The sequence below is a fragment of the Bacillus sp. JZ105 genome, assembly GCF_053903125.1.
Window position 1 is genome coordinate 1,153,428 of record NZ_CP096387.1, and the last position, 54,817, is coordinate 1,208,244.

The 54,817-nt window shown below is 41.3% G+C and carries 67 protein-coding genes, 1 tRNA gene, 1 pseudogene and 2 riboswitches (1 of these 71 running past the window's edge); of the genes and pseudogenes, 48 read left to right on the forward strand and 21 right to left on the reverse strand.

The window, feature by feature from the left end; translation table 11 throughout:
* The 4 genes from M1D81_RS05705 to spxA form a co-directional block, all read left to right on the forward strand.
* A protein-coding gene (locus M1D81_RS05705) for an ABC transporter ATP-binding protein (RefSeq protein ID WP_456265360.1) crosses the window boundary here: on the forward strand, positions 1-463 show its 3' portion. It extends 458 nt beyond the left edge of the window; 463 of the gene's 921 nt are visible here — the last part of the coding sequence; the start codon falls outside the window, past its left edge; it ends in the stop codon at positions 461-463.
* 104 nt (positions 464-567) lie between these two features.
* Positions 568-855, forward strand: a complete 288-nt coding sequence (locus M1D81_RS05710; RefSeq protein WP_044334753.1) for a hypothetical protein — start codon at positions 568-570, stop codon at positions 853-855.
* Positions 856-992: 137 nt separating this feature from the next.
* Entirely contained in the window at positions 993-1,571 is a 579-nt protein-coding gene (locus M1D81_RS05715) for a GNAT family N-acetyltransferase (RefSeq protein WP_024425040.1), read from the forward strand.
* A 193-nt stretch (positions 1,572-1,764) separates the two neighbouring features.
* Positions 1,765-2,160, forward strand: a complete 396-nt coding sequence (gene spxA / locus M1D81_RS05720; RefSeq protein ID WP_003211421.1) for a transcriptional regulator SpxA — start codon at positions 1,765-1,767, stop codon at positions 2,158-2,160.
* A 39-nt stretch (positions 2,161-2,199) separates the two neighbouring features.
* Here the strand turns inward: spxA and M1D81_RS05725 are convergent, their stop codons facing one another.
* Positions 2,200-2,865: a TerC family protein gene (locus tag M1D81_RS05725; RefSeq protein ID WP_456265359.1), complete on the reverse strand. Its 666-nt coding sequence runs from the start codon at positions 2,863-2,865 to the stop codon at positions 2,200-2,202.
* Positions 2,866-3,022: 157 nt separating this feature from the next.
* Between M1D81_RS05725 and M1D81_RS05730 the strand changes: the two are divergent.
* A pseudogene (locus M1D81_RS05730) lies at positions 3,023-3,346 on the forward strand (peptidoglycan-binding domain-containing protein); the annotation flags it as partial.
* A 50-nt stretch (positions 3,347-3,396) separates the two neighbouring features.
* On the opposite strand, the gene M1D81_RS05735 reads toward M1D81_RS05730, so the two are convergent.
* The gene (locus tag M1D81_RS05735; RefSeq protein ID WP_268416488.1) at positions 3,397-3,546 is read right to left on the reverse strand and encodes a hypothetical protein; all 150 of its coding nucleotides are present in this window, start codon (positions 3,544-3,546) and stop codon (positions 3,397-3,399) included.
* A 115-nt stretch (positions 3,547-3,661) separates the two neighbouring features.
* Between M1D81_RS05735 and M1D81_RS05740 the strand changes: the two genes are divergently transcribed.
* Complete coding sequence (locus M1D81_RS05740) at positions 3,662-4,246, forward strand: hypothetical protein (RefSeq protein ID WP_268416487.1); 585 nt, start codon at positions 3,662-3,664, stop codon at positions 4,244-4,246.
* Between the two features lie 29 nt (positions 4,247-4,275).
* On the opposite strand, the gene M1D81_RS05745 is transcribed toward M1D81_RS05740, so the two are convergent.
* On the reverse strand, positions 4,276-4,611 hold the full coding sequence (locus M1D81_RS05745; RefSeq protein WP_268416486.1) for a YolD-like family protein: 336 nt from the start codon (positions 4,609-4,611) through the stop codon (positions 4,276-4,278).
* A gap of 477 nt (positions 4,612-5,088) precedes the next feature.
* On the opposite strand from M1D81_RS05745, the gene mecA reads away from it, so the two are divergent.
* From mecA to pepF, 4 genes are all read left to right on the forward strand, one after another.
* Entirely contained in the window at positions 5,089-5,754 is a 666-nt protein-coding gene (gene mecA, locus M1D81_RS05750) for an adaptor protein MecA (protein WP_456265358.1), read from the forward strand.
* A gap of 87 nt (positions 5,755-5,841) precedes the next feature.
* Positions 5,842-7,362 (forward strand): cardiolipin synthase, encoded by a 1,521-nt coding sequence (gene cls / locus M1D81_RS05755; RefSeq protein ID WP_456265357.1) that lies wholly within the window; start codon positions 5,842-5,844, stop codon positions 7,360-7,362.
* A gap of 162 nt (positions 7,363-7,524) precedes the next feature.
* Positions 7,525-8,685, forward strand: a complete 1,161-nt coding sequence (locus M1D81_RS05760; RefSeq protein WP_456265356.1) for a competence protein CoiA — start codon at positions 7,525-7,527, stop codon at positions 8,683-8,685.
* A gap of 214 nt (positions 8,686-8,899) precedes the next feature.
* Complete coding sequence (gene pepF / locus M1D81_RS05765) at positions 8,900-10,726, forward strand: oligoendopeptidase F (RefSeq protein ID WP_456265355.1); 1,827 nt, start codon at positions 8,900-8,902, stop codon at positions 10,724-10,726.
* 105 nt (positions 10,727-10,831) lie between these two features.
* Here pepF and M1D81_RS05770 read toward each other — a convergent pair whose 3' ends face one another.
* From M1D81_RS05770 to M1D81_RS05790, 5 genes are all read right to left on the reverse strand, one after another.
* Positions 10,832-11,005 (reverse strand): hypothetical protein, encoded by a 174-nt coding sequence (locus M1D81_RS05770; RefSeq protein WP_024425034.1) that lies wholly within the window; start codon positions 11,003-11,005, stop codon positions 10,832-10,834.
* 295 nt (positions 11,006-11,300) lie between these two features.
* Positions 11,301-12,212, reverse strand: a complete 912-nt coding sequence (locus M1D81_RS05775; RefSeq protein ID WP_456265354.1) for a ClpXP adapter SpxH family protein — start codon at positions 12,210-12,212, stop codon at positions 11,301-11,303.
* Entirely contained in the window at positions 12,209-12,607 is a 399-nt protein-coding gene (locus M1D81_RS05780; protein ID WP_008355333.1) for a globin domain-containing protein, read from the reverse strand. Before M1D81_RS05780 ends, M1D81_RS05775 begins: the two co-directional genes overlap by 4 nt.
* A gap of 275 nt (positions 12,608-12,882) precedes the next feature.
* On the reverse strand, positions 12,883-13,650 hold the full coding sequence (locus M1D81_RS05785; RefSeq protein ID WP_456265353.1) for a lytic transglycosylase domain-containing protein: 768 nt from the start codon (positions 13,648-13,650) through the stop codon (positions 12,883-12,885).
* 21 nt (positions 13,651-13,671) lie between these two features.
* A complete protein-coding gene (locus M1D81_RS05790; RefSeq protein WP_456265352.1) occupies positions 13,672-14,250 on the reverse strand; it encodes a CYTH domain-containing protein in 579 nt (192 codons plus the stop codon).
* A 235-nt stretch (positions 14,251-14,485) separates the two neighbouring features.
* Between M1D81_RS05790 and M1D81_RS05795 the strand changes: the two genes are divergently transcribed.
* The 4 genes from M1D81_RS05795 to M1D81_RS05810 all read left to right on the forward strand — a co-directional run bounded on the left by M1D81_RS05795 (position 14,486) and on the right by M1D81_RS05810 (position 17,289).
* A complete protein-coding gene (locus tag M1D81_RS05795; RefSeq protein ID WP_456265351.1) occupies positions 14,486-14,851 on the forward strand; it encodes a UPF0738 family protein in 366 nt (121 codons plus the stop codon).
* 33 nt (positions 14,852-14,884) lie between these two features.
* Positions 14,885-15,514: a GTP pyrophosphokinase gene (locus M1D81_RS05800; protein WP_024425028.1), complete on the forward strand. Its 630-nt coding sequence runs from the start codon at positions 14,885-14,887 to the stop codon at positions 15,512-15,514.
* A 63-nt stretch (positions 15,515-15,577) separates the two neighbouring features.
* Positions 15,578-16,378, forward strand: a complete 801-nt coding sequence (locus tag M1D81_RS05805; protein ID WP_003211364.1) for an NAD kinase — start codon at positions 15,578-15,580, stop codon at positions 16,376-16,378.
* An 8-nt stretch (positions 16,379-16,386) separates the two neighbouring features.
* Positions 16,387-17,289: an RluA family pseudouridine synthase gene (locus tag M1D81_RS05810; protein WP_456265350.1), complete on the forward strand. Its 903-nt coding sequence runs from the start codon at positions 16,387-16,389 to the stop codon at positions 17,287-17,289.
* Positions 17,290-17,329: 40 nt separating this feature from the next.
* Here M1D81_RS05810 and prpE read toward each other — a convergent pair whose 3' ends face one another.
* A complete protein-coding gene (prpE, locus tag M1D81_RS05815) occupies positions 17,330-18,073 on the reverse strand; it encodes a bis(5'-nucleosyl)-tetraphosphatase PrpE (protein WP_456265349.1) in 744 nt (247 codons plus the stop codon).
* A gap of 162 nt (positions 18,074-18,235) precedes the next feature.
* Between prpE and M1D81_RS05820 the strand changes: the two genes are divergently transcribed.
* The 10 genes from M1D81_RS05820 to M1D81_RS05865 all read left to right on the forward strand — a co-directional run bounded on the left by M1D81_RS05820 (position 18,236) and on the right by M1D81_RS05865 (position 27,220).
* Positions 18,236-20,077 (forward strand): monovalent cation:proton antiporter family protein, encoded by a 1,842-nt coding sequence (locus M1D81_RS05820; RefSeq protein WP_456265348.1) that lies wholly within the window; start codon positions 18,236-18,238, stop codon positions 20,075-20,077.
* A gap of 59 nt (positions 20,078-20,136) precedes the next feature.
* Positions 20,137-20,246, forward strand: a riboswitch (TPP riboswitch).
* A gap of 78 nt (positions 20,247-20,324) precedes the next feature.
* On the forward strand, positions 20,325-21,035 hold the full coding sequence (tenA, locus tag M1D81_RS05825; protein ID WP_041110154.1) for a thiaminase II: 711 nt from the start codon (positions 20,325-20,327) through the stop codon (positions 21,033-21,035).
* Positions 21,010-21,627, forward strand: coding sequence for a thiazole tautomerase TenI (gene tenI / locus M1D81_RS05830; protein ID WP_456265347.1), 618 nt, complete (start codon positions 21,010-21,012; stop codon positions 21,625-21,627). Before tenA ends, tenI begins: the two co-directional genes overlap by 26 nt.
* On the forward strand, positions 21,611-22,723 hold the full coding sequence (gene thiO, locus M1D81_RS05835; RefSeq protein ID WP_456265346.1) for a glycine oxidase ThiO: 1,113 nt from the start codon (positions 21,611-21,613) through the stop codon (positions 22,721-22,723). The genes tenI and thiO overlap by 17 nt, the downstream gene beginning before the upstream one ends.
* Positions 22,720-22,923, forward strand: coding sequence for a sulfur carrier protein ThiS (gene thiS, locus M1D81_RS05840; protein WP_024426466.1), 204 nt, complete (start codon positions 22,720-22,722; stop codon positions 22,921-22,923). The genes thiO and thiS overlap by 4 nt, the downstream gene beginning before the upstream one ends.
* A 4-nt stretch (positions 22,924-22,927) precedes the next feature.
* Positions 22,928-23,695 carry a thiazole synthase gene (locus M1D81_RS05845; RefSeq protein WP_456265345.1) on the forward strand — a complete coding sequence of 256 codons (768 nt, stop codon included), beginning with the start codon at positions 22,928-22,930 and terminating at the stop codon, positions 23,693-23,695.
* Positions 23,692-24,705 carry a thiazole biosynthesis adenylyltransferase ThiF gene (locus tag M1D81_RS05850; RefSeq protein WP_456265344.1) on the forward strand — a complete coding sequence of 338 codons (1,014 nt, stop codon included), beginning with the start codon at positions 23,692-23,694 and terminating at the stop codon, positions 24,703-24,705. Before M1D81_RS05845 ends, M1D81_RS05850 begins: the two co-directional genes overlap by 4 nt.
* 16 nt (positions 24,706-24,721) lie before the next feature.
* The gene (thiD, locus tag M1D81_RS05855; RefSeq protein WP_456265343.1) at positions 24,722-25,528 is read left to right on the forward strand and encodes a bifunctional hydroxymethylpyrimidine kinase/phosphomethylpyrimidine kinase; all 807 of its coding nucleotides are present in this window, start codon (positions 24,722-24,724) and stop codon (positions 25,526-25,528) included.
* A gap of 150 nt (positions 25,529-25,678) precedes the next feature.
* Positions 25,679-26,455 (forward strand): enoyl-ACP reductase FabI, encoded by a 777-nt coding sequence (gene fabI, locus M1D81_RS05860; protein ID WP_456265342.1) that lies wholly within the window; start codon positions 25,679-25,681, stop codon positions 26,453-26,455.
* A gap of 114 nt (positions 26,456-26,569) precedes the next feature.
* Positions 26,570-27,220: a CotO family spore coat protein gene (locus tag M1D81_RS05865; RefSeq protein WP_456265341.1), complete on the forward strand. Its 651-nt coding sequence runs from the start codon at positions 26,570-26,572 to the stop codon at positions 27,218-27,220.
* A 36-nt stretch (positions 27,221-27,256) separates the two neighbouring features.
* Here the strand turns inward: M1D81_RS05865 and M1D81_RS05870 are convergent, their stop codons facing one another.
* The 5 genes from M1D81_RS05870 to M1D81_RS05890 form a co-directional block, all read right to left on the reverse strand.
* The gene (locus M1D81_RS05870; protein WP_411209533.1) at positions 27,257-27,700 is read right to left on the reverse strand and encodes a CotY/CotZ family spore coat protein; all 444 of its coding nucleotides are present in this window, start codon (positions 27,698-27,700) and stop codon (positions 27,257-27,259) included.
* Between the two features lie 210 nt (positions 27,701-27,910).
* On the reverse strand, positions 27,911-28,402 hold the full coding sequence (locus tag M1D81_RS05875; protein ID WP_003211658.1) for a CotY/CotZ family spore coat protein: 492 nt from the start codon (positions 28,400-28,402) through the stop codon (positions 27,911-27,913).
* Positions 28,403-28,548: 146 nt separating this feature from the next.
* Positions 28,549-29,043 carry a spore coat protein gene (locus M1D81_RS05880; protein WP_456265340.1) on the reverse strand — a complete coding sequence of 165 codons (495 nt, stop codon included), beginning with the start codon at positions 29,041-29,043 and terminating at the stop codon, positions 28,549-28,551.
* An 88-nt stretch (positions 29,044-29,131) separates the two neighbouring features.
* Positions 29,132-29,467, reverse strand: coding sequence for a spore coat protein (locus M1D81_RS05885; protein ID WP_456265339.1), 336 nt, complete (start codon positions 29,465-29,467; stop codon positions 29,132-29,134).
* 42 nt (positions 29,468-29,509) lie between these two features.
* Complete coding sequence (locus tag M1D81_RS05890; protein ID WP_225315488.1) at positions 29,510-29,905, reverse strand: spore coat protein; 396 nt, start codon at positions 29,903-29,905, stop codon at positions 29,510-29,512.
* A gap of 168 nt (positions 29,906-30,073) precedes the next feature.
* On the opposite strand from M1D81_RS05890, the gene M1D81_RS05895 reads away from it, so the two are divergent.
* From M1D81_RS05895 to M1D81_RS05915, 5 genes are all read left to right on the forward strand, one after another.
* Positions 30,074-30,424: a DUF1360 domain-containing protein gene (locus tag M1D81_RS05895; RefSeq protein WP_456267153.1), complete on the forward strand. Its 351-nt coding sequence runs from the start codon at positions 30,074-30,076 to the stop codon at positions 30,422-30,424.
* A gap of 71 nt (positions 30,425-30,495) precedes the next feature.
* On the forward strand, positions 30,496-30,624 hold the full coding sequence (locus tag M1D81_RS05900) for a hypothetical protein (RefSeq protein WP_254967544.1): 129 nt from the start codon (positions 30,496-30,498) through the stop codon (positions 30,622-30,624).
* Positions 30,625-30,712: 88 nt separating this feature from the next.
* Complete coding sequence (locus M1D81_RS05905; protein WP_456265338.1) at positions 30,713-30,934, forward strand: hypothetical protein; 222 nt, start codon at positions 30,713-30,715, stop codon at positions 30,932-30,934.
* 84 nt (positions 30,935-31,018) lie between these two features.
* Positions 31,019-31,153, forward strand: coding sequence for a YjcZ family sporulation protein (locus M1D81_RS05910; protein WP_034282023.1), 135 nt, complete (start codon positions 31,019-31,021; stop codon positions 31,151-31,153).
* A gap of 138 nt (positions 31,154-31,291) precedes the next feature.
* Positions 31,292-31,549, forward strand: coding sequence for a stage VI sporulation protein F (locus M1D81_RS05915; protein ID WP_008348417.1), 258 nt, complete (start codon positions 31,292-31,294; stop codon positions 31,547-31,549).
* Between the two features lie 16 nt (positions 31,550-31,565).
* Here M1D81_RS05915 and M1D81_RS05920 read toward each other — a convergent pair whose 3' ends face one another.
* A complete protein-coding gene (locus tag M1D81_RS05920; protein WP_456265337.1) occupies positions 31,566-33,878 on the reverse strand; it encodes a UvrD-helicase domain-containing protein in 2,313 nt (770 codons plus the stop codon).
* A gap of 126 nt (positions 33,879-34,004) precedes the next feature.
* On the opposite strand from M1D81_RS05920, the gene M1D81_RS05925 reads away from it, so the two are divergent.
* On the forward strand, positions 34,005-34,262 hold the full coding sequence (locus M1D81_RS05925) for a hypothetical protein (protein ID WP_400618511.1): 258 nt from the start codon (positions 34,005-34,007) through the stop codon (positions 34,260-34,262).
* An 82-nt stretch (positions 34,263-34,344) separates the two neighbouring features.
* On the opposite strand, the gene M1D81_RS05930 is transcribed toward M1D81_RS05925, so the two are convergent.
* From M1D81_RS05930 to M1D81_RS05940, 3 genes are read right to left on the reverse strand one after another with little or no spacing between them, the layout of a single operon-like run.
* On the reverse strand, positions 34,345-34,779 hold the full coding sequence (locus tag M1D81_RS05930; protein WP_024426455.1) for a GNAT family N-acetyltransferase: 435 nt from the start codon (positions 34,777-34,779) through the stop codon (positions 34,345-34,347).
* 6 nt (positions 34,780-34,785) lie between these two features.
* Positions 34,786-35,301 carry a YjcG family protein gene (locus M1D81_RS05935; RefSeq protein WP_024426454.1) on the reverse strand — a complete coding sequence of 172 codons (516 nt, stop codon included), beginning with the start codon at positions 35,299-35,301 and terminating at the stop codon, positions 34,786-34,788.
* Between the two features lie 52 nt (positions 35,302-35,353).
* Positions 35,354-36,094, reverse strand: coding sequence for an alpha/beta hydrolase (locus tag M1D81_RS05940; RefSeq protein ID WP_456265336.1), 741 nt, complete (start codon positions 36,092-36,094; stop codon positions 35,354-35,356).
* A 221-nt stretch (positions 36,095-36,315) separates the two neighbouring features.
* Positions 36,316-36,437, forward strand: a riboswitch (SAM riboswitch).
* Positions 36,438-36,515: 78 nt separating this feature from the next.
* Between M1D81_RS05940 and M1D81_RS05945 the strand changes: the two genes are divergently transcribed.
* The 7 genes from M1D81_RS05945 (at position 36,516) to M1D81_RS05975 (ending at position 42,732) form a co-directional block, all read left to right on the forward strand.
* The gene (locus M1D81_RS05945; protein ID WP_456265335.1) at positions 36,516-37,634 is read left to right on the forward strand and encodes a methionine biosynthesis PLP-dependent protein; all 1,119 of its coding nucleotides are present in this window, start codon (positions 36,516-36,518) and stop codon (positions 37,632-37,634) included.
* Entirely contained in the window at positions 37,631-38,809 is a 1,179-nt protein-coding gene (gene metC, locus M1D81_RS05950; RefSeq protein ID WP_456265334.1) for a cystathionine beta-lyase, read from the forward strand. Before M1D81_RS05945 ends, metC begins: the two co-directional genes overlap by 4 nt.
* 132 nt (positions 38,810-38,941) lie before the next feature.
* Positions 38,942-39,014: transfer RNA gene (locus M1D81_RS05955), tRNA-Val, on the forward strand.
* A 159-nt stretch (positions 39,015-39,173) separates the two neighbouring features.
* The gene (locus M1D81_RS05960; RefSeq protein ID WP_456265333.1) at positions 39,174-40,217 is read left to right on the forward strand and encodes a tyrosine-type recombinase/integrase; all 1,044 of its coding nucleotides are present in this window, start codon (positions 39,174-39,176) and stop codon (positions 40,215-40,217) included.
* Between the two features lie 164 nt (positions 40,218-40,381).
* On the forward strand, positions 40,382-41,110 hold the full coding sequence (locus tag M1D81_RS05965; protein ID WP_456265332.1) for a helix-turn-helix domain-containing protein: 729 nt from the start codon (positions 40,382-40,384) through the stop codon (positions 41,108-41,110).
* Between the two features lie 2 nt (positions 41,111-41,112).
* Positions 41,113-41,649, forward strand: a complete 537-nt coding sequence (locus M1D81_RS05970; RefSeq protein ID WP_456265331.1) for a site-specific integrase — start codon at positions 41,113-41,115, stop codon at positions 41,647-41,649.
* A gap of 798 nt (positions 41,650-42,447) precedes the next feature.
* Complete coding sequence (locus tag M1D81_RS05975) at positions 42,448-42,732, forward strand: hypothetical protein (RefSeq protein ID WP_456265330.1); 285 nt, start codon at positions 42,448-42,450, stop codon at positions 42,730-42,732.
* Positions 42,733-42,802: 70 nt separating this feature from the next.
* On the opposite strand, the gene M1D81_RS05980 is transcribed toward M1D81_RS05975, so the two are convergent.
* Entirely contained in the window at positions 42,803-43,561 is a 759-nt protein-coding gene (locus M1D81_RS05980) for a DUF4393 domain-containing protein (protein ID WP_456265329.1), read from the reverse strand.
* A 169-nt stretch (positions 43,562-43,730) separates the two neighbouring features.
* Between M1D81_RS05980 and M1D81_RS05985 the strand changes: the two genes are divergently transcribed.
* Positions 43,731-44,225 (forward strand): hypothetical protein, encoded by a 495-nt coding sequence (locus M1D81_RS05985; protein WP_456265328.1) that lies wholly within the window; start codon positions 43,731-43,733, stop codon positions 44,223-44,225.
* 73 nt (positions 44,226-44,298) lie between these two features.
* Entirely contained in the window at positions 44,299-44,523 is a 225-nt protein-coding gene (locus M1D81_RS05990) for a helix-turn-helix domain-containing protein (RefSeq protein WP_456265327.1), read from the forward strand.
* 484 nt (positions 44,524-45,007) lie between these two features.
* Here M1D81_RS05990 and M1D81_RS05995 read toward each other — a convergent pair whose 3' ends face one another.
* Positions 45,008-45,220, reverse strand: coding sequence for a helix-turn-helix domain-containing protein (locus M1D81_RS05995; RefSeq protein ID WP_180275517.1), 213 nt, complete (start codon positions 45,218-45,220; stop codon positions 45,008-45,010).
* 111 nt (positions 45,221-45,331) lie between these two features.
* On the opposite strand from M1D81_RS05995, the gene M1D81_RS06000 reads away from it, so the two are divergent.
* From M1D81_RS06000 to M1D81_RS06040, 9 genes are all read left to right on the forward strand, one after another.
* Complete coding sequence (locus M1D81_RS06000) at positions 45,332-45,679, forward strand: hypothetical protein (protein ID WP_456265326.1); 348 nt, start codon at positions 45,332-45,334, stop codon at positions 45,677-45,679.
* Positions 45,676-46,212, forward strand: coding sequence for a hypothetical protein (locus tag M1D81_RS06005; protein WP_456265325.1), 537 nt, complete (start codon positions 45,676-45,678; stop codon positions 46,210-46,212). Before M1D81_RS06000 ends, M1D81_RS06005 begins: the two co-directional genes overlap by 4 nt.
* A 1,192-nt stretch (positions 46,213-47,404) precedes the next feature.
* On the forward strand, positions 47,405-47,629 hold the full coding sequence (locus M1D81_RS06010; protein WP_456265324.1) for a helix-turn-helix transcriptional regulator: 225 nt from the start codon (positions 47,405-47,407) through the stop codon (positions 47,627-47,629).
* The gene (locus M1D81_RS06015; RefSeq protein ID WP_456265323.1) at positions 47,619-48,551 is read left to right on the forward strand and encodes a hypothetical protein; all 933 of its coding nucleotides are present in this window, start codon (positions 47,619-47,621) and stop codon (positions 48,549-48,551) included. Before M1D81_RS06010 ends, M1D81_RS06015 begins: the two co-directional genes overlap by 11 nt.
* Before the next feature lie 99 nt (positions 48,552-48,650).
* A complete protein-coding gene (locus M1D81_RS06020; RefSeq protein WP_456265322.1) occupies positions 48,651-48,929 on the forward strand; it encodes a helix-turn-helix domain-containing protein in 279 nt (92 codons plus the stop codon).
* A 253-nt stretch (positions 48,930-49,182) separates the two neighbouring features.
* Positions 49,183-49,512 carry a hypothetical protein gene (locus M1D81_RS06025; protein ID WP_456265321.1) on the forward strand — a complete coding sequence of 110 codons (330 nt, stop codon included), beginning with the start codon at positions 49,183-49,185 and terminating at the stop codon, positions 49,510-49,512.
* A 24-nt stretch (positions 49,513-49,536) separates the two neighbouring features.
* Complete coding sequence (locus tag M1D81_RS06030; protein WP_456265320.1) at positions 49,537-50,247, forward strand: hypothetical protein; 711 nt, start codon at positions 49,537-49,539, stop codon at positions 50,245-50,247.
* Between the two features lie 60 nt (positions 50,248-50,307).
* Positions 50,308-50,535 (forward strand): hypothetical protein, encoded by a 228-nt coding sequence (locus M1D81_RS06035; protein ID WP_456265319.1) that lies wholly within the window; start codon positions 50,308-50,310, stop codon positions 50,533-50,535.
* Positions 50,532-53,321 (forward strand): phage tail tape measure protein, encoded by a 2,790-nt coding sequence (locus M1D81_RS06040; protein WP_456265318.1) that lies wholly within the window; start codon positions 50,532-50,534, stop codon positions 53,319-53,321. Before M1D81_RS06035 ends, M1D81_RS06040 begins: the two co-directional genes overlap by 4 nt.
* Positions 53,322-54,031: 710 nt before the next feature.
* On the opposite strand, the gene M1D81_RS06045 is transcribed toward M1D81_RS06040, so the two are convergent.
* The gene (locus tag M1D81_RS06045) at positions 54,032-54,667 is read right to left on the reverse strand and encodes a tyrosine-type recombinase/integrase (RefSeq protein WP_456270893.1); all 636 of its coding nucleotides are present in this window, start codon (positions 54,665-54,667) and stop codon (positions 54,032-54,034) included.
* Between the last annotated feature and the right edge of the window lie 150 nt (positions 54,668-54,817).

The following is a 54,817-nucleotide window of genomic DNA, read 5'->3' on the forward strand; positions in this document are numbered from 1 at the left end:
CGGTCAAAGGCAGCGTATCGGAATTGCACGTGCATTAGCAGTAGAGCCGGATTTCATCATCGCCGATGAACCAATCTCTGCATTAGACGTGTCGATCCAAGCGCAGGTCGTCAATTTATTGAAAGAGCTTCAAGAGGAAAAAGGTTTAACGTACTTATTCATTGCCCATGACTTGTCCATGGTAAAATACATCAGCGATCGTATCGGCGTGATGTATTTCGGAAAATTGGTTGAGCTGGCACCAGCGAATGAATTATACGAAAACCCGCTTCATCCATATACAAAATCATTGCTGTCTGCGATTCCGCTTCCAGATCCTGATTATGAGCGTAACCGCAAACGAATCAAGTATGATCCATCTGTTCACAAAGGAACAAACACCGGGTTCCGTGAAGTGAAGCCAGGTCACTTTGTGAGCTGCACAGAGGAAGAATTCAAAGAGCTACAGGCGAAACAATCATAAGAAGGAGAAGCACTGCTAAGTCAGTGCTTTTTTTTTTTATTTTACAAAAAAACAACATGATGGTAATTTTTAGTTAAGTACAAGCAGATACCGGAGGAAATCAAATGTTAAATTGGAAAACCTTTCGTTATTCATTGCTTCATGTTCTCATTGTATTCATGCTTTTTTCAACGTCTTTTTTCAGGAAACCAAACGGAGGAAAGTGGATGCTCGCGTTTATGGTGCTCATTGGGATTGTGTCTTTTTCAGTGGAATATATGCTTAACCGAAAGACAAGCGGTCAGAAGCAAGAAGCACGGCGTGTAAAATATCTTTATTTCATCATGCTTCAAATTGCCATGACACTTATCCTGTTTGTCTGCATTCAACTCGTCATGAATCGTTCGTTATAAAACTTTTTTTGCGTTAATTGAAAAAAAGTGAAACTACTTTAGACTTTGCTGCGTCTTACTAGTACAGGCGTTTAAATAGCAGGAAATCGGGAATATCTAAGGAAGTGGTTCTTAACTATAGCATAAGGAGCAGATCCATGAATTGGTATGAAAAGCTCAGTGAATATTTCCCGATAGAAGAAATGAAGTCAAAAGAGCATATGGAAGCTTTATTAAAGGAAAGAAGTGATATTTATCATAAGGAGGAAGGACCTCATCATGTGATGATGTACGCCGAATTTGATTCTTTCATCTTTATTGATTATTTATTTGTTTCCAAAGATGCAAGAGGTGAAGGCCTCGGATCAAAGCTTATTCATAAGCTGAAGGAAAAAAAGAAACCGATCTTGCTTGAGGTCGAGCCTGTAGATGAAGATGATGCAGATACTGCAAAACGCCTAAAGTTTTATCAAAGAGAGCACTTCAAGCATGCAGAATCAATCGGTTATAAACGCAGGTCACTTGCAACAAATGAAGTGAACCGCATGGAAATTCTTTATTGGTCGCCTCTTACAAATCATGAGGAAGAGATCATGGAAGCCATGAGGAAAACCTATGAACGAATCCATACGTATAAAGATGAAGAATGGTATGGACAATCGTATGAGGACGTTGATGATGTATTGAAGATCATTGAAAATAGAAAGCAAAAAAATATTTTCGATCATCTCGACTAAATGAGAATGTTCAGACATCAAGCAGCACCACAAAATGAATGAAATTGTCTAGTTTTTGTCACAAAAATTGCAAGAAAATCTGTTCACACTTACTTTTTTATAGTATAATCACTATAAAGATTACTTATTTAGAACAATTTTAATTTAAGAATACAGAACAATATTCATTCTACAAATTGAGGAGTGAAGATTTATGGTAACATTATACACATCACCAAGCTGTACATCATGTAGAAAAGCAAGAGCGTGGTTAGAAGAGCACAATATCCCATATCAAGAGAGAAATATTTTTTCTGAGCCTCTTTCAATCGATGAAATCAAAGAAATTCTTCGAATGACAGAAGACGGTACAGACGAAATTATCTCAACACGTTCAAAAGTATTCCAAAAACTAAATGTCAATGTTGAGACAATGCCGCTTCAACAATTGTATAAACTAATCAATGAGCATCCAGGTCTTTTGCGTCGTCCAATTATCTTGGATGAAAAAAGATTACAAGTTGGGTACAATGAAGATGAAATTAGACGTTTCTTACCAAGAACGGTTCGTACATTCCAACTAAGAGAAGCTCAGCGACTTGCTAACTAATAAAAACACGAAAAGCTGCCGATCATTTGGCAGCTTTTTTTATTTGTTTTCAGCCGTTTGTTCGTAAAAGAGGCTGGCTAATATCACCGTAATGACGGTTAAAAATGGTAGCATCAATTCAAGCGTGGCATGCTGTGACATAAATTCAGTCAATTTCACATCACGTACAATCATTTCTCCGCCAGTAAAGGCCAAAAGTGCACTTCCTCCGTATAAAAGAAACGGAAATTTAGTTAAAGCTGCATGAATCAGCTTGCTTCCCCAAATAATAATCGGTACAGAAATCATGAGGCCAAAAGCGGTCAGAATCATGTTGCCTTTTGCCGCACCTGCAACTGCGATGACATTATCAAGTGACATAAAGAGGTCTGCAATCACAATGGTTTGAACCGCACGCCAAAGGGAGCCGCTGCTCTTTATCCGAATCGATTCCTTCTTTTGTTCAATTAACAGATTGTATCCTATATAAAGGAGAAAAAGACCGCCAATAAACTGCAAATAAGGGATAGTCAATAAATATACTGCGGCACCAGTCATTGTAATTCTCATCAGAACGGCCAAAAGAGTGCCGATCCAAATGGCTTTATTGCGTTTGTCATGTGATAAATTTCGACTGGCCATCGCAATGATGAGCGCATTATCTCCGCCTAAAATCAGGTCTATGCCAATAATCATCAGTAAGGATACGATCCACTCTGTTTCCATCCATTTCACCTCTTGTCCTAATAGAGCTCGTACAACCAATATATGAAGACAATTCAAATATATGTTTCTGCAAGTTTTCTCTGCAAAAAATGCGTTTTTATTTCTTTTATTCATGTTTTATCATAAGGCGGTTTTAGCTGGTACAGTAAAGCAAACAATTACAAAACCAACGAAGGCAACACCAGCACCATCCAAAAAAACAGCTTCCAAGCCTGCTAAAAAGACATACAACCTGCCTTCTGGCATTTTAAAGGTAACAAAGCCTCTTACAAAAGGGTCAGGCGTAAAAGCCGTTCAGGAAGCCCTAGCAGCTGCGTATTACTACCCGGATAAAGGGGCAAAAAACAATGGGGTTGACGGCTATTACGGACCGAAAACAGCGGATGCAGTCAAGCGGTTCCAGCTCATGCATGGACTTGCTGCTGACGGCATATATGGACCGAAGACGAAAACGGCATTAGAAAAGGCGCTGAAAAAGTGAATGAACAAAGTAAAGCCCCTGACTTTTATGATCAGGGGCTTTTTTGATGATTATTTTTCAGAAGACGTTTTTCTGAAAACCTTCTTCACTATGTTTGATCCTAAAAAAACAAAAGCTCCAAAAGTAAGAAGTGTGATTCCAAGAGATACCAAACCGATAAGTGGTGCAATAGTCCGCATTAAATCTGCCTCTATATTCATTACTAAAACCACCTTCCTTAATTTTTCCTTAAAACTCATTGTACACATTTACATATCTATTTATGTATGATTATACTTGCTATGTATTTAAATGTAAAACGGAAGGAGAAACAAAATGAAAACCAAAATCTTTATGTTATTGTCTGCCGTTGTTTTGATTTTAGGTTTAGCCACTCCATCGTCTAGTTTTGCAGCTCAGAAAGAAACACAAAAAGAAGAAGTACCTTTTTTAAGTAATCTGATTACTGAAGAGGTAATGACTACTGAGATTCCATCGACTGAATTTGAAGGTAAAACCGAAAAGACATACAGTAATGGTGTAAAAGTGGTTACAACTGTGGAAGACACCAGTCCTATTAGCACAAAAGCAGATAGTTTCTGTGGTACAAGTGGGAAAGCTGTTAGAGCTATTTTTTACTATGGTGGAACAACTGTTATGACATTAAAAACAAATATTATTTACGAAAAATGCAGAGACAAAAAAGTGAAATACAAATCAACTGAGTATTTCACTGCGGCTGTTACAGATGGAAGCAGTGATTACGGTTCAAAAACTTACAAAGCACAAAAAGGTTCAAGAAATGTTTTCACTTGGACTGGAGAAGTTAACAAGGTGTCAAGTAAGATTTATAAAGGTGACGTCATTTGGCGTATACAAATTGATGGCTATGGTGTACAAGATAGCACTGTAATCGGCTGATTAAAAGCCCTTCCGTTTGGAGGGGCTTTTTAATTTGTCTTTACATTTAGTATATCTGCAAATTTTATTAAGTTTGTATCCGAACGGTTATCTTTTACATGAAACAGTTTCTTTATGTGATCAACGTATACAACTCGTCCCGATACCTCTCGAACAAACCCATCATCAAATAGCTCGAAATTCAGAGCCGAGTCTTCGCTCATAGCAGTTGCTATTGTATACTCAAATTCTTCAATTTGTTCTGGGCTTAATGATGGCCGTTCAATCTTATGCTTTGCAAGATGCAACTGTCTTAAAGCCTCGTTATGTTCTGGTAAGATGAATTTCATCTTCCAGCGATTTTGATCTTTTTCCTCATTCCACATTTCATACACCTCATTAGAGATTATAACCGAATATTTGTTCGGCGTCTAAATGTGGTGTATAATAAGAGTATACGGTTTACCCGCGGAAACGGGATTATAAAAATTCGTATATTTCAATGATTCTTCTTCTTATATTACTCACAATTGCGACTGTCTTGTGAAAGGCAGTTCTTTTTTGTTATTTTGTTATCTTTTCTGAAAAAATAACACGAAAATAACAAAAGTTGCGTTCAAATGCGAAAATGTATGATCAATCATGATGTTGAAAGATAATTTAATTTGTTGCTTTCTTAAGGAAAAGAAAGGTCTTAAAATTGCACGAAAACAATATATATCATAAAATAGACAGTACGAAGCAATACCTCAATTCTTTAAACGGTTAACATGTAGACGGAACGGGTAAAGTGTAGTAAAGTACTATTAATTGGGAGCTTGTATGTCCCTTCAACATCTTATATAGAAGGGAAGGTTGGCAAAATGGAAATCGAAAGAATAAATGAACATACAGTAAAATTTTATATTTCCTACGGTGATATTGAAGATCGCGGATTTGACCGTGAAGAGATTTGGTATAATCGTGAGCGCAGTGAAGAGCTGTTTTGGGAAGTAATGGACGAAGTGCACGAAGAAGAAGAATTTGCAGTTGAGGGACCGCTTTGGATTCAAGTACAGGCACTTGATAAAGGTCTTGAAATTGTCGTGACAAAAGCCCAACTTTCTAAAGATGGACAAAAGCTCGAATTGCCGATTCCAGAAGATAAAAAAGATCATACAGATGAAGAAAGCTTAGACGCACTGCTTGATGATTTTCATAAAGAAGAGCAAGATCAAGAAGACCATAATGAGAAGGACAAAAAACTTCAACTTCAATTCGTGTTGAAAATGGATGACTTTGAAGATTTGATTGCACTTTCTCAATTAAATATGCAGGATTTTACCACAAGTTTATATTCGTTTGAAAACCGTTATTATCTATATGTTGACTTCCACGAGGATTTGTCAGATGAGCAAGTGGAGAATAAGCTCAGCATTTTGCTTGAATATGCTCATGAATCAGTGGTCAGCATCTACAGACTGAAAGAATACGGTCAGCTGATTATCGAAGGGAATGCCCTTGAAACGATTCAACAGCACTTCTCGTAACTCACAAAAAGTCGATTTCTATAGAGGAATCGACTTTTTTATCTGAATGAATAGGTAAATAAAGAGATCGGCAAGGAGAAAAATGAAATGAGAAATGTAGTCAAAGTTCTATTTTTTCTAATCATTACGATAGGTGCTTATTTAATCATCCAATTGATTGTCGGTGATTTAGCGGTAAGTGTATTAAGTTTTGTCAGTGTTCTATTTACTTTATCGATTATTTTCATCGGATTTGTTATTTTCTTGGAGAACCGGAATCCGTCTCAAACGATTACATGGCTAGTCCTGCTTGGCAGCTTTCCGTTATTCGGCTTTTTGTTCTACATTTTCTTTGGACGGAATATCAAAAAGCGCCGGCTGTTTGAAAAGAAGGCGGTATTGGACGAGAAGTTAATCCAGGAAGATGAAAGTATTCATAGAGAAGCGATTGAAAAAATGACGCATATGGGTGATCATCAGCAGCTCTTATTTAAGCTGGCCCACAGACTAGGACATACTCCTATTACATATCGCACGTCCTCTAAAGTCTTAACCAATGGTGAAGAAACATTCTCTCATATTTTTGAAGAGATTAAAAAAGCAACACATCACATTCATTTAGAATATTACATTCTCCGCCACGATGACCTTGGCCGAGAATTAAAGGACATTCTCATTGAAAAAGCGAAAAATGGCGTCATTGTCCGCTTTTTATATGACGATGTAGGAAGCTTAAATCTCTCCCGTCAATATATTGCTGACCTAGAAAAGGCTGGCGTTCAGATCGTTCCGTTTTTACCAGTAAGGCTCCCACTTTTAAATAATAAAATCAACTTCCGAAATCATAGAAAAATTGTCGTAATTGATGGGGAAGTGGGTTTTGTCGGCGGGCTTAACATTGGAGACGAATACATGGGCAGAAGCAGACAATATGGATTCTGGCGTGATACTCATTTGATGATTAAGGGCGAAGCTGTTCGTGACCTCCAGCAGATTTTCATGCAGGATTGGTATTATATGACGAATGAAAGATGCTCAGGTGTGGACTATTTCAAAGATTTCAGCCACCTTGAGATTACAACAGAAGGTGTACAAATGATTGCTGGCGGGCCTGACAAGCAGTGGGAGGTCATTAAAAATCTCTTTTTCTCCATGATCATCTCCGCCAAAAAGTCCATCTGGATCGCTTCACCGTATTTTGTGCCGGATGATGATATTTTGTCCGCATTGAAAATTGCCGCATTGAGCGGAGTAGATGTACGGATTATTGCTCCTAAGAATCCAGATAAACGGATTGTTTTCCATGCGTCTCGTTCATACTTCCCGGAGCTTCTTGACGCAGGGGCAAAGGTGTACGAGTATGATCAAGGCTTTATGCATAGTAAATTTATTATTGTGGATAGCGAGCTGGCTTCGATAGGAACGGCAAACATGGATATGAGAAGCTTTCATTTGAACTTTGAAGTGAATGCCTTCCTCTATAAAACCAAAAGCACCGAGAAGCTCGTCAACGATTTCTTAGGTGATTTAGAGCAGTCACATGAAATTGTTCCAGAAGAGTTTGCAAAGAGACCCCTGGGGGTCAGACTGTTTGAATCAACAGCAAGATTATTATCACCACTTTTATAAAGATTGTATTTTCCCCCTTTTCTATAAGGGGGATTTTTGATTTTACTGAAGAAAAGATCATTAAAATCATCTTTTGACACAGTAAAAATTCATTTTGCCTTTTCGCTTCCTTATAGACAAACAAGCTATAATACGGTCATCAAAGAGCGAGGGGCGAACTGAATGAATGCAGCAATTATGGAAAACGGTAAGCTTATCCGAATGACACATCATCTATCGAAAAGCCGTCTGGAGCATGTAAGAACGACGTGCAAATTTTATTGTCCTGAGTGCAGGGAGGAGGTGCAATTAAAGCTAGGGGAGCATCGTGTCTATCATTTTGCGCATAAACAGCTGACAGCATGTCCGTTAGCCTCAAGCGAAACGGCTTATCATCAGGCGGGAAAGGAAGCTATTATGAATTGGCTGAAGCGGCTTGGACATAAACCGGCGCTGGAAAAGTATATGTCAAAGATTCATCAGCGTCCTGATGTGACCGTCTCTATAGGAAATGAAACCTATGCAATCGAATTTCAATGTGCAAATATTTCCCGGCAAGAGCTTCGCAGAAGAACAGCAGGTCTCCGCGAGGCAGGGCTCTTTCCCATATGGATGATAGGGGCAAATCGTTTAAACCGAAAATCTGCACAGCTTTTTTCTTTCTCCTCCATTCATTGGGGAATTTTAAGGGAATCAGAGGAAAGGCGCTTGATTTTTTTCTGCCCGATCCAGAATAGATTCATCCATCTTGATCAATTCCTCGTGTTTCAACCAACAAAAATTTGTGCGGCAATGACTGTCAGACCACCTGCAGCATACCGCGAAATTCCGGCACTTCTATCTCCGCCTTCAAGCAAGCGTCAAGTAAACCAACAATGGATTAAATGTATACAGCAATTTAGGTTGCGTCCTCCTCGCATTTTATCAAATGAAAGCAAACGTTTGAGAGATATTTTTTATGAGCATCATCAAACAGCATTCCCTTTTTTGCCAACTGAATTATTTATTCCAGTGCAAGAAGCGTATATTTTTACAAGTCCCGTGTATGTTTGGCAGGGGTGTCTCTATGATTGGATGATGAGGAAAAAAGGAAGCGGAAGAGTGACAATTCAGCAGCTAATGATGGAAATCAATCGATGTGTGCAAATGAAAGAAGTGAAACTCCGATATGGCGATGTTTCAAGAGAAGAAATAAAAGAGGTGGTCACTGCATATGTAAATGCGCTTGTAAGACAAGGGTTTTTACATATGACGAAAGAGGGTAATTATGAAGTATCGTCGAATCAAATGCCTATACGAACACTAGATGAAGTGTTAAAACGAGATGCTTTCTTATTTCATTAGCATGTTTCATAACCACTTTGATCATGATAAGAAAAAGGTGGTGCTGCTATTGAATCAAAAGAAACGCTTTTTTCTCATTTTTTTAGTCTGTTTGGTATTTATTTCTGCATATGATTTGACAAATATAGTTCAAAACAAAGAAGATAAATACAACACCAATTTCTTTCACTTTCCGAAAGGTTGGTTCAACACAACTCAAGCAAGGGGGATTCATATGACTTCACAAAACAAAAACAATCATCTACCAGACAGAAGCGAAGTAAAAGAAGAAAACAAATGGCGTCTTGAAGATATTTTTGAAAGCGTCGATGCATGGAACAAGGAATTCGAAGCGGTCAAAAAAGAAATTCCGAAGCTGGCTCAGTTTAAAGGCAAGCTGGCCCATTCTGCTGATGTTCTGTATGAAGCCCTAACCTTTCAGGATCAACTTTCTGAAAAGCTTGGCAAGCTTTATACATATGCGCACATGAAATACGATGAAGATACAACGAACTCATCATTTCAGGCGTTAAATGATAAGGCATCAAATCTATTTACACAGCTGTCTAGTACATCGGCTTATATTGTTCCAGAGATTTTATCGATTCAAGAAGATAAATTGCAGCAATTCATACTAGAAAAAGAAGAATTAAAACTGTACTCACATGCTCTCGAAGAAATTAATAAAGAGCGTCCACATATTTTAAGTGAGGAGCAAGAAGCTTTATTAGCTGAGGCCTCTGAACCACTTTCATCTTCCTCTACTACTTTTAGTATGTTTAACAACGCCGACATTTCTTTTCCTTCTGTAAAGGATGAGAATGGGGAGGAAAAGAAGATTACCCACGGCAACTTTATCACATTTTTAAATAGTGATGATCGTGAAGTGAGAAAGAATGCCTTTAAAGCTGTGTATAAAACGTATGATCAGTATAAGAATACACTTGCTTCTACACTGAGCGGTTCAATTAAGAAGGATAATTTTTATGCAAAAGTACGAAATTACAAATCGGCAAGAGAAGCGGCATTATCACGAAACAGCATCCCGGAAGAAGTGTATGACAATCTAATTGATACAGTTCATCAATATTTACCGTTATTACACCGTTATATTGAATTACGTAAAAAGGTATTAAAGCTTGATGAAGTGCACAATTACGACTTGTACACACCACTTGTGAAAGATGCTGGCATGAAGCTCACCTACGATGAAGCAAAGGATTATATGCTGAAAGGGTTAGCCCCATTAGGAGAAGAATATGTGTCCGTGTTAAAAGAAGGACTCGAAAATCGCTGGGTAGACGTTTATGAGAATAAAGGGAAACGAAGCGGTGCTTATTCATCTGGGAGCTATGGTACAAATCCATATATCCTCATGAACTGGCAAAATAATATTGATAATTTGTTTACACTGGCTCATGAATTTGGGCACTCTGTACACAGCTACTATACAAGAAAGCACCAGCCATATCCGTATGGAAACTATAGTATCTTTGTAGCTGAAGTGGCTTCCACTACAAATGAAGCGTTACTAGGCGAATACCTGCTTAATCATTTAGACGATAAAAAACAGCGTTTGTATGTATTAAACCACTTGTTAGAAGGATTTAGAGGAACGGTATTTAGACAAACGATGTTTGCTGAGTTTGAGCATCTTATTCATGTGAAAGCACAAGAAGGAGAGGCTTTAACGCCAGAATTTATGACGAACCTTTATTATCACCTGAACAAGAAGTACTTTGGTGACGGTATGGTGGTTGATAAGGAAATCGGATTAGAGTGGACGAGAATCCCTCATTTCTATTACAACTATTATGTGTATCAATACGCGACAGGCTATAGTGCGGCGCAGGCATTAAGCAAGCAAATATTACAAGAAGGAAAACCAGCGGTAGAGCGCTACACCGATTTCCTTAAAGCAGGAAGCTCTGATTATCCAATCAATGTGCTGAAAAAAGCAGGGGTTGATATGGCTTCTAAAGAACCAATCGAAGCAGCATGTCAATTGTTCGAAGAAAAACTAAAAGAAATGGAAGAGCTCATCTCCAAAACAGGAGAGTAAAGAAAAGACTTCTGTCAGACGTGTGAGTGCTATCTCATCTTTTGACAGGAGTTTTTTTCTCAAAAAAAGACCTCTTTAGATGTCGAGGCCGTTTCTTGTCGATCATCAACCTTTAAAACCTCTAAAGGTTTTGCGGTGATTCATTCGATAAAGCGTAAAAAGAATCGAAGCAAATAAGAGTGGAGACGTCAAATAAAGAGGTAGCATCTTCATTAAGCCTAATATATTTAAAAAGAAACATAAGCCAATGGCAACAAGTCCAATAGTTGTGCTGCGCATGCAGATCCCCCCATTTTTTTGTTACTTTTACTATATGAAAGTGACAACCCTCTTATGTTTTGTGACAAAAATATGAACATATAGTATATCTGTTGTCATAAGTCGACAAAATTTGATATACTACAGATGTGAAATTAATCACATACAAACATTACCCCTTTGTTTGACCGTGAAAAATTTCTCCCATCCCCTTTGTTGTCGTTAAGACATAGTGAAACCGCGCTTATCCCGGCGCGGTTTCTTCGTGTTTATAAACAGAACAAACGTTCCTTTTTGGAGTAAAGAAAAACATGGGTCAGCACCCATGTTCATTTTCACAGCGATAGACATCAAGAGCTGTATGGTGGTCATTCTCTTTATAGCGCCAAAACATTTCTTGCTGCACTTGGACACGTTCTACCTTTTGAGCGAAAGCCAGCTTCTTCATTTCTCGTTCAACTTCTTCAAGCGTCAGGTCATAGACAACGGCTATCTCTTTTGCGGAAGCAAATTGAAAGTAAGCAATAAACCATTCAATTGGAGGCCGTTCTGAAGGTGTTGGTTTTTCACCAATCATTTCAAAAAGGATTTCCTCGTATATATCATAAGAGTAGGCACCTGAAATTTTTAATCCTTCATCTCCATTTACGGTATTAAAAAAGGCGAAGGTCGGAAGCTCAGATACGTCCATTTCTGCTGCAATTTTCATATCACATTGCAGTGCTTTCACAGCACTTTGAGAATGAATGTCGCGCTGGAATTCCTCGATGTCCAGTCCAGCACTTTTTGCATTTTCTATCAGCACCTGCTCACTTGTGACATCTTGCTGATGGCAAAAAAGTGATTCTTGAATGAGACGCAAAAATTTCATTCCGCATTTTCTGCCTTGAAGCTCCGCTGCTTTTAGTGCGAGTGAGGCGAGGTAGGGTGATGTCACAATTTGTTCAGACAGCATTTGTTCTTTTTTGGTCTGCGTTTTAGTGGCAAATTTTCCCCATGCTTCCGTCAGTAAATGTTTCTTTCTTTTCCGATTCAAAGCATTAATACTAGAACTTGTTACCGTTCGTAAAGTGAAAAAACGGCCATATTTCATTTTCAACTTTTTAATGGACGGCTCTAATAACCAGCAGTCAGGGCTTAGAGGATCAATGAATACATAGATTTCAATCGGCTTTTGAGGATGTCCGTGACAGTGTGAGAAATATTGATCGTGCGTATTGCAGCTCAAGATCGTCCATCCTTTTCAGGTGTTTGGTTGACCATATGACGAGCCGTCAGAGAAAGCCGTTCAAATAAAAAGTCACGAATATCGCCGGTTAATCCTACTTGATCCATTGCATCCTCCATGCATTCAAGCCATGCGTCAGCCCGCTCTTCAGTAATCGGAAAAGGGAGATGTCTCGCCCGCAGCATTGGGTGGCCATGCTCCTCTGTATAAAGCGGTGGTCCGCCTAAATATTGCGTTAAAAACTGTTTTTGTTTTCTTGCTGTTTCTTTTAAGTCATCCGGGAAAATAGGATGAAGCAAAGGATGACACTTTACATTTTCATAAAAAGTATCAACAAGTTGCGATAGAAGTTCCTCTCCAACCGCTTCGTAAGGTGCGTTAAACGATTGTACCATGTTGACTACTCCTTTTACTCGTAGTTAATAGGATGACTCACCCTATTGCGCATTTCATTTATTTCAAAAGTGATATTCAGTTTGTTCTATTTTATTGTTTCTCTTCTTGTACTTATTTTAACAACCTCATCTCAATTCCACAAACAAACCGCTTTGGTCTGCTCGAAATAAAGAGAGAATCGGATTCTGTGATCAATTGACCATATCATAACACATTCAGTCAAAAAAGGGGGAAAAGCGACATACAAAAAACCGAAGAGGTTATTCTCTTCGGTTTAAGCGAAATATTGAGCTGTGATTTTCTTTACATAATTTTGTGTTTCTTTAAATGGAGGAATGCCTCCGTATTTATCAACATTTCCTGAACCTGCATTATAGGCAGCTAAGGCGAGTGAGATATTTCCGTTATATTTATGGAGCATTTGTTTTAAATACTTCGTTCCGCCTTCAATATTTTGGGCGGCATCAAAGGCATTGTTGACGCCAAGTGATTTAGCCGTAGATGGCATGAGCTGCATGAGTCCAAGCGCACCTGCATGGCTGACAGCATTTGTGCGGTAGCCGGATTCCTGTTTGATGACAGCGTGAATCAGCTTTTCGGGAACGCCATGCTTTTGAGCCATTTGTGACACGATTTGATTAATCTCTTTTGATGATGAGCCGCTGGAGACAGCCTTTTGAAGCGGCGGCGTGTAGCTGTTGTTTAACACATTTCCAATGCCATTCGCTGTATTTAATTGGTTGTCATTTGCATACAAAGATTGGGCCTCAAGCTGACCACTGCCGGAAGTGGCAGATAAATATGGGTTTGTACGCGCATATTGCGTGTTCGGAGCCGTGGATGGGTCCGTGCCCAGAAAAGCTGAGATGGAAAGCGGAAGACGTGATAATTCTGATCCGCCTAAAAAATCTTGCAGCAGCGACTGAAATGAAGCTTGGGCATTCGATTCTTGCCCCGCAGACATTTGCGTTTGTGCTGGATCTGTCTGTAACGTTTTAAGCGCTTGAAGCTGCATAAAGGATTGAAGTTGATTGACGTTCATCATGTTCCTCCTTCAAGGAATTCATTTATTCTCTGTTTTCATTTTTTCCTCATAAAAACGGACGACTTTGTTTTTCGTGTTTCGTACTGGAATATGAAATTTGCGGAGCAATTCGGAGAAAGCGGCTTGTCCGATTTCCAGGTCGCTCACTTCAAATTCAAGTTCATAGTCCTCTACTGTTAAATATCGGCTGTGATCCAAAACAATTAAGCCTTCTTGAATCATTTTTTCTGCTCTTGATGTTTCAAGTGAACCAAAGTACACAATTTGATCCTTTTGAATGTTCAGGTGGTCTAATCTGTCTGCAACTTCACCTTCTGGCAGCTTAAAATCGTCAAGTTGAGAAGGGGGAGCGATCGCTTGGTGGGTTTCGAGCAGGCCTATTTCGTGAGGTTCCTTTAATGTGAGCACCCATTGACCGTTTTTTTCTCTCATTCTTAATGCAGACAATTGAGATTTTATATCAAATTGAGGTGTATCAAAATAATAGTTGGTTTGCGTGTGGAAATCCGTATCCTTCAATTGAAAATGCTGTTTCAGCTGTTCAAATTCTTCTTTCATTAATAATTGCTTTAGTTCGATTTCAATTTCCTGTGCCATTTTGACATCAACCTTTCATTAGAGGAAATATGATTATTGTACATGAAGTGTGTTCACCATGTAAAAGACTGTTTTTTTCTCTCTATTTTCTTTAGGTATGGACCAAAATGAATGAAGAATCGTGGGAAAGGATCATTTAAAAGAGAAAAACAAGATTTTCTCAAAAAGTTCGGTTTATCAATATTGAACTTGATATGATAAAATAAAGCTGTACTTTGTTGTAAAGGAGATCATGATGCAAAACAGAATTGAAATCACAGAAGCAACTTTAAAAGAAGACAGGCTGATTTTGACAATCCAGTCAGAAGAGCAAATCCAAAAAGCAAAAGCATCAGGACAAATGCTTGTTGATTCTGATCACTTTGCGTTCGTTTACATACTTGAAACCGAGGAGTCCTTTTCGTATCTTATTTTAGGGGAACATACATGGGCTCCATTAAAAGAAGCAATGAATCGTGACATCCCTGTCTATTTGACATCGGATGACCATTCGATGGAACTCATTCAGCTTCAACAGGAATTACATTATTTAATCGACAATATTAAAGACAATGCCAATTACGGAGATATGGAAGAGAAAGTGAAAAGCACATTCCTCTGAAATAATTAGGTATATGGAATTGGGGGAAGTTTCATGGACAAAAAACAATGGGATCAATTCCTCGCACCGTATAAACAAGCAGTCGAAGAATTAAAAGTGAAACTAAAAGGCATTCGAAAGCTGTATGAATTCGAAGATGACCATTCACCAGTAGAATTTGTCACAGGCCGAGTGAAACCCGTTGCCAGCATATTAGAAAAGGCAAAGCGCAAAAACATCCCGATGCATGAGATTGAAACGATGCAGGATATTGCTGGGCTTCGCATTATGTGCCAGTTTGTAGAAGATATACAAGTCGTGAAAAAAATGCTCCAGTCACGTAAAGATTTTGTGGTTGTAGATAAACGCGACTATATTGCAGAACATAAAGAAAGCGGATACCGCTCTTACCACCTTGTTGTGTTATATCCGCTGCAAACCGTAAGTGGAGAGAAACAGCTCCTTGTCGAAATCCAAATTCGTACGCTTGCGATGAACTTTTGGGCGACCATTGAGCATTCTCTGAATTATAAATATAGCGGGAATATTCCGGAGAAGGTCAAGCTGCGCCTTCAAAGAGCATCTGAGGCGGCATCTCGTCTCGATGAAGAAATGTCCGAAATCAGAGGGGAAATTCAAGAAGCACAAGTGGCATTTTCCCGGAAAAAGAAAAACGACAGCTGAGCCAGTTTGATCAAATATGATGCTGCCCTCTCATAGCAGCAAGGTGAAAAAGGAGAAGAATTCATGAAATTTGCAGTTTCTTCAAAAGGGAATTCGGTATCTGACACGCTCAAAAGTAAAATTCAGACCTACTTATTGGATTTTGGTATGGAACTAAATGAAGAGGAACCGGATCTTGTCATTACGGTTGGTGGAGACGGCACCCTTCTTTATGCGTTTCACCGTTATAGCGACCGTCTAAATGAAACAGCTTTTGTCGGCGTTCATACAGGTCATCTTGGCTTCTATGCTGACTGGGTGCCGAGTGAAATTGAAAAACTCGTCTTAGCCATTGCGAAAACGCCTTATCATATTGTGGAATATCCGATCTTAGAAGTCATTGTCAGATACAACGACGGCGGCAGAGAAGAGAAATATTTAGCAATGAATGAGTGTACAATTAAAAGCATGGAAGGGACACTTGTGGCAGATGTTGAAATTAGAGGCCAGCTTTTTGAAACATTCAGAGGTGACGGCCTTTGTCTGTCTACACCATCTGGCAGTACGGCCTATAATAAGGCACTGGGTGGCGCCATTATTCACCCTTCCATTAGAGCCATACAGCTGGCAGAAATGGCTTCAATCAACAACAGAGTGTTTCGGACGGTCGGTTCACCGCTTATTTTGCCTGACCACCACACTTGTGTGATTAAGCCGAGGAATGATGTCGACTTTCAGGTGACTATTGATCATTTGACACTGCTTCATAAAGACGTCAAATCCATTCAATGCCGAGTGGCAGACGAGAATGTCCGTTTTGCCAGATTTAGACCGTTTCCGTTTTGGAAAAGGGTGCAAGATTCCTTTATCGGAAAAGGAGAATAAGAAAGAGGTTGTTCCCGCTGGAATACTTTACATTAAACAAAACCATAACAGCCAAAGAAGAAGGGATGCTTTTAAAGGAGTATTTAATTGATCTTGGTATTTCGAAAAGAATGCTGACGGATATTAAGTTTGATGGCGGTGACCTCCTCATTAATGGAGAGCATGTTACCGTGAAGTGCGAGCTGCATGAAGGGGACAGACTCACCATTTTATTTCCCGAGGAAAAAGTGAGTGAAGGTCTGAAGCCTGCACCGATTCCACTTGATATTATATTTGAGGACGAGCATGTCCTTGTGCTGAATAAAAGGCCGTATATTCCTTCGATCCCTTCTCGGGAGCACCCTGAGCACAGTATTGCGAATGGATTGCTGCATCATTATGCCAAGCAGTCTGTTCGGCATACGGTTCATTTGGTGAACCGTCTTGATCGTGACACATCTGGCGTCATGCTTGTGGCGAAGCATCGCTTTGCCCATAGCCTTTTATCAAAGGCGCAAAAAAGTGGAGCGGTTAAACGAACGTACAGAGCGTTTACACATGGCATGATCACAGAAAAGCATGGCACGATCGCTGCAAAAATTGCCCGAAAAGGGGATAGTATTATCGAGCGGATGGTTGATGATGCTGGGCAGGAGGCAGTGACGCATTATTCCGTGCGAGCGGTAATTGCTGAGTTGAACATGTCGGATGTGTCTCTCTCGCTTGAAACCGGGAGAACACATCAAATTCGTGTTCATATGCAGTTTCTTGGGCATCCGCTCATCGGAGATACGCTGTATGGCGGAACGAGCGAGCGGATAGACCGGCAGGCACTGCATAGTGAAGCCCTTGTGTTTCCTCATCCGATGACAGGTGAGCAAATGACATTTTCAGCTCCGCTTCCTGATGATATGAAATCATTGCTGTTTTAACTAGAGAAACCCGGTCACCTGCAGCGCAGGGCCGGGTTTTTTATGATGTGAAATGCTGAAATCTTGACTCATCATAAGGCATGAATGAAGGAACGGAGACCGTTTTAAGCTCAGGGTATGTGAGGGCAGACAGCTGGTTGCCAAATACGCAGCCTGTATCAATATTGACCGTTCTGCCAACGAACCGAGGTTCTTTCACTGGTGTATGACCATACACAATCCATGGTTTTCCGTGATATTCCTTTGCCCAGTCCTTCCGAACAGGCCGTCCATCTGGCCATGTTTCTCCTGTGACAGCACCAAATAATAAATAGGACCGCATCTGTTTATTCGGCTTTTTTCCAATATCCTTTTCCTTCATTGCTGCGTGTGCAATGATCAGCTCACCAGGAATGAGTACATCATAAAGCGGAGCCTTCTCGAATAACTGCTTAAATTCATGTGATAATTTGTTTTGTTCATGAATGGGCAGTTTTTTTATTTCGTTCACTGTTGTTTCGATGCCATGAAGCAATTTGACGGGATTTCCTTTTAAATAGCGATAAAGCTTAAAGCAGTGGTTGCCAGGTACATAGCGGATTGCGCCGTGTGAATAAGCATGAATGACAAATCGCATGACGTCTACTGACTGAGGTCCACGATCTGTTAGGTCACCAACAAGGGCCAGCGTTCTCTTATCAGGATGGACGGGTAATCCATGTTTGAGTTCGTATCCTAGTTTGTGTATGAGGGTAAGCAGCTCTTCGTAGCAGCCGTGGATATCGCCAATGATATCGAATTTCATAAGGTTTCCTCCTGATTTTTTTCATCCTTTCGTCGGATATAAAGAAGTTTGAATTTTAGAAAATATAACGAATGGCTTTCATTTCATTTGGGCAATTGTTAGAATCAATGCTTTAACGTAAAACTTAAAAAATTAAACATGAATGTTAGGAGGCTTTAGCCAATGGAGCATACATCTGTTTCATCACTCGTTGTCGTTATTATTGTCGCCTTTTTCACCCCTATTTTATTGCACCGATTTAAGCTGACCATTCCGGTCGTTGTAGCTGAAATCATCATGGGGCTCATCATTGGGAAAAGCGGTCTTCAACTGGTTGTCGAACATGATGCGTGGTTAGATACATTATCCATGCTCGGTTTTATTTTTCTGATGTTTTTAAGTGGACTTGAAATAGATTTTTCTTCTTTTGAGTCAAAGAAGAAAGCACGAGAACTTCCAAATGGTGTAAAAGAACCAAATACATTTAAAGCAGCCACCATTATTTTTCTTGGGGTATTTTGTATTTCTTTTATTCTGTCCTATGCGTTTGTACTCGCAGGGTTTATCCAAAATGCCTTTTTAATGACGCTCATTATCTCTACCATCTCATTAGGCGTAGTGGTGCCAACCTTAAAAGAGGAAAAGTTGATGCAGACGAATATCGGTCAAATCATTCTGCTTGTAGCTGTCATTGCCGATTTGGTCACGATGATTTTACTTGCTGTGTTTTCCTCCATTTATGGAGATGGAACAGGGAACATGTGGCTCCTGCTCTTATTATTCGCTGCAGGCATTCTTCTTTATTTATTTGGCCGCGTATTTAAGACAAAGTCAATTTTTCAGTCGATGTCTAAAGGAACCGTGCAAATTGGGACAAGGGCAATCTTTACTCTCATTATAGTCTTAGTTGCCTTATCTGAATCACTCGGCGCTGAAAATATTCTTGGGGCGTTTTTAGCTGGTGTGCTTGTGTCCCTTCTTTCGCCAAATAAAGAGCTCGTTCAGCAGCTGGACTCATTTGGCTACGGATTTTTAATCCCGATCTTTTTTGTGATGGTCGGAGTAGATCTGAATATATGGGCACTGTTTAAGGACCCAAGCATTATGATCATGATTCCGCTGCTGTTTATTGCGCTGCTTATAAGTAAGCTCATCCCGATTCTTTATTTGAAAAAATGGTATGACATGAAAAAGGTCATTGGCTCCGGCTTTTTATTAACTTCTACGTTATCTCTCGTCATAGCAGCTGCGACGATTGGTGAGCGGCTCGGTGTCATTGATCATAAAATGTCAGGAGCGCTGATTTTAGTTGCTGTGTTAACGAGTATTTTAACACCTGTTTGGTTTAAAGCGCTGTTTAAAAAAGAACAAGCGGCAAGCCATAAGAAGCGTGTGACCTTTATTGGAGCAAATCAACTGACCTTACCTGTCACACTTGATTTACATCAGGATGAATATGACATTCGGATTTTGCATGTGTTTCAAGAAAATAAGGAAGCGCTGCTGGCAGACTCTATCTTTGAAGTCGAATCAATTGAACAATACGACGATGAGACGCTGAGAAAGGCAGGCGTCGGCCAAGAGGATGTCCTTGTCGTCGCAACAGGCAGTGAGACGAAAAATAAGGAAATTGCTTTATTTGCAAAAGAGGAAGGAGCGAAACAAGTCATTGCAAGTGTCAATAAAGCTGAGGCAGAGCTGACATTGAAGGAAGCGGGCATTGATACGTTTTCTACTTTCCTTTCATCTAAAACGGTGCTAAGAGCTTTGATTGAAGCACCTGATGCGATTCGATTGCTAACAAATGAGGATTCTTCTTTGTATCAAATTCAAATGAACAATCATCGTTATCATAATGTCATGCTGAGGGAATTCCCTTTCACCGGTGATTTGGTATTTGTCCGCATTTTCAGAGGAGTAGACAGCTTAGTACCGCATGGTGATACGACACTTAGAAGCGGTGACCGTGTGCTTGTATCGGGCTCCCGTGAGTATGTGGCAGGTCTAAGAGCCCAATTAGAATGACAATGAACCCTTGACCAATGACCAATTCCTGATTAAGATAGAGGTACAACATCATATATTTGATCCACTAGGGGAGTCCTTTATAAGGGCTGAGATAAAAGTGTCGACTTTTAGACCCTCATTACCTGAACAGGTTCATACCTGCGTAGGGAAGTGGTGCGGTTTTTGACTATGCTTTTTACAAATTCCAAGCCACTTTCCACGCGGAAAGTGGCTTTTTTATATGGAAAAACAGGAGGAGAGGAATATGACGTTTTCAACAGAATGTAAAGAGGCTGCAGCAACATGGTGGAATGGAAGCTTTACACATCCTTTTGTCAAAGGGATTGGAGATGGCACACTTTCACTCGATCGTTTCACCTATTACGTGATGCAGGATTCGTATTATTTAACTCATTTTGCAAAGGTGCAGGCATATGGAGCGGCGATGAGTGAGGACTTACATACGACGGGCAGAATGGCGTATCATGCCCAGGGCACGTATGAAGCAGAGCTGTCGCTGCATAGGAAATTTACAGAGCTTCTGCAAATTTCTGATGAAGCCATTGAGAACTTTAAGCCTTCTCCCACTGCTTATGCGTATACCTCTCATATGTACCGATCTGTAAAAAGCGGACGGTTTGAAGAGATTTTAGCCGCATTATTACCATGTTACTGGCTCTATTATGAGGTAGGTGAAAAGCTGAAACAAACAACACCTGACCATCCGATTTACCAAGAATGGATTTTGACATATGGAGGCGATTGGTTTAAGGAACTCGTCTTCGAACAGGTGAACCGCTTTGATGAACTAGCGGAAAAAGCACCAGACCATGTACGGGCCAATATGAAAGAAAATTTTGTGATTTCAAGCTATTACGAATATCATTTTTGGGAGATGGCGTATCAAAAAGAAATGTGGCAAACAGCATGCTTAGATGGGGTTGGTGCAAATGGAACTCCACGCAGTGACAAATGATTCGCTTCCTGCGGGTGAACTGATCAAACAAATAAAAGCCATTGCGTCTGAAGTGGATTTTATTCATATTCGGGAACGGTCTAAAACAGCGAGTGAGCTTGTTGATCTCGTGAAGAATCTTCTTTTAGAAGGTGTACCGAAAGAAAAGCTCGTGATTAATGACCGAGTAGACGTTGCGCTGCTTACCAATATTCACAGGGTGCATCTCCCGAGCCACAGCTTTTCGCCAAAAGAACTGCGAAAAAAGTTTCCTCACCTTCATGCGGGAGTATCTGTCCATTCGATAGAAGAAGCGAAAGCAGCAGAGAAAAATGGAGCAGAGTATGTCATGTTTGGGCACATATATGCTACCTCTTGTAAACCAGGACTTCAGGCAAGAGGTGTACATCTTGTGAAAGAACTGACTTCTGCACTAACGATTCCAGTGGTGGCCATCGGCGGGGTGACCCCAGAACGAGTTCCAGAATTGAAACAAGCAAATGTGAAAGGAATTGCTGTCATGTCTGGGATTTTTGCTCATCATCAGCCGCGTATGATGGCACAAGCATTTTCTGAAAAGGTAAAGGAGAATCCTTATGAAAAAGCATTATGACGTTGCAATCATTGGTGGTGGAATCATAGGGGTCTCCATCGCCTATCACCTTGCAAAAGCAGGAAAACAGGTGGTCTTATTTGAAGCGAATGAGATAGGGAAGCAAACGACAAGTGCGGCTGCCGGGATGCTCGGTGCACATGCTGAAGGAGAGGGTCATGAGGATGTTTTCTTTCAGGCAGGCAGAGCAAGCCAGGCATTATACAAAAAATTAAAAGTCGATCTTCTGCATGAATCAGGCATTGATATTCGGACTTCAGCGGGCGGTATCATGAAGGTCGCCTTTACAGAAGAAGAGAAACAAGCCCTTTGCCGCATGCAGCATTTGTCTACATTTCAATGGCTTGACGCAAGCAGTGTAAAAAAATGTATGCCTCAAGTTACAGATCACATGCTGGGAGCAGGTTTGATTGAAGAGGATGTGCATGTGGAGCCTTACGCTGTATGCAGGGCTTTATGGCAGGCGGCGGTTCGGTACGGGGCAGATGTGAAAGAGTGTACACCTGTGATCGAAGTGAAGCGGGACAAAGAAGCGTTAACTGTCAGAACAACGAAGGGAACATTCACATGTGATGATCTGACAGTCGCAAGTGGTGTTTGGTCTGGCCGTTTTTTTGAAGAACTCGGATTATCGCATTCTCTTTATCCAGTCAAAGGGGAATGTGTGTCTGTATGGAATAATGGTCCGGCGCTCGCACACACCATTTATCATGATCATTGTTATATCGTTCAGCGAGATAGCGGAAAGCTTGTCATCGGCGCAACAATGAAGCCAAACGAGTGGCAGGCTGTTCCAACGCTTGGCGGCATGGAAGCTGTGATTCAAAAGGCGTCTCAGCTTATGCCTTCTATTAAGGAGATGCCGATTGAAGAGTGCTGGGCAGGCCTTCGTCCGGCGACAAATGATCGGCATCCTTATATCGGAAGACATCCAGAAGACAAGCGTATTCTTTTTGCTGCAGGGCATTACAGAAACGGCATTTTACTTGCGCCGATTACTGGAGAAATCATTCGTGACCTAATATTAGACGAACCGGTCAAAGAAGAATGGCTTCACGCGTTTCGAATTGGACGAAAGGAGGCACTATTCGTATGAAGATTCAATTGAATGGCAGAATTGTTGATTTCGATCAAGAGAATGGAACGATCTATGATCTGCTATCAGCCTATCAGCTTGAAAACCGAGTGGTGATCGTTGAAAAGAATCATGAAATCATTGATAAAGAAGCGTTTCAACAAGTAGAAATTCAACCAAATGACACGATTGAAATCGTTCATTTTGTAGGAGGAGGATGATCCAATGCTGCACATTGGCGGAAAAACATTCACATCAAGACTATTACTCGGAACAGGAAAGTACCCATCATTTGAGGTTCAAAAAGAAGCGGTGAACGTATCGGAAACCGAAATTTTAACCTTTGCCGTCAGAAGAATGAACATATTCGAAGCATCTCAGCCTAATTTTTTGGAGCAGCTTGATTTATCAAAATATACGCTGCTTCCGAATACAGCTGGAGCAAGTACAGCAGAAGAGGCAGTGCGTATTGCCCGTTTAGCAAAGGCTTCTGGGCTTTGTGACATGATCAAGGTAGAAGTCATTGGCTGTTCAAGGTCTCTTCTGCCAGATCCAGTTGAAACATTAAAAGCATCTGAAATGCTGCTCGAAGAAGGATTTATCGTGCTGCCATATACATCTGATGATGTGGTGCTGGCAAGAAAATTAGAAGAACTCGGTGTCCATGCCATCATGCCTGGTGCTTCACCGATTGGTTCAGGCCAAGGCTTACTAAATCCTTTGAATCTCTCATTTATTATTGAGCAGGCGAAGGTGCCGGTCATTATTGATGCTGGCGTAGGTTCTCCGAAGGATGCAGCTTATGCGATGGAGCTTGGAGCAGACGCTGTATTACTAAATACGGCTGTCTCTGGTGCAAAGGATCCTGTGAAAATGGCAAAAGCAATGAAACTCGCGATTGAATCAGGAAGACTAGGCTACGAGGCAGGACGTATTCCGCTGAAAAACTATGGGACAGCGAGCAGTCCACAGGAAGGAATGCCGTCATTTTGAGCACTCGTTATTCACGCCAAGAGCTTTTTCAGCCAATTGGAACAGAGGGGCAAAAGCGGCTAAATGACTCAAAGGCGGTCATTATTGGAGCGGGGGCACTTGGAACCGCAAGTGCTGAAATGCTCGTTCGTGCCGGCGTTGGATCTGTCACCATTTTGGACCGAGATTATATTGAATGGAGCAACCTTCAGCGTCAGCAGCTTTACACGGAGCAAGACGTGAAGGATCGGCTGCCAAAAGCTGTGGCGGCTGAAAAAAGACTCAAGCAAGTAAACAGTGACGTGCACGTCAAAGGAATCGTAATCGATGTGATGGCTCACAATATTGACGAGCTTGTCAGTGAGGCTTCGATCATTGTCGATGCAGCGGATAATTTTGAGGTAAGAATGATTGCAAATGATGCCGCTGTCAAACATCAAATTCCGTTCCTTTATGGGGCCTGTGTAGCCAGTTATGGCATTCAATTCACAGTGATCCCTGGTGAGACGCCGTGTTTACACTGTCTGCTTGAACATTTACCCGCACAAGGCATGACATGTGATACAGCAGGTATCATTAGTCCAGTTGTGCAGCAGGTAGCCGCATATCAAGTGGCAGATGCACTTAAATATTTAACAGGACATCAAGTGACGCCAATATTAAAATCCTTCGATTTATGGAAAAATGAACGCTCTGACATTCGGTCGGCCGCGTCTTTAAAGAAGAAGCAATGTCCAAGCTGTGGACTGAAGACCTATCCATTTCTTTCATATGACAGGAGAGCGAAGGCAGATGTACTATGCGGCCGCAATACGGTACAAATCCGCAGTGCATCAGAAACACCACCGCCTTTACATGAAGTAGCTCTTCGGTTAAAAAAAGCAGGAATGGATGTGCTTGAAAATCCATATTTGCTTTCGTGTCAAAAGGATGAGTTTAAGCTTGTCTTATTTAAAGATGGCAGAGCGCTTGTTCATGGTACGAATGATATTGCCAAAGCAAGAACCATTTATCATCAATGGATTGGCTAATGAGAGGTGTGAAGAAATGACGATCAAAAAAGCATTCACAATCGCGGGTTCTGATTCTGGCGGCGGAGCAGGCATTCAGGCAGATTTGAAAACTTTTCAGGAGCTCGGTGTGTACGGAATGTCTGCGATCACAGCAATTACTGCGCAAAACACACAAGGTGTTCACGGGATATACCCGCTTTCGATTGAGGCGTTAGAGCGCCAAATAGATGCAGTGGCAGAAGACTTACTGCCAGATGCCGTCAAAACAGGGATGCTGTGGAGTGCAGACATGATCAAGATTGTAGCTGAAAAAACGGTTCAATATGATATGAGGCTGATTGTAGATCCAGTCATGATCGCAAAAGGAGGGGCCTCTTTATTAAATGAAGATGCGGTCGCTGCAATGAAAACACACTTGCTGCCTGTCAGCTATGCTGTATCGCCGAACCTTCCTGAGGCAGAAGTACTGACAGGCATACGTATTCAGACGAAAGAGGACCGCTATGTGGCAGCGGAGCGCCTTTATGAGCTCGGCACGAAACATGTCGTGATCAAAGGCGGCCATGGTCCATCTGATGGGATGATTACAGACCTGCTGTATGATGGAAAAGGCTTTATTGAAGTCACAAATGAACATATTGATACACCGCATACACATGGCACAGGCTGCACGTTTGCAGCAGCATTAACAGCTGAAATTGCGAAAGGATATTCGATGAAGGAAGCCTTTGAAACAGCAGAAACCTTTGTTCATGAAGCCATTAAATTCCCTTTGCGTATTGGATCTGGACATGGGCCTACGAACCATTTTGCTTATCAGCAAAACAGAATCAAACGATAAGGGAATCGAACCGTCTTCACTTGTGAGGGCGGTTTTTTCGCGAAAATGAAACTTTCTTTCGGTGGAAATTGTCATTCTCTTATGATCTGTGATAATATTATGATCAGGTACTAATACTATGTCTTGAAAAAATAGGAGGCTTTATTACATATGAACTTTTCTTTAGAAGGCCGTAATATCGTGGTTATGGGTGTTGCCAATAAACGAAGCATCGCTTGGGGAATTGCCCGCTCACTTCATGAAGCTGGAGCTCGTTTGATTTTTACTTATGTTGGAGATCGTCTTGCTGAATCGGTAAAAGAGCTGGCAAGCACACTTGAGCGTAATGATTCAATTATTCTTCCATGTGACGTGACAAGTGACGAAGAAATCGAAAAATGTTTCGCTGCAATTAAAGAGAAAGTACAAGTCATTCATGGCGTTGCGCATGCCATTGCATTTGCAAACAAAGAAGAGCTTGTTGGCGAATACTTAAATACAAACCGTGAAGGGTTCCTTTTGGCGCACAACATTAGTGCATACTCTTTAACAGCTGTAGCAAAAGCAGCACGTCCATTGATGACAGAGGGTGGAAGCATTGTGACGCTTACATACCTAGGCGGAGAGCGTGTTGTATCAAACTACAACGTAATGGGTGTAGCGAAAGCATCACTTGAAGCAAGTGTGAAATATTTAGCAGCTGATTTAGGCGCAGAAGGCATCCGCGTGAACAGTATTTCTGCTGGTCCAATTCGTACGTTATCTGCAAAAGGCATCAGCGGCTTTAATACCATTCTGAAGGATATTGAAGAGCGTGCACCACTTCGCCGTACAACAACTCCTGAAGAAGTTGGCGATACAGCTCTATTCTTATTCAGTGATTTATCTCGCGGCATGACAGGTGAGAATCTGCATGTTGATTCCGGTTTCCATATCATTGCCCGCTAAACGAATACATGACTTGCAGCATACCGATAAAGGGTATGCTGTTTTTTTATTTTTCTTCTGATTTGAGGCCTCCGTTCATATATATAAGGAATGAATCATTCGGGAGGGATTAGTATGTCAAAAAAAGGTGATGAGAATCAAAAGCCGCTGATGTATATTGTTCAGCCGAGCTATCAAGAATCAAAGCCGGCCATGCAAAATATTGTGAGAAAGCGAAAGAAATCAGAAAAACAGCCGGAAAGTGATCATAATACAAAGGGTGAGGTCGAAGAAAGCACGCAGCAGGAGCCTGCGGCTCAAGAAATAGAGCAGAAAAAAGAAGCCGAGCCGCCTAAACTTCAACAAGAAGCTGAGTTTACAGAAAAACAAGAGATCACAAAAGAAGCAGGGCCTGCACAGGAACAAGAGGATACACAAGAAGCCGAACTTACACAGGAACAAGAAATCATACAAAATCGAGAGTCTCAAGAAGAAGAGGGGAACCAGCCAGAAGGTGTCTTTCATGAAACAAAAGAAGAACCAAAAAGAAAACGAGTGAAAAAACCTTTAAGTCAGATGAGTATTGATGAAAAAGTCGATTTTCTCACAAGACTGCCTCATAATATGCCAAGAGCTCTTTGTCTGATTGAAGCTGATGGTAAAACATACCGAGGGATCATCATGGATCGAAAAGATGATACTGTGATCATTCGGACAGCAGGAGGGGGAAATCCAGTCGAATTACCGATTGCTGAAATTTCTTCCATCCACCCGCTTGGTTTTTAACAAAGAAAAAAAGTCCCCATTTAGGGACTTTTTTTGTTAGCAGTTACGGTTGATGAGTCTTGGGTTTAGGCACTCGATTGCGCAGAAGCAGTCAAGGTCTACTTCAATGCAATATTTCGATTTTTCTAATCGGAACACATCACATAAGGAATCTTTATCTGTAAAATCTAAAATATGACGGTCTTTGTCAAATGCGATAAGCAAGCTGAGTGTTGCGCAGTGATCAGAGATGTGTTCGACTCTGAAAAATGCAGTGCTGAAGCAAGGGCCAGGATCTACTTCTCCAACGTTTCCGAATGCGACGAATGGTTTTGATTTGGATGTAAAGAGAACAAACGGGACAGTGTCACCTAATGAATGTGATGGAGAAAGGAGATTGCTGTAACAGCTGGTCGGGCAATCTTCTTCGACGGCATTTTGTAAGTCGTTAATATTTTCAACAGCCTCTGCTACACAGTTCCATGAATGTTTGCGGCTCATATTCAACCCTCCTATACTAGGAAATTTGTTTGAGTGTTTGAGCACTGTCATCATCTACAAGCTTTTTTTGTCGTTTTGCTGGTTGATGCATCTACTATCAATCAATGCGGAAGCGGCCGCTTCTTATGCTGACTGCTCCGCATGATTGGCTGTCATTCGTGAGGAAGGGGATGCTTTGACTCATGCAAGTTAGATCAGCGGCCTGTTGATTTAGCCGTGGTGATGATGCTTTTTATCTTTCGATGGCATGACTCTGTCGACAAGCTCTGGGTTTAAGCATTGGATTGCGCAGAAGCAGTTTAAATCAACCTCAATACAAAAGTCCGTTTTTTCTAGACCAAAGAAGTCAGGGTCACAAGGGTGACACACGCTCAGCGTATGTCCGTGTACATCAACTGGTCTTAATACAGATAACGTAGCACAGCAGTCGTGTAATTTTTCAACCCGGAAGAAAATAGATTCGAAGCATTGGCAATCGTCAACAAATCCTCCGATGTTTCCGAAAGTAGAGAACAACCCGCCCTTTTTATCAAAAAGTAAAAACGGAATCGTATCTTTTCCAGAAACTGTTGGGCTTAATAAATTACTGTAGCAGCTCGTAGGACATTTATCTTCTACAGCTTCCTGCTCTGCTAAAATCTTATCAACCGCATCGCATACACAGTTTTCATCATGTCGGCCATGGTGTTTTCCGCAGCTCATGGATTTCAGCTCCTTTAACAAGGTATTTGACTTTAGTCCTTAACAACATATGTATTTGCCCTCTAGTTGGTGTGGGTAAATGACCATTTATATTTGTTGTATTTTTATAAAAGGAAAAGCAGAGCTTTTCGCTCTGCTTTTGGACATTAGAGGATACCGATTGCAACGATTGTCGCAACAAGTGTTTGTGTAAGTGTTTGGATTGCGATAGAGATGTCCGCATCGATTGTAGATACTGTAACGTTTCTTGAATTTTCGATGACAAGTTTTTGGCGGTTTGTTTGTTTGTGAGTAGCGGCTTGTAAGAGATCCTGCGTGACGCGGTCTGCTAAATCACCGTCTGCGATTGAGATATTTGTAATGGTGATGATCGCTGTTTGAATCGCTACCTGGATAGATGCTGCAACCTGTGCATCGACAGAAGATACGTTAATGTCACAAGAGTCTCTAACGATAATGACCTCTTCAGATGTCTGCTTTGTGAAGCTTACTTGATCCAAGTCTTGTAGGACATCTTCATCATCATAATAGTCGTCACAAACTGCTTTTCTTTCATAATTGCAATCGTCATGGTATCTGTGGTGTCCGTGGTGTGTACAGTTACGATCTAGAGCGACCCAAGAATATGGTTTAGAATCCATTTCTATTCCTCCTTCCGTTTACTTTATTAAATGCTGGAATGCGTGGTTTTGTCTCGGGCATTTACCCTAGCAGGCAACCCATTTTTATTTAATCGTTATTACGCTGCGCATCACGACGCTGCTGAATACGATTTCGAAGTGAATTTCGTTTTGGACGTACTTTTGGTTCAGGCACTACTTCTTCCGGCTGTTTTGCTGCCTCAGCCTGCCTTTTTTTCTCCTGCTGCTGTTCTACGAAATCATTTGCTTTCTTTTGTAAGTCCTCGACTAATTTCAAAATCATTCTTCTTTGATCGTCTGAAATTTTTGCTTTCTGATCATCCGTGATATTGTTTTTGTTTAACACATCATTTACAAGAAGACTTGTTAATGGATCAATATCAGTATTGATTTGAAACTCCTTTTTTTCGTTCTCTTCAGCCACGATGATTTCACCTCTTTCATACGTCATTAGAAAAAGAAAGGGTCAAAGAATGCCGGCTTCAACTAAGAGCACATTCAATGTTTGAGTGAGAATTTGGACGGAGTTCATAATGGATGCATCTGATAATGTAATCGTAATGTTATAGCAGTTGATGATTTGAATCACAGTTTTCTTTTGGACTTCCACTTGTTGTGTGGATAAAAGCTGGTCTGTGATGTCAGCAGCCAATTCATCGTCTGGTACAAGAATTTGGATTAAAAGAGTAATGATTGTCGTTACGGTCGCTTGAAGGGAGAGTGCAGCTGTTACATCTGTTTTATGAATTGTGACATTTTCGGAATCTTTGATCTCAATGAAATCATCATAATTGCTGATTAATTCGTTTAACAGTTGTGTATACAATATTTCAGCACTTTCTTCAATAGACAATACTTTCACTCCTTTCTTATCTATACATTATTTAATGCAGCAAGGACTCAAGGTGGAATCGGAAAGTGAGAAAAAGTACAACCCAATTTTATTTCCGCTCGATTCATCATGACGGTCTTTTTTCTTGCATATATAAAGAAAGGACGGAAAAAGAAGAAAGAAGGAGGTGGAGGCTCTCTGAGCGGTGCTTTGTCATTTTTCGTGTTTGCCCTCGCATCCTTTAGATTGACGAGACTGATTGTGTTTGATACGATTACTGCGCCATTCCGCCGTCTATTTCATGAAGAACAGGAAGAGGTAAACGAACAAGGTGAAGTCGAAACATATATCATCATTAAAGGGCAAGGACTGCGGTCTTGGGTAGGAGAATTGTTAAGCTGTTATTGGTGTACTGGCATGTGGTGCACTGCTGCCTTACTTCTGATATACATACTTTTTCCTGTCATCAGCATGTGGCTTAATTTATTATTAGCGATTGCCGCAGCAGCAGGCATTATAGAAGCGGTCGTCTCGAAGCTTGTGAAATAAACAGGCATTCTGATCAGACACGCTTTGAACAAATGCATATACTATCATGGAATAGGAAAGGAAGGGTTGCGATGAAACCAACTGAAACGCCGTCACATATGCTTCAAGGTTATCCAGCGCAGTCAAATCAACAATCTGTATATACGAAGAAAATCAAGAAAACCGGCTGCGGCTGTGGAAACAAAAAGAAACCTCAATAATAGAAGAAATAACAAAAGCCGGATTTATCCGGTTTTTTTGTTGCCTTTTTTTGAGTGGTGCATATGTAAGAGAGAAGGGGTGACCAGAATGGATGCATTCGAACAATTAATCGGTTCCTTGTTCACTAAACCCCATGATGGGAAAGAACAAGCGCACGAAAAGGCTGAAATGGATCTAACGGATAAAGCGCATGATCTTGAGGAGTACTTAAAAGCATTTGGCGTGAAGATGGAGGCTTTTGCAAAAGAAACAGAAGCATTCATGATGCGTCATAGAGAGGCAGATTACATCTTTAAACAGCAGAAATAAAAATTCCGCACTTTTTTATGTGATCGTCCAAACCATTTCTTGCATTTTTCATACTTTGTAAGGGAGAAGAGGAGGTGCTTAAATATGAGTTGTTACGGTGGCGGTTCTTGCGGCGGCTACGGCGGTGGCTACGGCGGCGGATATGGATCAACATTTGTTCTTGTCGTTGTGCTTTTCATCCTTCTAATTATCGTGGGTGCTTCTTTCTTTAACTACTAAACAGTAAGAAGGTGAGGGAAGCAAGGGGGAAGCCTTTTGCTTTCCTTTCTCTTTGGTCAAACAAGGCTTTAGGATAGGCACATATCCCGCCTATTTTCATATAGTAAGGTGATTACTCCACAAAGAGGAGGCAGATGAATGGATAATAAATTCTTTAAAAGCGTAGAAAACAAAACCGGTGTGAATATGAATGATGTGTTTAAACTTGCAGGTTCTTTGCAAAATGCCAACTTTAAAGATGAGAATACCGTTCGAGGTGTCATTAAAAAAGTAGCGCAGCTTGCGAACAAACGTGTACCTAAAGAAATGGAAGACAAAATCGTTCAATCGATTACAAGTGGAAAAGAAAAGCTTGATTTCAATACAATTGCTAAAATGATGAATAACAAAAAATAAACAACAGGCTCTCCGTTTAAAGGGGGGCCTGTTGTTTTTGCGGAAATAATTCACGGTTTTTCTTTAGAAGAGGATACAAAAAGCGAGAACGATGAGCCGTTTTTCCTCGTCTAAATGAAGGAACAGACAGATAAAGAGATTGTTCAGCTCTTGTCATAGCCACGTATAATAAACGGCGCTCTTCTTCCAGTGCTTCTTTATGTCCGTTTCTGAGTTCGTCCAGTGAAAAATCATGAGGGAGTGCTCCGTCGACCACACAAGTGATGTATACGGTCTGGAATTCAAGTCCCTTTGCGCGGTGGATCGTCATGAGCTGAACACCGGGTTCATCTGTTTTTTCCTTTTCGGCAGACTTCATATGTTCGGCATGTGCAAGAAAGGCTTCAATCGATTCAAAGCGTTTGGCGGCTGTTTTCACATCACGTACATCATCCGCTCCTTTTTCAAGGACATTCGTATCGTTCACCCGTTTTTTTAAATAATCCCCGAGTCCCATCTTTTGTTCAATAAATGTCACCGCGTCCGATGGCTTTAATGTACGTAACGTTCGAAATAAGGGAACGATTGATTGCAGCTTTTTCCGTTGAAACGGCTGTATATCTGTCAGTTTTCCGAGCGCTTCTACCATTGAACAATCTTCTGTGATGGTCAGTGCTTTTAGTGTATTTAGGGTTTGCTGCTTTAAAAAGAAAACCGGCAGCAGCTGTTTTATGGCTGCCACATCGTCTGCATCCTGACTTAAAGAAAGAAAGGCGAGGAGAACCCGGACCATTCGTCTGCTGTAGAAGGATTTGACGCCAGCATCCGTTTCGTACGGGATGGCTGATTGATGCAGCCGTTCATAAATCGCCCGGCCGCCTGTATTCGTTCGAAACAGCACGCAGAAGTCATTCGGCTTTGCCCCGTTTTTGATTTTCTCCTGAATATCTGCGACAATCATCGTCGCTTCCTCTTCTTCGTCATATGGATAAAAGAGCGTCGGTGGAATTTTCTCCGCGCGCACGGCTTTTAACGTCTTCTCATAACGATGCTGATTTTTCTTAATAATCGCATCAGCACTTGCGACAATCGTATGGTGAGACCGGTAATTCGCATGTAAATGGACGATCTGAGCTGAAGGATAGTCCTGTTTGAAATCAAGAATGAAAGCAGGGTTGCTCCCTCTAAAGGCATAAATGGCTTGATCATCATCGCCTACACAAAATAACTGCTCTGATTCTCCGGCTAAAAGCTGAATTAATTGATATTGCACTGGGTTAATATCCTGAAATTCATCCACTAAAATATACTGGAATCGTTCTTGATACCGTTTTAGCAGTTCAGGCTGTTCTGTCAGCATATGTAAGCAGGCAATCGCCATATCATCAAAGTCAAATTGCTGATGATCTCGTTTTTGCTGTTCATATGATTGATAGATCGTCCACATGTGTTTTTCCTTTTCATCCTTCAAATCAGGAAGTTCACTTGGTAAAAAGGCATTTTTCCAATAGCCGATTGATTGGAGTACTTGATCGGTAGGGTAGTCTTTCTCATCAAGTCCTTCATTCATCATAGCTTTTCGAATATATTGCTCCTTTTGCCAGTCAAACTTGATCAGATGCTGGCCATTCCATTTGTTTGCGTCATCGTGAAGCAGCATTTTATAAAAAAGACTGTGGAAGGTGCCTGTCACCACTTGGCTGGCTTGTGAAGGATGAAGCTGGTATTGCTTGCGCAGCCTTTCTTTCATCTCATTGCTCGCTTTTGTGGTGAAAGTCACGAGTAAAATATGGTGAGCAGGAATATGATGATGGGACATGAGATAAGCCGCTCTGGCTGTCAGGACTCTTGTTTTCCCGCTGCCGGCACCAGCCAGCACAAGCATCGGACCATCTAAATGTGTGACAGCTTGAAGCTGCGGTGTGCTAAAGGTGATATGCGGGAAGAGGTCGATCGTATGAACTTGTTCATTCTCTTCTAAATGTAAGGCGTCGCTAAATTGAATCGACCTTGGTTCCTGCCACTCATATGATTCGCTCGTTTGCGAGATGATCTGTTTGCCGGTTGGAAAACGGAAGCCGCCAAGTTCTTTATAGGAAGCCTTTTTCTCTTGTTCAGCCGTTTGATGCTGATTTGCTTGTTCTTCAGCTTTTTCACAAATTTCTTGCTGAGACATGTGCTTATGGATAAAGGCAGGTTCATCATGTATATTTAATCTAAAAAAGACCGGTTGTCCGCAATATGGACAGAATAATTGTCCTTTTTTTCCCTCGTCATGGAGGAATTGATAATGTTCTCTCGAATACGTATGTAATGAGATCGTTCGATCATGTCGTCGTGCGCATTTCAAAGCTAGTCCTCCAATAGTCAATCAATCTTAAAATGAAACACATCTAATCATATCAAATGAGGTGTGTTTCAAACAGTCATAATTAGGGAATAGTAGAATAGAAGAGAAGCAAAGGAGGCGTTCTTGATGGGATATATAGCCCCGATTCAGCCGGATCTGTATTTTCAATATATCAATCGTCCAGCTCCTCAGGATAAAGAAGACTATGCGAAAGTAACAAAGGTTACTCGCACCTTTCATGACAAGATATACAGAGAGCTGGAGAAAAAAGAGGAGTTAGTGACAGAAGCGGAAACGAAAGTACAGCAAAAAAAGCGGGAACGCTTTGTACGAGATATGTTTATGGAGGAAGGCAAGGGCATTCATATCAATACGTATATATAAATGATTGCGCTTTCTTCCTGTGGCGAACGATAATGAAAAAGAAAAAGCCAGAGCATCTTGAATGCTCTGGCTTTTCTTTTGGTCAAACAGACAGTGTTTTTGTCATTTTGACATGTGTGATTCCTGCTTCTTCAAACGGTTCAGAAACCGCTTTGTAGCCTTTCTTTTCGTAGAAAGGAAGAGCTTGGACTTGGGCGTGCATAACCGCTTCTTTTGCTCCATTAGCAATCGCTTCTGTTTCTAGCGCCTCTAATAGTTTGTGGCCAAGGCCGAAGGAGCGCGCCTCTTTTAACACACAAATGCGTTCAAGCTTTGCCTTTGATCCCTCAATGATCCGCAGTCTAGCGGCCGCCTGAGGCTTTTTATCATCATTGTAAATGACAAAATGGGTGGCTTTGTCTTCTAGTTCATCTATTTCGATCTCTACTGGAACTTCTTGTTCTTTGACGAATACTTCTTTTCGAACATAGTATGCATCTTCTCGTTGTGTTTGTTCTGTTGCGATGACTGTTTTCAAATGTCTTTAACCCTCTTCTCCTAAAATAAATGTTTCATAGACGGTCCAAGATCCGTTCTCTAATTGATATAAAAGGTGGAAGCGATCCACTGTTTCTTCATGGTCAATTTTTCTCAGCTTTAATGTGCCAAGTACGTCTGAATGCTCATCATCGGATAGTTTTTGAGCGACTGTCACATGCGGAACAAAGGCATATTCAGGTGTACCAGCAAGTGGATCTGCATACAATCTTTCATTGAGCGCCATGATGTCCTCGTTCGGTTCTACTTTCATATAAATGACGTTGTTTACAGGAGCGAATGAACTGAATTTTTTAATACGTAACGTAATAGGAGAAGCATTTTTTGCATAATCTCTTAACGTTGAGACGACCTCAGCCGCTTCTAGATCCGTTAATTCAAAAGGTGTTCTTAATGTTAAATGAGGCGGTATGAGTGCATAGTTCGGATCATAACGCTTCCGGTAAGAGTTCGCAATATCTTGTAATTTTTTTGATGGAAATATAACAACTCCGTATTTCATCATGTTCCCTCCTGAATAAGAAAGTATTTATTATTGTTTATTATAACAAAATTCAGTTGATTAACGAATATGGGAGCATTCTTTTTAACGAAGGCGAAATGAGCGGCTGCCAAAACGTCCATTTATGATCCCCTTCGAATGTCTCAAATAAATAATCCGCACCAGATTGTTCAAGAAGGGCCTTTAAATCTTCGTTCGGCTGAACAAAATCAAGCACCTGGCCATCTGTTGTTTTTACAGCGGTTTCTTCCCGTCCAATTTGATGGATAATGGCATAATGAGAAAGGGCTGACGACTGTTTGACAGCTTCTATAACCGACTCGTCAACGTAAGGGGACTGTAAAATCAGCCCGCCGAATAAAGAAGGATAATCAATGGCTGTCATGAGAGAAATCGTCGCACCCAGTGAATCACCAATAAACGTACGTCCTGATCCAATTTGATAGGTTGGATAGTGTTCATCAATATAAGGAACCAGTTCATTTGCTAAAAAACGTTTATACGCTTCAAACTTTGTACCTTCTGGATGATACGTGTTCCGTCTTTCCGTGACATTTTCATAAGGAATACCAATGATAATCGAGCGTTCCATTTCTTTGTTTTGCATCAATTCTTCTGCCTGTCTGCCTATTTTGCCTAGGCGGAAATAATCATGACCATCCTGGGCAATGATGACATGATATGTATAAAGGGGGGAGTAATTGACTGGCAAATAGATCAAAATGGTCATGTCCGCCCCAAGTTCTTTTGACTGTATGGTTTCTTCTTGAATGATTCCTGTTTTCTTCACCATAATCCATTCCTCCAGCTAACCAAATTCATCATAAAGTGAAACGTTTCCATTCATTGTAACATGAAAAACAGCGTTGTTCCTATATGCTAACATGCAATCAAACCGTATAATATCGATTCTGTTATAAAATACAGAAAATTTTAATTAATCATGACATTTCCCCTTGAAAAATGAGATTTAATGGGTTACAGTATTAAGAATTAGAACAGACAGACAACACATTCTTATCGTGAGAGGTGGAGGGACTGGCCCTTTGAAACCTCAGCAACCGGTATGCATCACTTCATGTGATGTACCAAGGTGCTAAATCCAGCAAGCAGCTTTTTTGCTTGGAAGATAAGAGGAAGCGATTAAACCCCTTCTTCTTATGAAGAAGGGGTTTTCTGTTTTGAAATCAGATTTTTACTTAGGATGGTGTCAAATGACAGAACATGTGGAAACGAAATTAGCGCAGATTGGAAACCGTAGCGAAGAGGTGACTGGCACTGTCAGTCCTCCCGTTTATCTTTCGACAGCATATAGACATAGAGGTATAGGGGAATCTACAGGATTTGATTACATTCGAACGAAAAATCCAACAAGACAGCTTGTAGAGGATGCAATTGCTTTACTCGAAGAAGGGACGGCCGGTTTTGCCTTCAGTTCGGGAATGGCGGCAATCCAAACGATCATGGCTCTATTTGAAAGCGGAGATGAACTCATCGTCTCTTCAGACCTATATGGCGGTACATACCGTTTGTTTGAAAACGAATGGAAAAAGTACGGCCTGCGTTTTCTTTATGATGATTTTTCAGATGAAGACTGTTTACGCTCTAAAATCACGCCAAACACAAAAGCGGTCTTTATTGAAACACCGACAAATCCACTGATGCAGGAAGCAGATATTCAAAAAATAGCGAAGATTGCAAAAGAACATGACGCTTTGGTGATTGTCGATAATACTTTTTACACACCAGTCTTGCAAAAGCCGATTACGCTTGGAGCGGACATTGTCATTCATAGCGCAACCAAATATTTAGGCGGACATAATGACGTTCTTGCCGGGCTTGTCGTCACAAAAGGAGAGCAGCTGTCTGAAGACATGTTCCAGCATCAAAACGCGATTGGAGCGGTTCTATCACCATTTGATTCATGGCTTTTAATGAGAGGAATGAAAACACTGGCTCTTAGAATGCGCCAGCACGAGGCAAATGCGAAGGAGCTGGCTGAGTTTTTAAAGAAACAGCCAGAAATTCAAGATGTGCTTTATCCAGGAAAGGGAGGCATGCTGTCATTCCGAGTAGCCAAAGAGGACTGGGTCAATCCATTTTTAAAGCAGCTAAAAACGATTTGTTTTGCTGAAAGCCTTGGCGGAGTCGAAAGCTTCATTACGTATCCTGCAACACAAACGCACATGGACATTCCAGAAGAAATTCGCATTGCAAACGGTGTATGTAACAAGCTGCTCCGTTTCTCTGTTGGCATCGAGCATGTAGATGACTTGAAAGCAGACCTGAAACAGGCACTATCACAAGTAAAAGAGGAGGTACACGCCAAATGACGACACACGATTGGACACTCGAAACACAACTCGTTCATAATGCGTTTAAAACAGACCGTTCAACAGGTGCAGTCAGTGTACCGATTCAGCATGCATCCACATTTCATCAAAGCAGCTTCGATGAATTCGGCCAATATGACTACTCCAGATCGGGAACTCCGACACGTCAAGCATTAGAGGATACGATTGCAGCGCTGGAAGGAGGAACGAGAGGGCTTGCCTTTGCATCAGGCATGGCAGCCATTTCAACCGCTTTTCTTCTATTATCAAAGGGAGATCACGTCCTTGTCACAAGAGATGTGTACGGCGGGACTTTCCGCATGATCACCCAAGTTCTTTCAAGATTTGGAATTGAGCATACCTTCGTGGACATGACCGATTTGAATGAAGTCAAAAGAGGCATTCAATCAAATACAAAAGTCATTTACATGGAAACACCGTCAAATCCAACACTAGGGATTACAGATATTAAAGGTGTCGTACAGATTGCGAAAGAGCATGACTGTCTGACTTTCTTAGATAATACGTTTTTAACCCCTGCGCTTCAGCGTCCGCTTGACCTTGGTGTTGACGTTGTTCTGCACAGCGCAACGAAATTTTTAAGCGGCCACAGTGATGTGCTGTCAGGCTTAGCCGTGGTGAAAGATGAGAAGCTGGGAGAGGAACTTTATTCGCTGCAAAACTCCTTCGGTGCGGTCCTTGGCGTGCAGGACTGCTGGCTTGTGTTAAGAGGGTTAAAAACCCTTCAGGTGAGATTAGAAAAAGCAAGCCAAACGGCCTTCGAACTAGCTTCATTTCTAAAAGAACATCCTGCGGTGAAAAAAGTATACTATCCAGGCTTAGACGATCATCCTGGGGCAGATATTCAGCGCAAGCAAGCAAGCGGAGCAGGAGCGGTTCTCTCATTTGAACTAGAAAACCAATCGGCAGTCAAAAAATTGGTGGATGCTGTCACATTACCTGTATTCGCCGTCAGCCTCGGCGCCGTTGAATCGATTCTGTCATATCCAGCCAAAATGTCACATGCGGCTATGCCAAAAGAAGAAAGAGAAAAAAGAGGGATTACAGATGGGCTGCTTCGTTTAAGTGTCGGAGTTGAAAACGGAGAAGACCTCAAACGCGACTTCAAACAAGCACTCGATCAACTAAAGCCCGTCCTTGTGAACCAATCATAAAGAAGGAGAGAAAAAAGCCGGCACAGCCGCCGGCTTTTTGACCTTTTTTGAACAAAACCATTGACGCTTTATTATTATGGTTATATAATAGAGACTGTCAGTAACAGAAAGCCCAGAACTGATACATAACCCGATTCCGTAGCTCAGCTGGGAGAGCGCTACCTTGACAGGGTAGAGGTCGCTGGTTCGAGCCCAGTCGGAATCATCGTTGAAACCCTTGCGGTAGAAAATCGTTGTTATAACGGTATTTCTGCCGCTTTTTTTATTTGCGCTGACTTACCGTCTGACTTACCCGTAATTTTTATACAGGGTAGTTCCCCGCGTTATCGACTCTCGTTCTGAAAAGAAAGGGGGTCGTTTTTTAATGGTTAATATTCGTAGCGGAAAGAAAGTTAAAAACAAACGCATGAGGGGCGCGCGTCATTCCGATGACTTATCCGTACTGTTCGAAACGTTTATGACGATAAAAGAAGCCGAGGGACGTGCGCCTAGTACTTTGCAGCAGTATCGCGATAATTTTAAGTCGTTAATAACGTTTTTAGACGAATTTGGAATACGGCATTCTAATAAAGAAATTGACCGCGATTTAATACGGCACTACATAAATTTTATGCGGCTGAATTGGCGGCAATTTAAAGGAAACGAATACTTATCGGATGAGAACAGAAAGGTCGGGCTTGCGGATAGTACAATCAATACTAGACTAAAGACGTTGCGAGTCATGTATAGTACGTTGGAAAACGAAGGAATCGTAATTGAAAACGTTATGAAAGGCATCAAAAACGTGAAAGAAATTGAAGAGCCTATTGTCATACTAGAATCGGTCGAACTCGGTAGATTACTAAAGGCGCCTGATCGCGAAAGTTACGCAGGTTTCCGAGATTATGTTTTAATGAATGTTTTGCTAGACGGGATGATGCGTATAGGTGAGGTAACTCATGTCAAAAAAAGTGACTTCGATTTTAAAACGAATGTTTTGGTGATCAGAGGAGCCATAGCAAAGAATAGAAAAGCGCGCTTTTTGCCGCTGCTGCCTTCTACGATGCGGTTAGTACGGGAACTTATCGAGGAGATTGAAGATTTCAACAGTGAGTACGTATTCCTCACAAACTATGGAGAGCGCTTAGGGCGCGATCATTTTAGAAAGAGACTCGTAGAATATGCAAAAGAAGCCCACATAGAGAAACGCATACATCCTCATCTTTTCAGACATACGGCGGCTACTAGATTCCTAGAGAATGGCGGGGATAGTCGGATGCTACAAAAACTTCTTGGACATTTAGATTTGCGGATGATTCAAAGATATACGCACGTATCCGATGATTCTATCAAAAAAGCACATGCGAAAAACACCGTCATGAACTCGGTCATAAAAGCGCAAGCGAAGCCAAGAAAAATACTTATATAAAAATACACAAAAAAAAGAACGCTCACCAACCGAATAAAATCCGGTAAGTGGAACGCCCTAACCCTGCTTCCATTATATCGGAAAAAAAGCGTACGAGTCAAACGCTTATTTAAGTGCGCTTTAATTTCGAAATGGTCTGCGTTCTCCTAAAGGGAGAGACGAAAATGTACACGAAAGAATCCGCAAAAATGGCACAGTTCCGTTCAATTGACGATCTGAACGGCGCCATCCGCACGCACATCTACCGTAATAAATCCAATCTATCACCGTCAGCCATAGACGTCTTAAAGGTGCTATCGCGTCACGCAGTCAAAACGCCAGGCGTTGCGTGGCTGAAGATTGATTCCATAGCGACACTTATCGGAAAGCACCGTACTACAATTATCCGCGCGATCAAGCGCCTAGAAACTCTCGGCATTATTCGTAAAGAATTAAAATACCGCCCAGTTAGCGGAGGTAACGGCGCAAATATGTACGTCATCCTAACGCCTGCGCCTTCTAGTGCTACTGCGCAAATGCAACTCCGCCAAGAGGCGGACAAGCCTACGGAGTCTAAGGCGGATCGTCCAAAATCCGAAGACGAAGCCGTTATTCTTAAAAGCAAAAATAAATTACTTAGTAATACGTATGCTGCGTTCAGAAATGTCATTGATTGTTTTGTAACCGATCGTCGTCTAACAAGCCGTCTATATGGCGTGTACTTGGCGCAGACGTCCGCCCTTAAATCCGCATACGATAAGTCTTTGCTAGATGAAATCGGCTTGAATGCGCTTCGTATCGCTTTTATTGGCGTTAAACGGAAGCATATACGAAATATTGTCGGTTATTATAGTGGGATATTAACGAATCTGTTCGATAATCTTTACCGCATGGAAATCGAAAGGGGCGCATGAGAATGGCGAATACAGTTGACGCAATCAAAAATAAACGAGATATAGAACGAATGAAGAAGGCACTTCACGGCCGCGATCTAGTTATGTTCGTACTTGGCGTATCGCTAGGCCTCCGTATATCTGACTTGCTAACGATAAGAGTCGGTGATCTTCGAGGACAGTCGCATTTAGCTATCAAGGAAGGTAAGACGGGTAAGACTCGCGATATTAAGTTGTCAACTACGGTCGTTAAGCTGGCGCAGAAGTTAGACGGAGACGATGATTCGTATGTATTTCAGTCGCGCAAAGGTATTAATAAACCGATTAGTCGCGTTCAGGCATACCGTGTCTTAAATGCGGCAGCCGTAAGAGCCGGAATAAATATCGATATAGGTACGCACACACTACGTAAAACATTCGGGTATCAGCTTTATTCGAAAGGTATAAACATTACGCGGATTATGAAAGTATTCGGCCATAGTTCGGAGGCTCAAACGTTGAAGTATATCGGCATAACTGCGGATGAGATTGACGCAGCATACGAGGCTATCGAGATATAAAACACCAAGCAAGCGCCTCCCGCGGACAAGGCCGCCTAAAACTCAGGGGGTTGCGCCATGTTACTGTATTACGGATTTTAGGGGCTGCGCATAATGGTCGGCACACTGTGACATAAAGAGGCGTCAAGCCGCGTCCTATCAACGTTTATGTGACGATAGGTTACGGGCATAGGACGCCTTACCGGTGTGTGTACGTATCGATGTGTAACATACGAAGATGAACCGTTTATGCATGATCTTATACAGTCGGGCCGGCATAGGGCATCGGGGAGCATACCGGCGTGGCGCGGTTTATACGTTGCATAAAAACAATAGTAGTCATTGCGAAGATAAGAACGTGACAAACGATGTCATATCAATGCTTTTGTACGCTCGCGAATGTAACAAAAGGTGATTCTGTTACGTTCATTATTCGTTTTTATGTATATTTTATTCATTTTCTCGATGGAACGAAGGAAAGAGCCGTCCGCCCCCAAGCGCCCCGTCCAAAATCGCCGGATCTAGTGAACAAAACTTACGCACAATTTTTTAAACTCGGGGGGTTAATCGTATACCTATTGCGATTCGATCGGTCGTGGCTATCCGAAGATGTAGAGGATTAATACGCTAAATCAAATGGAGAGGAGTCGTACAAATGAGTCGCTATAAAATCGTCCCAACTGACGTAAGTTTCAAATTGTCGTATCGATTCGATTTTGATCGGCTGAAATATATCGTAGGTCGCGTAGCCTGTAAAACGGCTTCTGACGCTTTGTTTTTTATGGAATCTGCGTTTAATAACACGAGGGAGGCGCTAACGTGACGCTAGATACTGACGGCTGCATTCAAATCGCGGCCAATGCTTATCTTACGGAAGGTGCAAGCGAAAAGCTACGAGAATATCTAGGCGATAATCTGCCGCAGCTGTACGGAAAGTCTGAGCCGAAGTCTGAACCGGTCGAAACTTTATTAGGATGGACGATTCAATACGGATCATGGCGTCTTGTTGCGTGCGTACAGTACGTCTATCCAAAAGAGATTCCGCTATTCCCAGACGAAGACGGAAACATATTTTTTGTAATTTTAAACTTCAAACGCATTTGAAATCACTTAAAATACAGAATAAAATGGGAGGTAGGGTGGGGAGGATCAATAAGCTCCCCGATCCTTTAAACTATAAACATATCTCTAAAAAATCTTCACATAGAGGTGTTTTTATGCAAAAACCATACTTTTTTTTAATTTCAATTTTAGAATTGGGGTTAGAAATATTATGTTTACTTATTTGCTGTTTAACTAATTCAAGGACAGGGTGAGCTTCAATGTAATCATAAACTCCCTCAGTAGTGATGTATTGCAAATAATTAAATTCAACTAAACCTAATCTTTGTAAATTAGAGATTGAAGAAACATGGCTTTTATAATTGGATTTATCCGGTAAATCCAATATGTGTTGCTGAATCATAAAATATAGGTCGCTTGAGTCGACACCTTCGAGGCTTATAATAGGAGTGTAATCCTTTTGCTGTAAAAATGTTAAGATTTCTGCATCCAACGGTGATAATTGTTTGATTATCTCTACAAATGACGGATGAGTTTTTGAGTATTTTCTTTGATCTACACTTGAGGAAATTAGATTTGCGAACATTTCCCTTAGAAGCTCTGAATCAATATAGTACTTTGATGCCTCCAAAGCAGGACCTACTATATTTAATTGCGGTTCTCTGAGAAACTCCTCAGGGATATTCTGAGTTTTATTTTGGATTCTATCAACATAATCTTCTAAATTTAGATTGTGACGGTGTTCTTGCTTCTTAGCCCAAAGTGCTACGTGACTCCCGATACCTAATTGCCATATATCCTTTAATGTTTCACCAACTACCTGTGCTGGTTTACTAGCTGCTTCGTCAATAAATTTCGGTATTATACCCATTTTTTGCCTCCTTTTTTATTATTATAGGTTAAAAGTCTATTAAGAACAATACGGATTATTTGAAAGACTTTGTAATAAATTTTTAATTGATTAAAATCGTTCGACAAATTTTGCATTTACCTCAACATTATTATTCATGTCCGATAATAAAGTCGAGGAGTGAGTGGAGTTGGTTAAAAAAAAGAATCGTGCAAATAAAAAACAAAATGAAAAAATAAAGAAATTAGATAATGAAATTTATTCAAAGAAATTAATAGAGTTAGAAGAAGTGATCTACACTTATCCAGAAAAAAAGTTGCTACCATATTTTCTTGAAGAATTTAAACATGGTAAAAATAAGGAGTACTATAAGAAAAGCATAGCTACTCTTCATGATTTGGATATCGAATGTATAGAATTTGCAATATCTAGATTTTCTTATATTGATAATAATAAAGACCCGAATAGAAGATATTTACCCGTTATTATTCCTTTGTTTGGTACATTCCTTTCTTTGCAACTTGAAGTTATTCAAATTACATTGTTAGGTTTTATTATCGTAACCGGGTCAATTTTATGGTTATTAAAAATATTGGATCAAGACAGAAAAGACAGAAGTATTGCCAGTTCAATGTTAAAAACATTTGAGCAAGTCCACGCTAGGAAACAAAAAGAAAAAGAGTAAATTTCGTTCGAAAAATTCTGTAAATAGCTCCATGTATTAACATTCCGACGATATAAATACGGAGGTGGTGCGGATGAGCAAGCGCATAAACGTAAGGCCGCGTCTAAAGGAACTAATGAAGGCGGATGGCTGGACGCAAACAAGACTGTCCGAAGCGTCAGGCGTTCCGCAAGGTTCTATCTCGCGGTTCGATTCGAATGGGCGGCACGAAGATTGGCAGGTCGTTGCGTTAATGAAAGCAGGCGGATGGAAGTACGAAGACCTGTTCGAAATAGAGGACGACACAGACGAAAAGTAGGGACGTTCAGGGCGAGCGTCTCTTTTTCGTGTTCTGTTTTCGCCACACTGAACGTATTGATATGGGTATTTGTGTATAAAGATACGAAGGTTATTCGTAGGCAGTACGGGTTGGGAGGCGCTCATTCTCAATTACGTCGATTTAACTGATAATCAATACGACTTCATTCGTACAAAATCGCCAAAAGTACGACTTTATTCGTACAAGCGAAAACGGGGTTGACGCTTAGAGCCACGTGGGATACAGCGTTTTGAGGACGGAAATTACTTCTTATCTTCTAAATCTAAAACCTAGTGATCCTCCGCTACGCTACGTCTCACATATACGCAACATGTATAATGAGTGTATATTTGCGGGCGAGGCGGAGCCGAGGGCGCTGTACTTAAATACATACGGAAAGGATAGTCACGGTTACAATATTTCAAACAGTTCGTAAATTTATTTTGTTTTCTATCATCAAAGCTTATTCTTAAGAGTATTTTTCCTATTTTTCTTCTAAAGTAATAATTTTGTTTATATCTTCTATACCAAACGTATTCGCGATTTTTTCAATATGGCCAAAATTAATATTTTGCCTTTTTCCATTCATTAGTTCGCTTAACGCTGCGTGTCTAATTCCACATTTATCTGCAAATGCTCTAAGAGATAACTTTTCCTTTTCTAAAATCTCCTCAATTTTAACTTTAACGATTTTCATAATTAGTCTCCTTAAATAAAATAATCTCTTGACTGTACGTATAAGCGTACCATATAATTCAGGTATTAGTGGTACGCGTTAGCGTAACAAATGTAAAAAGGGGAGTTATCAATGCAGTTAAAATTTGAAGAAAATAAATATGAAAAGAAAATAATTGATTTTGTTATTCATCCTGATGAGTATGATCCGGAAATATTTGTAGAAGCAGTTGAGATTGTAGATTTAGCAAATGGAATTGTTTTCAGTGCTGGGGGTGGCTTTATTGAATTAATTAAACCCTATGTTCGTGAAGATGGAGCTATTGAAATTGGTTCCAATAGTCATGAAATAGCTGGGATTAATGTTCCGGAGGATCTACCTATTGATATCGATAGAATCATGAAAATGACTGTTATTGAATTGTTGCAGGAAATTTTGAAAGTAAATATGGATAAGGAAAATAAGAGGTTGAAAAAATGAAAAAAATTTTTCATGTAACTAATAAAACAATCGCAGAGGCAGTACGAATTTTTGGACTATCGAAAGAGAACGCAGCTAACGAACTAATCGGACGCGCGCACCAAGCCGTCAAAGTATATACGTTTGATTCAACGAACCGATCTGAAGCAGTTTACGACCACTACCCGACTAATACGCGTCTTATCATCGCAACAAATGGTGCAATCATCGGCGTTTATGAGATCGGAAAACTACCTGGGAGCAACCGCAGTGCGTGCGAATTAGTTAGATCGACCATTCTTTGCGGACTGAAAGATGAATACGATCGTCTATACAGTCAGTGGGTGGACGTGGAAGTAACTTTCGCGCAAACGAGTCTCGAAATCGCTATGACTAAACGTGCGCAGATCGGTGAAAAAGATTCCGCGGTGTTGGTTGAATATGCGGAAAAGCTGTCCGAACTTTGCTTCGAGAATAGCAAGCGTCATAAAGAAAGAAGCAAGTTACATCGCGAACTGATTGAATTGGAACGCGCCTTCGTTCCGTATCTTTAAAGCAATGAAATTGCACGAAAATAGACGTTTTTGGGGCTGGCGGGACTTAATATACTCGGAAGGCCTGAACGGTTTAATTTCGTGTGATTTTGTTTATGATATCGCAAATTGCGATAAGATGGATCGACGTTTCAACCTTATTTGAAGCGCTAAGGATTCATGTGGTGAAGGGTATAGGTTCACGTATAGAAGGGGGTACTTCGCCGTGTGATGTTCGTGATACAAGGATTCAGTGTGGCGAAAACAGAACAAAACGGCCTTTCAGTGTGGCGAAAACAGAACACGCCAAAACCGCCTTGACGCTTAGAGCCACGTGGGATACAGCCGTTTTTAGGCGTTAACGTTGTCTTATTCTTAGGGAAAGACCTAGCGTCACTCCGTTCCGCAGATAACGCAATAGAATACACATAGAAGGACGGCGGCTTATTATTTGCGGGCGAGGCGGAGCCGAGGGCGCTGTACTTAATACATACGGAAGGGATAGCGTTAATACAGCGGAGATATAAACGATATGTAAACGCCTAAGCAACGTTAATTTACTTGTGAAACATACGCTTAGTTGGCTATACGTAGTAGAAGGACGTAAAGGAACGTAACATACTAACGGTAGGGTGTCGTATAAGTAGACGACAGGCAGCGAATTAATCGCATTCCTCGGTAAGTACGAGAAGGCGAAATTACTTACGAGATAAAAGACTAGCGCTCAGTTAAAACCCTTCGCGCAAATACCTAATTTAAAAGATACATCTATCGCGATAAGGGATATTTGCGAGAGTAAGCGTAAGCGAACGAATTGCTCTGGTTTATGTTAGTGTTACTTGTTGCGTCGGTAATGTAAATTTAGACTTCTGACCAAGATATACCAGCACTTTATAAAATGCCGTAAAACCGCGCAGCTCTAAGTGATCCTCCACTTTTGGAGGCGACCCGAAAAACCAAGTATTAGCTGGAAAAACGACCCGAAAAACCAAGTAATTCTAATCAACGAATTCATGATAGATAAATAAACGCCTACATTGCGTAGATATACTTGTGAAACATACGAATATGTGTCCTATATAATGAAGATGCTTGTATGACGATTGAATATGCTGTACTACGTTATAGGAAGGATAACCCGAAAATGGGTTCTTTTTTTATTTGCATAGAAGTTTATAAATAATAACAAAAAGAAATAGGGGAGGGCGATGCAATGTCACCGGAATTGTTACGTACATTCAGAGTCACAAGAAAGATGACTCAGGCTGAACTAGCCGACAAACTAGGTTGTTCTACTCAGATGATCGCCTTAATTGAGCGCCAAGAAAGAAGGTTCACCGAACGAATGGCGAATCGATTCAAGGTTGCGTTTAATTTAGACGAAAAGAAACTTCAAGAACTACGAAAATTAAGGGAGGCGATCGTATTTGACGAATAGAGTTGCAGAGCAGCGCCAATGGATGAGCCTACCGGCCGGCGTCAAAAAGGATATTTTCGGCATTAAAGAAGAAGCCACGATAAAAGACGGCCAAATCTTCAATAAACACGGCAAGGACGTCTCTCACCTAGTAGAAGTAGTTACGAAAACGTCCGGTAATCAGGTTCGTAACCTAAAAATCAAAGACGATCTGACTGCGCATGAATCTGAAAACGGTGGTTTTGTTACCGCTTTTTACAAAGACGCAGTTACTATGGAAGAAAGTTTCCCGAAGCTCAACAAATCCGACCTAGCACGCTTAATGCTAATCGGTACATACACCGGATGGGGAGACGGTCAGCTAAAATATGATAATGGTAAGCCGATTAATAAAAGCGGATTAAATAATCTAGTAGGAATGAGCGCCGGTAAATTCAGAGACTTCTATAAAAAGTTAGAGGAAGAGCGCATTATTCGTGAAGAAAATGACGTTATTTATATGAACCCTTGTGTTTTCTATCGCGGGGCGCATTCCGACGTCAGGCAACTTACGAAAGAAATGCAACATACAAGAATGTTCCGTGCTACAGTAAGAAATCTTTGCAAGGCGTACAGCGGGCGCTCAGTAAAACAACTAGCGATCATATATGCAGTTTTGCCATTTGTAAACTTCAAATTCAATATCGTTTCATTCAATCCAAGCGAATCAAATGAGGACTTAGTAAAACCTATTCCATTAGATAAGTTAGCTGCGCTTCTTGGATACAAAGATCAAGGTCAATTTAAAGCTACTTTGAACAAAATTAAATATGAAAGTAAACCAGTTTTTGGGTTCTTTGAAATTAGCGGAGACAGAAGGAAACGAAAAACCGTTGTTAATCCGCGTGTTATATATGCGGGGAAAGGGGATTCACTGGCCGCGATTAAAGCCTTATTCAATTAAATATATGACAGGCATCCAAGCATCGTCAAAGTGCAAAGATGTCTATTTGTCGTGCTTATTATTAATGTAAAAAATTTTTCAATAACGGAGGAGACAAATATGCTTGATAGAAGATCACTCTTTAAAATCCGCAAGCTCTATCGTTTAACACAGGAGGACGTCGCGAAAATTACCCGCACATCACTGGCCACAGTTTCGAGAATCGAGTCGGGTGAACAAGAGTTAAGCGAAGGTTTTTCGGAATGTATTTTAAACGATTTAAAACTGACAGAAACGACTATAAAGTCTTTACTGGAGTTTTATGACAGAACCGAAAGAAAAGAAGACGTTGCGGAAATCAAAACCGACGATTTAGCCATAAAAACTACGCAAAATTAGCCATCTAAACAATAGCGGCAATCAATAGGATTCAAGGGTACTCAAATTGCTAATTTCGTTTGATTTTTATAGGAGGCGATCATCGTAATAGTTTTCGTTAAAAGTGACGAGGTATTACTCGTAGATTCCGAGACCGGAGAAATTATGCTTCGAGAAACAGAAGGATCGAAAGACATGCGGATTTCCCGCGCTGTCATGACATGTCGTTATGCAGATGTAAGCGGAGAATTGATATATGCGAAGGGGTGATCGGATGTACTGCGTTTCAAAAGTAAACGAATTTTACGGCGATTATGGCGCCGCAGAGTCTTATTATGTTCGCGAAACTGCAAACGGCAGACTAACCGATCTTTTTAAAGACGGTGCTGCGCATATTAACCTAGACACTGCCCACGGTGCCTTCGCAGTTACAAATAAAAACGGCGAAATTTACGTTAGTTCCAGTAATTGTGAACGCGATCTTCTTGCGTTGCTTAAAAACGCGGTGTCTAGCGCCCATCTTTTAGGAGCTAATGAAGTGTACGTCTTGCCGGAAATGAAGAACGCTGAAGATATGATCGAAAAATTAACAACCGCAGAATAGCGGTAACAATAGGAGGAAAAACATATGGCAAAATTAGATAAAATGACTAAGGATCTTGAAGAACTGCAAGCATTGATGAACAAACCGAAAACTCTTAGTAACCAAGCAGCGGGCATGTTTCAGGAAGAAAGACGACGCATTTATGAAGATCCTTTTCTAAGCGAAGCTGGCAGAGGAGCAAAAATAGAAGAAACACAAAATCTTCTCGCGCGAGAACTTATGAAAGAATTCAGCCAAGTGAAAGCTAGCATAAAGGAAGTGCAAGATAGAATCGTGAGAGATGCCGAATCTATCATCGTTGGGACAATTGAACAACCTAGCGAACATGATAGTCTAATGTTTAAGCATAAATTTGAACAGATCAAAGCAGAAATAGGTTTATCACCAAACCAAACAGTAGCTTTAAGGAATTTTAAAGAATTTGTGGAAGCGGTTGATCATCCCAGCTTTGCGAGGGAAATCAGAAACGAATTTTCGTCACTGGCTAATTCTTTAGTGGGTTTAGGAGTAGGCAAGGAACAACTACACCACATTCTCAAAAATATTAATTCTAAAGCAATGACAGAAGAACAAAAGAGCGCCTTGGAGATTAAGGAAAGTGTAGAGTCAGCAAGACAGAGTGATCTTTTATTAAAAGGCGGAATGCATCATAGTACACTTTCGAACATAATTGGTCATCATGCTGCTGACTTCGTAAATAGTCCAGATGAATACTTGGCTAAACATACTGAATAGACTTCGCGGGCGCCTTTTAGGCGTCCTTTTTTATTTCTATAAAGAGAGGGTGCGAATTAAATGAGTGAATCAAAACTAATTGTCACTGACCAAGAAGCCGAAGCAACCGGCAGAGCGGTCGGTGTTTTTTTATGGGCTATGAATGAAGCGATTAAAGGAAATTTCGAACTCAATGGGGAGCAGGCTATCGCAATAAATGACGCTCTGGACGAGTTAGCGAAGTTCGATCAAAAGGGCCTCGAAATACTATTCGAAGGGGCAGCTAAAGCTAGAGGCGATGAATCATGAGTGCGGTTTCTGTAGGCGAAATCGTCGCACGTCTCGAACTTGATTCAGCGCAATTTAGCGCGGGCGTCTCGCAGGCGGAGAACCAAATGCGTCAGATGGGCAACTCGGCCAATTCGCTTAGTAAACAGATGGGCCTCGTACAAAAAGCAGCCCTAGCGGTAGGCGGCGCAGTAGTCGCGGGCATTGGCGTATCGGTTAAAACCGCGGCAGACTTCGAGGAAGCTATGTCGAAAGTTAAGTCGATTTCGGGCGCTACCGGACAGGATTTCCAGGACCTTCAGAATGTCGCGTTAAAGCTTGGTGAAACAACGAAATATACGGCGACTGAAGCGGCGCAAGGCCTCCAGTACTTAGCGATGGCAGGCTTCAGCGTAAAAGATCAGATTGGCTCGCTACCAGCCGTATTAAACATGGCGGCAGCGGCTTCGGTCGACATGGGGACATCGGCCGACATCGTATCGAATATCATGACAGGCTTCGGAATCGCGTCGGAAGATTCAACGTACGCGGTTGACGTATTAGTTAAGACGATGACGAGTGCAAACACGGATCTCTTACAGCTAGGTGACGCTATGAAATTCGTAGCACCAGTTGCGACGTCGCTCGGATTCACGTTCGAGGAAACAGCGGCAGCCGTTGCGAAAATGTCTGATGCCGGTATTCAAGGTTCGATGGCTGGTACGGCATTACGTGCGGGATTGCTACGTCTTGCCAATCCGGTAGGACGCGCAGCCAAAGCGATGCATGCATATGGGATCGAAGTAGAACAAGCTGACGGAAAAATGAAGCCATTGCCGGAGATCATCGGGCATCTTAACGATAAGCTCGGTCATTTAGGTAAGGCGCAAAAAACAGCGGCAGTTGCGTCATTGGTCGGAACGGAAGCGGCATCCGGTTTTGCGGCTTTATTAGCGACCGGGGAACAGAAACTTAATTCATACACGAAGTCGTTAGAAAAATCAGGCGGAACAGCAGACCGCGTGGCAAAGACACAGATGGATAACCTTAAAGGGTCATTCGAGGAATTTAAGTCTGCGCTCGAAGGCGTCGGTATCAAACTAGGTAACGAGTTCTTGCCGCATATACGATCAATCGTCGATCAGGGGACGAAGCTAGTCGGCTTATTTAGTCAGATTAATCCGGGAGTTGTAGCGACAGGCCTTGCAATGGCGGGCACTTCAGCAGCGATCGCACTAACGGCTGCATCAGCGGTCAAACTCGGCTTTGCATTGCGTGGGCTATTCGCAGCAATGGGTCCGGCAGGTTGGATCATAACGGGCCTTTCGGTACTTGGAGGCTTGTTAGTCGGCGTCAGCGCGGGCTATAAAGCGATGAATACCGTGAGTCTCGAAGCAGCAAACGCGAAGCAAAAGGAAGTCGACGGTATCAACAAAACGATCAAAGAGTACGACGGCTTGCAGGCGAAAATGAAGCTTACGAACGATGAGCTACTGCGTTATTTAGATAACAAGGATGCGCTGGCTAACGAGAAGGATTCGGCTGCGATTAAAAAGCTAAACGCAGAACAAGACGACCTCCGTAAAAATTCGGGGCTTACTAATAAGGAGTTCGACCGGTTCCTCGAATTGAACGATCAGATCATTAAGAAGTCACCGGAAACAGAAGCGGCTTTTTCGGCGCAAGGTAATGCAATCGCGAAGAACACCGAAGCGATGAAGGCTTTAAGTAAGGAGAAATACGAAGACCTACGCTTGGAGCTCGAAAATCAAAAGACGACCGCGGAACGGAATATGGAAGGTCAACTACAGAAAAGAACACAATTACAAAAGGAGATAACCGCTGAAACGAGCAAACGAGCAGAAAAAGAGCAGGCGGTCGCAAACCAATTAGCAACAGTAGAGAATATCGAAAGGAGGATCGCGGAAGCCAAGAAGACGGGAAATCAAGCAGAGGTACAAATGCAAGAGGTAACGTTAGCAAATGAAAAACGAGCACTCGAAAGTAAGCGGAACGAGCTTATAAAGAGCACAGAGATACTGCAAAAGAAACGTGCCAGCCTTGCGGAAACACAAAAGGAAATAGGCAAACTTGGTCAAGTAAATCAAAAACTGATTGAAATGGAACTTCGGCAAGTAGGTCTTACTGCGAAGAAGGGTCAAGGTGTCGCGGTAATCGATCGGGAAATTATGAAATTGAAAGATGCACGGGCTAACCTCGTAAATAACACCACTGAAGCGGACAAGAAGACGGCCGAGTACCGAGAATCACTCGCAGCCATCGAAAAAGAACTAACGCAGTTAGAGCAGACGAAGAACAAAGTAATCGATATTACCGGACAAGCGAAGATAATGAACAACGAACTCGGCAAAGACCTAAGTAAATATATCACGGTATTTACTAACGACGTCACACGTAAAACGGAACGAGCCGTCAGCCGTGGGCGAGGCAACGAAGGTACTTACCACGTCGGAGGCATCGTCGGTAAGCCGGCTGGCAAGCTACATTCAGGCGGAGTGGCATCGAAGTTCATTGATCGTCCAATGAGTCACGAAGTTGATATTCGCGCGCTACGAAACGAAATGGTCTTGACGGAAGCACAACAGGCAAACTTATTCCGGATGCTAGACGCTGGTCATACGGCCAATATCGGCAATGGGACCGCGTTTGCTTCTTCCGAAGTAACACGCCTTTTACAGTCGATGGATAACACGCTTAAAGCAAGAGGGAGCGGCACCGTGATTATGGATTCGGAAGTTGTCGGTCGTTTAGTAGAACCACATGTAAGTAGACGGCAAATGGACGAAATAGATCGAAGTAGCTACTAAAGATATCGACGGCCATTGCGACTAATATTGCGTGGCCGTTTACATATTTACGTTGATGCCGATATAAAAAACAGCGTATAATAAATTGATACATATAAGGGGGATAATTCCATGATCAAGGTGTTTCCGAAAGTCCTATTCGTTCTTGCGTGGGTATTGCTGGCGGTAGGTATATTAACGAATATAGAAAGTACAATGCATTATAATGCGACTCAGTTCGTAATGGAGGGCGAGACTGCGAAGCCGATCCGATTAATGGAAATCGTTAGAGACATAACTTCGCCTATATTTAATTCGGCGGTACTTATCGCGATTTCGTATATCCTTCAGTTAATGATAGATCGTAAGACAAGCGCGTAACTCAATACGCAGCCTCGTCCTTAAATGGGCGGGGCCCTTTTTGATGTAAATCAGCTACGGAGGAAAATATTTCTTGCAGTATAGAGGCGCTACGCTGTATAATACGAGTTAACAGAACGAGAGCGAATGATTTATACCGTATTATTAAGCGTTTGACTTACCGTCTGACTTACCGGAGACTTATCGTATACCTTGACAGGGTAGAGGTCGCTGGTTCGAGCCCAGTCGGAATCATATGAAAAGACGTTGATACAGAGCCATTCTTGAGATAATCGAGAGTGGCTTTTGTATTTCTAAAAACAAAAAGGTAACATTGCCATAATAAAAACCACACTATATTTTCAGTGTGGTCAATCTAAAATTCCATCAATTTGATCAGCTATTTGTTGACTTGTTGAAGGTAGTACAAGAGCATAAGTTTGAAGTGTTACTTTTATATTGCTATGCCCTAATCTCTCGCTAACTGATTTAACAGGTGTGACATTCAAAAGTAATATCGTTGCACATGTGTGTCTCAGATCATGAAATCTTATTTTGGTAATGCCAGTTGCAGGGATCATTATTCTGTTTCTTATGTTAGATGGATTCATTGGTGTTCCATGTAATGTGCAGAATACCAAATCCTGATCTTTGTATATGTCAGCGTACTTTACTTTTTCTTCTTCTTGTTTAGCTCTATGTTCTTTTAATACTTCAAGGGCTTTATTGCCTAAATCGATACTTCTATTACCCGCTTCGGCTTTAGCCCCAAGATACATCTCTCTAGCATCATGCGACATTTCTTGTTTGACTGATAAGCGTTTGTGTTTAAAGTCGATATCCTTCCAACGCAGCCCTAAAAGCTCTCCTTGTCTCATACCAGTGTGTAAAGCTATATAAAACAAACAGTATAGCCTATTATTTTTAACGCTATTCAGGAAAGTCTTGGCCTCATCATCAGTCCAAACACTTGTCTCACCTTTTTTGGGAGTGTGCCTTTTTCGCATGGGTTCTTTTTAATTAATTCATGATCAATCGTATAATTAAAACATCCACTAATAACATCAAAAGCTTTATCTATTGTTTCTGGTGCATAGCCTATTTTCCCCTTTTTGGTTTTTCTTGTAAGCATGTCACCTATAAAATTGTTAATATCC

Bases quoted from the DNA above. Each gene is read 5' to 3' on its own strand.
- M1D81_RS05710 (WP_044334753.1), top strand. From the start codon at position 568: ATGTTAAATTGGAAAACCTTTCGTTATTCATTGCTTCATGTTCTCATT.
- M1D81_RS05715 (WP_024425040.1), top strand. From the start codon at position 993: ATGAATTGGTATGAAAAGCTCAGTGAATATTTCCCGATAGAAGAAATG.
- spxA (WP_003211421.1), top strand. From the start codon at position 1,765: ATGGTAACATTATACACATCACCAAGCTGTACATCATGTAGAAAAGCA.
- M1D81_RS05725 (WP_456265359.1), bottom strand. From the start codon at position 2,865: ATGGAAACAGAGTGGATCGTATCCTTACTGATGATTATTGGCATAGAC.
- M1D81_RS05735 (WP_268416488.1), bottom strand. From the start codon at position 3,546: ATGAATATAGAGGCAGATTTAATGCGGACTATTGCACCACTTATCGGT.
- M1D81_RS05740 (WP_268416487.1), top strand. From the start codon at position 3,662: ATGAAAACCAAAATCTTTATGTTATTGTCTGCCGTTGTTTTGATTTTA.
- M1D81_RS05745 (WP_268416486.1), bottom strand. From the start codon at position 4,611: ATGTGGAATGAGGAAAAAGATCAAAATCGCTGGAAGATGAAATTCATC.
- mecA (WP_456265358.1), top strand. From the start codon at position 5,089: ATGGAAATCGAAAGAATAAATGAACATACAGTAAAATTTTATATTTCC.
- cls (WP_456265357.1), top strand. From the start codon at position 5,842: ATGAGAAATGTAGTCAAAGTTCTATTTTTTCTAATCATTACGATAGGT.
- M1D81_RS05760 (WP_456265356.1), top strand. From the start codon at position 7,525: ATGAATGCAGCAATTATGGAAAACGGTAAGCTTATCCGAATGACACAT.
- pepF (WP_456265355.1), top strand. From the start codon at position 8,900: ATGACTTCACAAAACAAAAACAATCATCTACCAGACAGAAGCGAAGTA.
- M1D81_RS05770 (WP_024425034.1), bottom strand. From the start codon at position 11,005: ATGCGCAGCACAACTATTGGACTTGTTGCCATTGGCTTATGTTTCTTT.
- M1D81_RS05780 (WP_008355333.1), bottom strand. From the start codon at position 12,607: ATGGTACAATCGTTTAACGCACCTTACGAAGCGGTTGGAGAGGAACTT.
- M1D81_RS05785 (WP_456265353.1), bottom strand. From the start codon at position 13,650: ATGAACGTCAATCAACTTCAATCCTTTATGCAGCTTCAAGCGCTTAAA.
- M1D81_RS05790 (WP_456265352.1), bottom strand. From the start codon at position 14,250: ATGGCACAGGAAATTGAAATCGAACTAAAGCAATTATTAATGAAAGAA.
- M1D81_RS05795 (WP_456265351.1), top strand. From the start codon at position 14,486: ATGCAAAACAGAATTGAAATCACAGAAGCAACTTTAAAAGAAGACAGG.
- M1D81_RS05800 (WP_024425028.1), top strand. From the start codon at position 14,885: ATGGACAAAAAACAATGGGATCAATTCCTCGCACCGTATAAACAAGCA.
- M1D81_RS05805 (WP_003211364.1), top strand. From the start codon at position 15,578: ATGAAATTTGCAGTTTCTTCAAAAGGGAATTCGGTATCTGACACGCTC.
- prpE (WP_456265349.1), bottom strand. From the start codon at position 18,073: ATGAAATTCGATATCATTGGCGATATCCACGGCTGCTACGAAGAGCTG.
- M1D81_RS05820 (WP_456265348.1), top strand. From the start codon at position 18,236: ATGGAGCATACATCTGTTTCATCACTCGTTGTCGTTATTATTGTCGCC.
- tenA (WP_041110154.1), top strand. From the start codon at position 20,325: ATGACGTTTTCAACAGAATGTAAAGAGGCTGCAGCAACATGGTGGAAT.
- tenI (WP_456265347.1), top strand. From the start codon at position 21,010: ATGGAACTCCACGCAGTGACAAATGATTCGCTTCCTGCGGGTGAACTG.
- thiO (WP_456265346.1), top strand. From the start codon at position 21,611: ATGAAAAAGCATTATGACGTTGCAATCATTGGTGGTGGAATCATAGGG.
- thiS (WP_024426466.1), top strand. From the start codon at position 22,720: ATGAAGATTCAATTGAATGGCAGAATTGTTGATTTCGATCAAGAGAAT.
- M1D81_RS05845 (WP_456265345.1), top strand. From the start codon at position 22,928: ATGCTGCACATTGGCGGAAAAACATTCACATCAAGACTATTACTCGGA.
- thiD (WP_456265343.1), top strand. From the start codon at position 24,722: ATGACGATCAAAAAAGCATTCACAATCGCGGGTTCTGATTCTGGCGGC.
- fabI (WP_456265342.1), top strand. From the start codon at position 25,679: ATGAACTTTTCTTTAGAAGGCCGTAATATCGTGGTTATGGGTGTTGCC.
- M1D81_RS05865 (WP_456265341.1), top strand. From the start codon at position 26,570: ATGTCAAAAAAAGGTGATGAGAATCAAAAGCCGCTGATGTATATTGTT.
- M1D81_RS05870 (WP_411209533.1), bottom strand. From the start codon at position 27,700: ATGAGCCGCAAACATTCATGGAACTGTGTAGCAGAGGCTGTTGAAAAT.
- M1D81_RS05875 (WP_003211658.1), bottom strand. From the start codon at position 28,402: ATGAGCTGCGGAAAACACCATGGCCGACATGATGAAAACTGTGTATGC.
- M1D81_RS05880 (WP_456265340.1), bottom strand. From the start codon at position 29,043: ATGGATTCTAAACCATATTCTTGGGTCGCTCTAGATCGTAACTGTACA.
- M1D81_RS05900 (WP_254967544.1), top strand. From the start codon at position 30,496: ATGAAACCAACTGAAACGCCGTCACATATGCTTCAAGGTTATCCAGCG.
- M1D81_RS05905 (WP_456265338.1), top strand. From the start codon at position 30,713: ATGGATGCATTCGAACAATTAATCGGTTCCTTGTTCACTAAACCCCAT.
- M1D81_RS05910 (WP_034282023.1), top strand. From the start codon at position 31,019: ATGAGTTGTTACGGTGGCGGTTCTTGCGGCGGCTACGGCGGTGGCTAC.
- M1D81_RS05915 (WP_008348417.1), top strand. From the start codon at position 31,292: ATGGATAATAAATTCTTTAAAAGCGTAGAAAACAAAACCGGTGTGAAT.
- M1D81_RS05925 (WP_400618511.1), top strand. From the start codon at position 34,005: ATGGGATATATAGCCCCGATTCAGCCGGATCTGTATTTTCAATATATC.
- M1D81_RS05935 (WP_024426454.1), bottom strand. From the start codon at position 35,301: ATGAAATACGGAGTTGTTATATTTCCATCAAAAAAATTACAAGATATT.
- M1D81_RS05940 (WP_456265336.1), bottom strand. From the start codon at position 36,094: ATGGTGAAGAAAACAGGAATCATTCAAGAAGAAACCATACAGTCAAAA.
- M1D81_RS05945 (WP_456265335.1), top strand. From the start codon at position 36,516: ATGACAGAACATGTGGAAACGAAATTAGCGCAGATTGGAAACCGTAGC.
- metC (WP_456265334.1), top strand. From the start codon at position 37,631: ATGACGACACACGATTGGACACTCGAAACACAACTCGTTCATAATGCG.
- M1D81_RS05960 (WP_456265333.1), top strand. From the start codon at position 39,174: ATGGTTAATATTCGTAGCGGAAAGAAAGTTAAAAACAAACGCATGAGG.
- M1D81_RS05965 (WP_456265332.1), top strand. From the start codon at position 40,382: ATGTACACGAAAGAATCCGCAAAAATGGCACAGTTCCGTTCAATTGAC.
- M1D81_RS05970 (WP_456265331.1), top strand. From the start codon at position 41,113: ATGGCGAATACAGTTGACGCAATCAAAAATAAACGAGATATAGAACGA.
- M1D81_RS05980 (WP_456265329.1), bottom strand. From the start codon at position 43,561: ATGGGTATAATACCGAAATTTATTGACGAAGCAGCTAGTAAACCAGCA.
- M1D81_RS05990 (WP_456265327.1), top strand. From the start codon at position 44,299: ATGAGCAAGCGCATAAACGTAAGGCCGCGTCTAAAGGAACTAATGAAG.
- M1D81_RS05995 (WP_180275517.1), bottom strand. From the start codon at position 45,220: ATGAAAATCGTTAAAGTTAAAATTGAGGAGATTTTAGAAAAGGAAAAG.
- M1D81_RS06000 (WP_456265326.1), top strand. From the start codon at position 45,332: ATGCAGTTAAAATTTGAAGAAAATAAATATGAAAAGAAAATAATTGAT.
- M1D81_RS06005 (WP_456265325.1), top strand. From the start codon at position 45,676: ATGAAAAAAATTTTTCATGTAACTAATAAAACAATCGCAGAGGCAGTA.
- M1D81_RS06010 (WP_456265324.1), top strand. From the start codon at position 47,405: ATGTCACCGGAATTGTTACGTACATTCAGAGTCACAAGAAAGATGACT.
- M1D81_RS06020 (WP_456265322.1), top strand. From the start codon at position 48,651: ATGCTTGATAGAAGATCACTCTTTAAAATCCGCAAGCTCTATCGTTTA.
- M1D81_RS06025 (WP_456265321.1), top strand. From the start codon at position 49,183: ATGTACTGCGTTTCAAAAGTAAACGAATTTTACGGCGATTATGGCGCC.
- M1D81_RS06030 (WP_456265320.1), top strand. From the start codon at position 49,537: ATGGCAAAATTAGATAAAATGACTAAGGATCTTGAAGAACTGCAAGCA.
- M1D81_RS06035 (WP_456265319.1), top strand. From the start codon at position 50,308: ATGAGTGAATCAAAACTAATTGTCACTGACCAAGAAGCCGAAGCAACC.
- M1D81_RS06040 (WP_456265318.1), top strand. From the start codon at position 50,532: ATGAGTGCGGTTTCTGTAGGCGAAATCGTCGCACGTCTCGAACTTGAT.
- M1D81_RS06045 (WP_456270893.1), bottom strand. From the start codon at position 54,667: ATGCGAAAAAGGCACACTCCCAAAAAAGGTGAGACAAGTGTTTGGACT.